At 41.1% G+C, this 54,798-nt stretch carries 60 protein-coding genes, 1 other RNA gene and 1 riboswitch; of the genes, 14 read left to right on the top strand and 47 right to left on the bottom strand.

Features of this window, described 5'->3' with window-relative positions; all coding sequences use genetic code 11:
* From sapS to NE257_RS08515, 8 genes are all read right to left on the bottom strand, one after another.
* Positions 1 to 1,024 (bottom strand): two-component system sensor histidine kinase SapS (sapS, locus tag NE257_RS08550; protein WP_251886206.1); only part of this gene is annotated, 1,024 nt, incomplete at its 3' end.
* Between the two features lie 8 nt (positions 1,025 to 1,032).
* The gene (sapR, locus tag NE257_RS08545; RefSeq protein WP_007207516.1) at positions 1,033 to 1,707 is read right to left on the bottom strand and encodes a two-component system response regulator SapR; all 675 of its coding nucleotides are present in this window, start codon (positions 1,705 to 1,707) and stop codon (positions 1,033 to 1,035) included.
* A gap of 125 nt (positions 1,708 to 1,832) precedes the next feature.
* Positions 1,833 to 2,540 (bottom strand): glucosamine-6-phosphate deaminase, encoded by a 708-nt coding sequence (gene nagB, locus NE257_RS08540; RefSeq protein WP_251869988.1) that lies wholly within the window; start codon positions 2,538 to 2,540, stop codon positions 1,833 to 1,835.
* A gap of 77 nt (positions 2,541 to 2,617) precedes the next feature.
* A complete protein-coding gene (locus NE257_RS08535; protein WP_251852071.1) occupies positions 2,618 to 4,120 on the bottom strand; it encodes a phosphohexomutase domain-containing protein in 1,503 nt (500 codons plus the stop codon).
* 137 nt (positions 4,121 to 4,257) lie between these two features.
* Positions 4,258 to 4,458 (bottom strand): VOC family protein, encoded by a 201-nt coding sequence (locus tag NE257_RS08530; RefSeq protein WP_251886205.1) that lies wholly within the window; start codon positions 4,456 to 4,458, stop codon positions 4,258 to 4,260.
* A gap of 8 nt (positions 4,459 to 4,466) precedes the next feature.
* The gene (locus NE257_RS08525; RefSeq protein WP_251854812.1) at positions 4,467 to 4,646 is read right to left on the bottom strand and encodes a VOC family protein; all 180 of its coding nucleotides are present in this window, start codon (positions 4,644 to 4,646) and stop codon (positions 4,467 to 4,469) included.
* Between the two features lie 88 nt (positions 4,647 to 4,734).
* Positions 4,735 to 6,516: an ABC transporter ATP-binding protein gene (locus NE257_RS08520; protein WP_251886204.1), complete on the bottom strand. Its 1,782-nt coding sequence runs from the start codon at positions 6,514 to 6,516 to the stop codon at positions 4,735 to 4,737.
* Complete coding sequence (locus tag NE257_RS08515) at positions 6,516 to 8,267, bottom strand: ABC transporter ATP-binding protein (RefSeq protein WP_251854811.1); 1,752 nt, start codon at positions 8,265 to 8,267, stop codon at positions 6,516 to 6,518. Before NE257_RS08515 ends, NE257_RS08520 begins: the two co-directional genes overlap by 1 nt.
* A 176-nt stretch (positions 8,268 to 8,443) precedes the next feature.
* On the opposite strand from NE257_RS08515, the gene NE257_RS08510 reads away from it, so the two are divergent.
* Complete coding sequence (locus NE257_RS08510) at positions 8,444 to 9,292, top strand: AraC family transcriptional regulator (RefSeq protein WP_251854810.1); 849 nt, start codon at positions 8,444 to 8,446, stop codon at positions 9,290 to 9,292.
* A 255-nt stretch (positions 9,293 to 9,547) separates the two neighbouring features.
* On the opposite strand, the gene dtd is transcribed toward NE257_RS08510, so the two are convergent.
* From dtd to NE257_RS08485, 5 genes are all read right to left on the bottom strand, one after another.
* Positions 9,548 to 10,003 (bottom strand): D-aminoacyl-tRNA deacylase, encoded by a 456-nt coding sequence (gene dtd, locus NE257_RS08505; RefSeq protein WP_007207523.1) that lies wholly within the window; start codon positions 10,001 to 10,003, stop codon positions 9,548 to 9,550.
* Positions 10,004 to 10,006: 3 nt separating this feature from the next.
* Positions 10,007 to 12,220 carry a RelA/SpoT family protein gene (locus NE257_RS08500; protein ID WP_040366135.1) on the bottom strand — a complete coding sequence of 738 codons (2,214 nt, stop codon included), beginning with the start codon at positions 12,218 to 12,220 and terminating at the stop codon, positions 10,007 to 10,009.
* 196 nt (positions 12,221 to 12,416) lie between these two features.
* Positions 12,417 to 13,190 carry a 16S rRNA (uracil(1498)-N(3))-methyltransferase gene (locus NE257_RS08495; protein WP_007207525.1) on the bottom strand — a complete coding sequence of 258 codons (774 nt, stop codon included), beginning with the start codon at positions 13,188 to 13,190 and terminating at the stop codon, positions 12,417 to 12,419.
* Positions 13,171 to 14,136 (bottom strand): 50S ribosomal protein L11 methyltransferase, encoded by a 966-nt coding sequence (gene prmA, locus NE257_RS08490; protein ID WP_007207526.1) that lies wholly within the window; start codon positions 14,134 to 14,136, stop codon positions 13,171 to 13,173. Before prmA ends, NE257_RS08495 begins: the two co-directional genes overlap by 20 nt.
* 13 nt (positions 14,137 to 14,149) lie before the next feature.
* A complete protein-coding gene (locus tag NE257_RS08485) occupies positions 14,150 to 14,635 on the bottom strand; it encodes a DUF3013 family protein (RefSeq protein ID WP_007207527.1) in 486 nt (161 codons plus the stop codon).
* A gap of 119 nt (positions 14,636 to 14,754) precedes the next feature.
* Here NE257_RS08485 and NE257_RS08480 point away from each other — a divergent pair, with 119 nt between their 5' ends.
* Positions 14,755 to 16,026 carry a replication-associated recombination protein A gene (locus NE257_RS08480; RefSeq protein WP_251886203.1) on the top strand — a complete coding sequence of 424 codons (1,272 nt, stop codon included), beginning with the start codon at positions 14,755 to 14,757 and terminating at the stop codon, positions 16,024 to 16,026.
* A gap of 64 nt (positions 16,027 to 16,090) precedes the next feature.
* A non-coding RNA gene (ssrS, locus tag NE257_RS08475) (6S RNA) lies at positions 16,091 to 16,284 on the top strand.
* A gap of 185 nt (positions 16,285 to 16,469) precedes the next feature.
* Here the strand turns inward: ssrS and NE257_RS08470 are convergent.
* Positions 16,470 to 16,910 carry a phosphate-starvation-inducible PsiE family protein gene (locus NE257_RS08470; protein ID WP_007207529.1) on the bottom strand — a complete coding sequence of 147 codons (441 nt, stop codon included), beginning with the start codon at positions 16,908 to 16,910 and terminating at the stop codon, positions 16,470 to 16,472.
* Between the two features lie 149 nt (positions 16,911 to 17,059).
* Here NE257_RS08470 and NE257_RS08465 point away from each other — a divergent pair, with 149 nt between their 5' ends.
* Entirely contained in the window at positions 17,060 to 17,323 is a 264-nt protein-coding gene (locus NE257_RS08465; RefSeq protein WP_251852063.1) for a hypothetical protein, read from the top strand.
* Between the two features lie 88 nt (positions 17,324 to 17,411).
* Positions 17,412 to 17,882 (top strand): universal stress protein, encoded by a 471-nt coding sequence (locus NE257_RS08460; RefSeq protein WP_251852062.1) that lies wholly within the window; start codon positions 17,412 to 17,414, stop codon positions 17,880 to 17,882.
* Between the two features lie 148 nt (positions 17,883 to 18,030).
* On the opposite strand, the gene NE257_RS08455 is transcribed toward NE257_RS08460, so the two are convergent.
* The 15 genes from NE257_RS08455 to NE257_RS08385 form a co-directional block, all read right to left on the bottom strand.
* Positions 18,031 to 19,617 (bottom strand): ABC transporter, encoded by a 1,587-nt coding sequence (locus NE257_RS08455; protein ID WP_251886202.1) that lies wholly within the window; start codon positions 19,615 to 19,617, stop codon positions 18,031 to 18,033.
* Positions 19,610 to 20,380: an ABC transporter ATP-binding protein gene (locus NE257_RS08450; protein WP_007207533.1), complete on the bottom strand. Its 771-nt coding sequence runs from the start codon at positions 20,378 to 20,380 to the stop codon at positions 19,610 to 19,612. The genes NE257_RS08455 and NE257_RS08450 overlap by 8 nt, the downstream gene beginning before the upstream one ends.
* Positions 20,381 to 20,560: 180 nt before the next feature.
* On the bottom strand, positions 20,561 to 21,754 hold the full coding sequence (locus tag NE257_RS08445; protein WP_251886201.1) for an acetate/propionate family kinase: 1,194 nt from the start codon (positions 21,752 to 21,754) through the stop codon (positions 20,561 to 20,563).
* Positions 21,755 to 21,792: 38 nt separating this feature from the next.
* Positions 21,793 to 22,803 (bottom strand): class I SAM-dependent methyltransferase, encoded by a 1,011-nt coding sequence (locus NE257_RS08440; RefSeq protein ID WP_251886200.1) that lies wholly within the window; start codon positions 22,801 to 22,803, stop codon positions 21,793 to 21,795.
* Positions 22,804 to 23,028: 225 nt separating this feature from the next.
* A complete protein-coding gene (locus NE257_RS08435; RefSeq protein ID WP_007207537.1) occupies positions 23,029 to 23,391 on the bottom strand; it encodes a hypothetical protein in 363 nt (120 codons plus the stop codon).
* Between the two features lie 31 nt (positions 23,392 to 23,422).
* Positions 23,423 to 23,914 (bottom strand): competence type IV pilus minor pilin ComGF, encoded by a 492-nt coding sequence (locus NE257_RS08430; protein ID WP_143139673.1) that lies wholly within the window; start codon positions 23,912 to 23,914, stop codon positions 23,423 to 23,425.
* Entirely contained in the window at positions 23,874 to 24,161 is a 288-nt protein-coding gene (locus NE257_RS08425) for a hypothetical protein (protein WP_007207539.1), read from the bottom strand. Before NE257_RS08425 ends, NE257_RS08430 begins: the two co-directional genes overlap by 41 nt.
* Entirely contained in the window at positions 24,142 to 24,582 is a 441-nt protein-coding gene (locus NE257_RS08420; RefSeq protein WP_007207540.1) for a type II secretion system protein, read from the bottom strand. Before NE257_RS08420 ends, NE257_RS08425 begins: the two co-directional genes overlap by 20 nt.
* Positions 24,572 to 24,793 carry a prepilin-type N-terminal cleavage/methylation domain-containing protein gene (locus NE257_RS08415; RefSeq protein WP_007207541.1) on the bottom strand — a complete coding sequence of 74 codons (222 nt, stop codon included), beginning with the start codon at positions 24,791 to 24,793 and terminating at the stop codon, positions 24,572 to 24,574. The genes NE257_RS08420 and NE257_RS08415 overlap by 11 nt, the downstream gene beginning before the upstream one ends.
* A complete protein-coding gene (comGB, locus tag NE257_RS08410; protein WP_007207542.1) occupies positions 24,790 to 25,815 on the bottom strand; it encodes a competence type IV pilus assembly protein ComGB in 1,026 nt (341 codons plus the stop codon). Before comGB ends, NE257_RS08415 begins: the two co-directional genes overlap by 4 nt.
* A complete protein-coding gene (comGA, locus tag NE257_RS08405) occupies positions 25,812 to 26,678 on the bottom strand; it encodes a competence type IV pilus ATPase ComGA (RefSeq protein ID WP_052607501.1) in 867 nt (288 codons plus the stop codon). Before comGA ends, comGB begins: the two co-directional genes overlap by 4 nt.
* Positions 26,679 to 26,746: 68 nt before the next feature.
* Positions 26,747 to 27,394: a tRNA (guanosine(46)-N7)-methyltransferase TrmB gene (gene trmB / locus NE257_RS08400; protein ID WP_007207544.1), complete on the bottom strand. Its 648-nt coding sequence runs from the start codon at positions 27,392 to 27,394 to the stop codon at positions 26,747 to 26,749.
* 58 nt (positions 27,395 to 27,452) lie between these two features.
* The gene (locus tag NE257_RS08395) at positions 27,453 to 28,232 is read right to left on the bottom strand and encodes a phosphotransferase family protein (protein WP_007207545.1); all 780 of its coding nucleotides are present in this window, start codon (positions 28,230 to 28,232) and stop codon (positions 27,453 to 27,455) included.
* A gap of 76 nt (positions 28,233 to 28,308) precedes the next feature.
* Positions 28,309 to 29,517: an ABC transporter permease gene (locus NE257_RS08390; protein WP_251886199.1), complete on the bottom strand. Its 1,209-nt coding sequence runs from the start codon at positions 29,515 to 29,517 to the stop codon at positions 28,309 to 28,311.
* A complete protein-coding gene (locus NE257_RS08385) occupies positions 29,517 to 30,248 on the bottom strand; it encodes an ABC transporter ATP-binding protein (protein ID WP_276532315.1) in 732 nt (243 codons plus the stop codon). Before NE257_RS08385 ends, NE257_RS08390 begins: the two co-directional genes overlap by 1 nt.
* Positions 30,249 to 30,378: 130 nt before the next feature.
* Here NE257_RS08385 and def point away from each other — a divergent pair, with 130 nt between their 5' ends.
* Both def and NE257_RS08375 read left to right on the top strand, forming a co-directional pair.
* Complete coding sequence (gene def / locus NE257_RS08380; RefSeq protein WP_040366149.1) at positions 30,379 to 30,939, top strand: peptide deformylase; 561 nt, start codon at positions 30,379 to 30,381, stop codon at positions 30,937 to 30,939.
* A gap of 80 nt (positions 30,940 to 31,019) precedes the next feature.
* The gene (locus NE257_RS08375) at positions 31,020 to 31,982 is read left to right on the top strand and encodes a dipeptidase (RefSeq protein WP_251886198.1); all 963 of its coding nucleotides are present in this window, start codon (positions 31,020 to 31,022) and stop codon (positions 31,980 to 31,982) included.
* Positions 31,983 to 32,070: 88 nt separating this feature from the next.
* Here NE257_RS08375 and NE257_RS08370 read toward each other — a convergent pair whose 3' ends face one another.
* The 3 genes from NE257_RS08370 to NE257_RS08360 are packed head-to-tail and all read right to left on the bottom strand — an operon-like array spanning position 32,071 to position 34,132.
* A complete protein-coding gene (locus NE257_RS08370) occupies positions 32,071 to 32,583 on the bottom strand; it encodes a transcription repressor NadR (RefSeq protein WP_007207550.1) in 513 nt (170 codons plus the stop codon).
* Positions 32,583 to 33,416, bottom strand: a complete 834-nt coding sequence (locus NE257_RS08365) for a chorismate mutase (protein ID WP_007207551.1) — start codon at positions 33,414 to 33,416, stop codon at positions 32,583 to 32,585. The genes NE257_RS08370 and NE257_RS08365 overlap by 1 nt, the downstream gene beginning before the upstream one ends.
* Positions 33,413 to 34,132, bottom strand: a complete 720-nt coding sequence (locus NE257_RS08360) for an NAD-dependent protein deacylase (protein WP_251852045.1) — start codon at positions 34,130 to 34,132, stop codon at positions 33,413 to 33,415. The genes NE257_RS08365 and NE257_RS08360 overlap by 4 nt, the downstream gene beginning before the upstream one ends.
* 139 nt (positions 34,133 to 34,271) lie before the next feature.
* Between NE257_RS08360 and NE257_RS08355 the strand changes: the two genes are divergently transcribed.
* From NE257_RS08355 to brnQ, 4 genes are all read left to right on the top strand, one after another.
* Positions 34,272 to 34,571, top strand: coding sequence for a hypothetical protein (locus NE257_RS08355; protein WP_007207553.1), 300 nt, complete (start codon positions 34,272 to 34,274; stop codon positions 34,569 to 34,571).
* A 111-nt stretch (positions 34,572 to 34,682) separates the two neighbouring features.
* Positions 34,683 to 34,855: riboswitch (Lysine riboswitch) on the top strand.
* Positions 34,856 to 34,956: 101 nt separating this feature from the next.
* Positions 34,957 to 36,537, top strand: a complete 1,581-nt coding sequence (locus tag NE257_RS08350; protein WP_040366151.1) for an ABC transporter permease subunit — start codon at positions 34,957 to 34,959, stop codon at positions 36,535 to 36,537.
* Between the two features lie 12 nt (positions 36,538 to 36,549).
* On the top strand, positions 36,550 to 37,290 hold the full coding sequence (locus NE257_RS08345) for an amino acid ABC transporter ATP-binding protein (protein WP_007207555.1): 741 nt from the start codon (positions 36,550 to 36,552) through the stop codon (positions 37,288 to 37,290).
* Between the two features lie 243 nt (positions 37,291 to 37,533).
* Positions 37,534 to 38,883, top strand: coding sequence for a branched-chain amino acid transport system II carrier protein (gene brnQ / locus NE257_RS08340; RefSeq protein ID WP_040366153.1), 1,350 nt, complete (start codon positions 37,534 to 37,536; stop codon positions 38,881 to 38,883).
* Between the two features lie 133 nt (positions 38,884 to 39,016).
* Here the strand turns inward: brnQ and NE257_RS08335 are convergent, their stop codons facing one another.
* The 12 genes from NE257_RS08335 to NE257_RS08280 form a co-directional block, all read right to left on the bottom strand.
* On the bottom strand, positions 39,017 to 39,391 hold the full coding sequence (locus tag NE257_RS08335) for a hypothetical protein (RefSeq protein ID WP_040366155.1): 375 nt from the start codon (positions 39,389 to 39,391) through the stop codon (positions 39,017 to 39,019).
* 15 nt (positions 39,392 to 39,406) lie between these two features.
* On the bottom strand, positions 39,407 to 39,865 hold the full coding sequence (locus tag NE257_RS08330) for a low molecular weight protein-tyrosine-phosphatase (protein ID WP_007207558.1): 459 nt from the start codon (positions 39,863 to 39,865) through the stop codon (positions 39,407 to 39,409).
* 1 nt (position 39,866) lies between these two features.
* Positions 39,867 to 40,433 carry a TetR/AcrR family transcriptional regulator gene (locus tag NE257_RS08325; RefSeq protein WP_007207559.1) on the bottom strand — a complete coding sequence of 189 codons (567 nt, stop codon included), beginning with the start codon at positions 40,431 to 40,433 and terminating at the stop codon, positions 39,867 to 39,869.
* Positions 40,434 to 40,451: 18 nt separating this feature from the next.
* A complete protein-coding gene (gene ruvB / locus NE257_RS08320) occupies positions 40,452 to 41,450 on the bottom strand; it encodes a Holliday junction branch migration DNA helicase RuvB (RefSeq protein ID WP_007207560.1) in 999 nt (332 codons plus the stop codon).
* 11 nt (positions 41,451 to 41,461) lie between these two features.
* Entirely contained in the window at positions 41,462 to 42,064 is a 603-nt protein-coding gene (gene ruvA, locus NE257_RS08315; RefSeq protein ID WP_251870316.1) for a Holliday junction branch migration protein RuvA, read from the bottom strand.
* Positions 42,065 to 42,139: 75 nt separating this feature from the next.
* A complete protein-coding gene (gene msrB, locus NE257_RS08310; RefSeq protein ID WP_007207562.1) occupies positions 42,140 to 42,568 on the bottom strand; it encodes a peptide-methionine (R)-S-oxide reductase MsrB in 429 nt (142 codons plus the stop codon).
* Positions 42,569 to 42,954: 386 nt separating this feature from the next.
* Positions 42,955 to 44,925: a DNA mismatch repair endonuclease MutL gene (gene mutL / locus NE257_RS08305; protein ID WP_251886197.1), complete on the bottom strand. Its 1,971-nt coding sequence runs from the start codon at positions 44,923 to 44,925 to the stop codon at positions 42,955 to 42,957.
* An 18-nt stretch (positions 44,926 to 44,943) separates the two neighbouring features.
* Complete coding sequence (gene mutS / locus NE257_RS08300) at positions 44,944 to 47,484, bottom strand: DNA mismatch repair protein MutS (RefSeq protein WP_251886196.1); 2,541 nt, start codon at positions 47,482 to 47,484, stop codon at positions 44,944 to 44,946.
* A complete protein-coding gene (locus NE257_RS08295) occupies positions 47,468 to 47,845 on the bottom strand; it encodes a YlbF family regulator (RefSeq protein ID WP_251886195.1) in 378 nt (125 codons plus the stop codon). The genes mutS and NE257_RS08295 overlap by 17 nt, the downstream gene beginning before the upstream one ends.
* An 18-nt stretch (positions 47,846 to 47,863) precedes the next feature.
* Entirely contained in the window at positions 47,864 to 48,661 is a 798-nt protein-coding gene (locus NE257_RS08290) for a TIGR00282 family metallophosphoesterase (RefSeq protein ID WP_007207566.1), read from the bottom strand.
* 140 nt (positions 48,662 to 48,801) lie between these two features.
* The gene (locus NE257_RS08285; RefSeq protein ID WP_251886194.1) at positions 48,802 to 49,581 is read right to left on the bottom strand and encodes an HAD family hydrolase; all 780 of its coding nucleotides are present in this window, start codon (positions 49,579 to 49,581) and stop codon (positions 48,802 to 48,804) included.
* A 101-nt stretch (positions 49,582 to 49,682) separates the two neighbouring features.
* Positions 49,683 to 50,480, bottom strand: a complete 798-nt coding sequence (locus tag NE257_RS08280; RefSeq protein WP_251886193.1) for a formate/nitrite transporter family protein — start codon at positions 50,478 to 50,480, stop codon at positions 49,683 to 49,685.
* 349 nt (positions 50,481 to 50,829) lie between these two features.
* Here NE257_RS08280 and rpsD point away from each other — a divergent pair, with 349 nt between their 5' ends.
* Complete coding sequence (gene rpsD, locus NE257_RS08275; protein ID WP_007207570.1) at positions 50,830 to 51,441, top strand: 30S ribosomal protein S4; 612 nt, start codon at positions 50,830 to 50,832, stop codon at positions 51,439 to 51,441.
* 143 nt (positions 51,442 to 51,584) lie between these two features.
* Positions 51,585 to 52,136 (top strand): biotin transporter BioY, encoded by a 552-nt coding sequence (locus NE257_RS08270; RefSeq protein WP_251852033.1) that lies wholly within the window; start codon positions 51,585 to 51,587, stop codon positions 52,134 to 52,136.
* 144 nt (positions 52,137 to 52,280) lie between these two features.
* Here the strand turns inward: NE257_RS08270 and NE257_RS08265 are convergent, their stop codons facing one another.
* The 3 genes from NE257_RS08265 to NE257_RS08255 are packed head-to-tail and all read right to left on the bottom strand — an operon-like array spanning position 52,281 to position 54,161.
* Complete coding sequence (locus NE257_RS08265; RefSeq protein WP_251852032.1) at positions 52,281 to 52,877, bottom strand: DUF1054 domain-containing protein; 597 nt, start codon at positions 52,875 to 52,877, stop codon at positions 52,281 to 52,283.
* Positions 52,878 to 52,893: 16 nt separating this feature from the next.
* Positions 52,894 to 53,790, bottom strand: coding sequence for a metallophosphoesterase (locus NE257_RS08260; RefSeq protein ID WP_251886192.1), 897 nt, complete (start codon positions 53,788 to 53,790; stop codon positions 52,894 to 52,896).
* Positions 53,787 to 54,161 carry an iron-sulfur cluster biosynthesis family protein gene (locus NE257_RS08255; RefSeq protein ID WP_251886191.1) on the bottom strand — a complete coding sequence of 125 codons (375 nt, stop codon included), beginning with the start codon at positions 54,159 to 54,161 and terminating at the stop codon, positions 53,787 to 53,789. Before NE257_RS08255 ends, NE257_RS08260 begins: the two co-directional genes overlap by 4 nt.
* Positions 54,162 to 54,292: 131 nt before the next feature.
* Here NE257_RS08255 and NE257_RS08250 point away from each other — a divergent pair, with 131 nt between their 5' ends.
* The gene (locus NE257_RS08250) at positions 54,293 to 54,730 is read left to right on the top strand and encodes a YueI family protein (RefSeq protein WP_251886190.1); all 438 of its coding nucleotides are present in this window, start codon (positions 54,293 to 54,295) and stop codon (positions 54,728 to 54,730) included.
* The last annotated feature ends 68 nt before the right edge of the window (positions 54,731 to 54,798 follow it).

The following is a 54,798-nucleotide window of genomic DNA, read 5'->3' as shown; positions in this document are numbered from 1 at the left end:
ACTTTTTCTCTTCGTAGTACGATAGTTGTGGAAAGTAAAGAGTAAATGTAGAACCCTGCCCGACTTGTGAAGCGACAGTTACTTCAATTCCCAATTTCTCTGATAGATTCTTTACTAAATACAAGCCTAATCCTGTCGAATGGACTTGAGCATTTCGTCCATTGGAACCAGTAAAGCCTTTGTCAAAAATACGTCGGCTATCTTCTGTAGGGATGCCTATGCCTGTATCCGTCAGGCTTAAGGACACGCCTTGTATGTTTCTGGCAAGCTTGATCGTGATTTTCCCATGATTGGGGGTGTATTTGATGGCATTGGATAGTAATTGTCGAAAAATAAACGCCAACCATTTGCCATCAGTCAGGACCAACTGATCATCACCTTGTAATTCAAAGTGAATAGCTTTTTGAATAAAAAAGTTTGCTTGACTACGAATGACCGGCTGAATGGCTTCTTTCAGTGAAGTCTCTTGAATAAGGTAATCTTTGGAAAAACTATCCAACCGTGCGACATATAAGACTTGTTCCACATAGTCATTCATTCGACCAAGCTCATTTTCGATCGCCAAAAATTTCGCATCTGGCAAATCAAATTCCACTGATTGGAGAAGCAATTTTGTCGCTGCAAGTGGTACTTTGATTTCATGGACCCAAGAATCAATGTAATCTTTTTGTTCTTCCTGGCTGCGGATGACTTGTTGCATGGTCTCTTGGTGCTCGCGCAATAGCTGATTCATATACGCTTGTTGCACTCGCTCTTCTTCCGTTTTCGCACCCGTGACATAATCTTGAAGCAAGCTGTCATTTGATGTACACGTAATCTTAGCCCACCACTTGCGCTTCAATGAGTAATAAATAGCTTGAAATCCTACCAGCAATACTCCTTCTAGAAAGAACAAATACCCCACAACACTCCAACGAAATGGATAATTAGGTGTCAGCCATAAGACAAAGACCGTCAATGCCATAAACACAATCCAAGCCAAATACAACAGCCACTGGTCCTTTAAAAATTTTCTAATTGTCATATCGCACCTCACGGAATGATATATCCTTGTCCGACCTTCGTTTCAATATAATTTTGGACACCAGCTTGTTCAATCTTGCGCCGCAGCCGATTGATATTGACAGTCAATGTATTGTCATCGACAAAGCGTTCATCGTCCCATAGTGCTCGTAATAATTTTTCCCGACTCAAAATTTTGCCGTGGTTTTTCATCAAAATAAATAATAATCGGTACTCATTTTTACTTAGATCAACTAATGTGCCATTAATTTCTACACTACTATTTTCCACATTTAAAACAAGTCCATTGTGAGTAAAAGTTTCTTGTGTGCCTTTGACGTAATTATACGAGCGTCGTAACAAAGCATTTATTTTGGCAACGAGCACATCCAATTCAAATGGCTTTGTGACAAAATCATCGCCACCCATATTCATCGCCATAATCATATCCATGTTGGTATTGCGACTGGAGATAAAAATAATCGGTACGTTTGATACTTCGCGAATTTTTTGACACCAATAAAACCCATCAAACACAGGTAAATTAATATCTAATAAAACGAGCTGCGGCGCTTGTGATTGAAAATCTTCGAAGACTTCTTGAAAATCTGTTGACCCAAATGTCTCAAATTGCCACTTTTGAAGTTCTTCGCTGATGAGTTGCCTAATGACCGCTTCATCCTCAACAATCATTATCTTAGCCATAAGTACGCCTCCTTCTTCTTTCTTTCACTTTACCAAATATTGCACCAATTCACCATGATAATTATCGAAAAAAAATTGCCATCTACTACAACCGAATGATGGCTGTCATGTAGATAGCAATTCTTTTATTTGGTTAGTTCACTGGCAGCTTGTTCATCAACAATAACAATCACATTAGGATGCGTCTGTAAGACACTGGCGGGTAACTGCTCAGTCACTGGTCCTTCAATCATTTTCGCTACTGCTGCTGCTTTTTCCTTACCAAAGGCCATTAAGATGATTTGTTTACTTTTCAAAATAGACGCAATCCCCATGGACAATGCATGTGTCGGTACTTCTTCGATGGAATCAAAGTAGCGTTTATTGGCCTCAATCGTTGAATCCGTCAGTGCAACAACATGCGTCTGTACATCGAAAGAGGTCCCTGGTTCATTGAAGCCGATGTGACCATTGCGTCCAATCCCAAGTACTTGTAGATCAATAGGGTGTTGGGCAATGATGTCATTATAGCGAGCACATTCTTCATCCAAATCTTTGGCTTGTCCATTTGGTACGAACGTTTCCTTAAATGGCTTTTTATTAAATAAGTGCTCATTCATGAAGTAGCGATAGCTTTGCGGATTTTCACCACTCAATCCGACATATTCATCTAAATTAACCGAAGTCAGATGAGAGAAATCGAGTGCACTTGTAACCATTTCTTGGTAGAGGGTGACGGGTGTACTCCCTGTCGCTAACCCTAGCGTCGTAATTCCTTTGTCCATCGCTTCTTTTAATTGTGCGAAAGCTTGTTTGCCGCCTTCTTGTGCATGTTTCACTTGAATGACTTTCATTTATAACGCCCCCTATTTGGTATATACCAAATATACCACGAAAAAGAGTGCTGCGCAAGAAATGTCTATACCAATTTTTAATTACCTAAATACGCCGTTAATTTGGCTTGATTCACTTGTGGAAATGGTTGTAGTTTCGCTGGAAATTCCGCCAAGACTTGACGCACCATGTTTGGTTGGTCATTTTCAACCTGTAGTACTAGCAGTGGCTCGTGCAAGCTCATACGCAACAAGAACCAACCGGATCCGTATGGGTCTGATACGGTAAAGCGGACACCCTCTTCATTTTCCGAATCTAATGTCCAGCCTTCATGATTGCATTTTCGGAAGGCTTCAATCACTGATTCACCTAAGCCGCGGTATTCATCAGCCATTAATTCAAAGCGAATTTCTTGTGTTTCTGCGGGCTGCTTCAAATCGGCAATCAGTTCATCTAATGAGCGGTGTTGGGCTTGCAATTTAGGTAGCAACATCAAAATTTTGGCAATCACATATGCTCCATCATCAAGGAAATAATTCTCTTTAAATGCCGCATGCCCACTTGTTTCAATCGCCAATTGGCAATCAACGCCTGCCGCATTAAGGGCAATCGCCTTATTAATCACATTACGATACCCTGAAATATAGCGGACTTGCTTCCCACCTAGTTGTTCAATAAATTGTTTCAAGTGATTCGATGTCGGAGAGTTCGTGACAATACTTGTATTTGGGTGTTCAGCTAAGACGATACGACTCAAGACAGCAATCAAATTATTGCGGTTTAAGACATCACCACTTTTAGTGACGACAGCTGAACGGTCGACATCGGTATCAAAAATTACACCTAAATCAGCTTGATTGTCTAAGACTGCTGCTTTGATACTGGCCATTGCTTCTTTATTATCAGGGTTCGGGATATGATTTGGGAAATGGCCATCTGGTTCTAGAAATTGTGAGCCAGTGGTATCGGCACCGAGTGGTTGAAGTACTTTCTCGGCAAAGTACCCACCTGCACCATTGCCGGCATCGACAATAATTTTCAGACCTTTTAGTGGCTGTGCTTCTTTTGTCTGCATACCTAGACGAATTTTGGCTACTAAATCGTCTGCATATGGTGTCAATAGATCCGCTTTTTCAATCGTTCCTTGACTAGCCTGAACAGCCTCAGTATGTTGCAAGATATAGGCAATATCGCTCTTCTCTGCACCGCCTGTTTTACTAAACACTTTGATTCCATTAAAATAAAATGGCAAATGACTTGCGGTAAACATAATGCCCGCATCGCAAGCGAATTGTTCAAACTGCGTGCTCATAAACATAGCCGGCGTCGTTGCGAGCTGAAAATCTATGACATGTACTCCGAGATTCGTTAGCTCGTCCATAAAGGTTGCTGCAAGCTCTGGTCCACTCAAACGACTATCTCTACCCACACCGATTGTAAGTGGATTGGTTTGAATTGCTTTTTCATTTCTTAACCAATTCACCAACCCTTTGGCTACTTCTTTTACGACTGCTGGTGTCAAGTTGGCCTGGTGCTGCTCGGTCGTAATGGCAATACCGCGAATATCCGATCCATTCTGTAATTCCGTTAACTGACTCATCTTCCTTCCTCCTATCCTATGATTCACTACCATTATACCAAACTTCTCTAACCGGTAGACTTGAACTTTTTGTGAGTATTGTTTTATTCAAAAAAACTTCAAACGCGCAGGATGCGAACGTTTGAAGTTTGATAAGGCTAGTTCTTTTCAATGATTAGCATATTTTGTTCATCAAAGGCCCAACTATCTGCATAAGCCACCTCCCAATAATACCCATCTAAATCTTGAAAGTACCCACTATACCCTCCCCAAAAGACCCTCTCTGCTGGTTTGATGATATTACCATTGTTTTGAGCAACCAATGATAAAAACGAGTCGACTTCTTCTTTTGATTTCATATTGATAGCTAAAGTAAATCTTTAAAGCTAGTCGAATCTATCTCTGGCGGATTGGCAGCATGAATATCTTTGGCTAACGCCTCACGTTGAAATAGTTCTAATTTGGTTCCTTGATTATCAAAAAAGACAATAAGTGGATTCATTTCTTTTTCATAAAACTGGAAACCCAGTGCCTTATAAAATGCCATTGACCGGGCCACACTTTGCACACCTAATCAAATCAAATTAATGCGGTTCAACTTCATCACTCCTTTGTATCAATAGTCCGTTGTTTTATTAATTGGTGCGAATTAAATCGTATTGCGATTGATACAAATGATGGTATTTGCCATTTAATGCCATTAATTCATCATGCGTGCCTGCTTCAGCAATCGTGCCTCCATCAACGTAGAAGATTTGATCACTATTTTTTATTGTAGACAGGCGATGAGCGATAATAAACGACGTGCGCCCCTTTAATAGCTCCTGCAGCCCAACTTGTAACTGCTCTTCAGTTTTGGTATCAATACTGGACGTCGCTTCATCTAAGATCAGTAACTTAGGATCTGCTAATAACGCACGCGCAAATGATAACAATTGCCGCTGACCAGCAGATAATGTACTTCCGCGCTCCTCGACGACAGTCTGATAGCCATCCTTTAAATCTTGAATAAATTCGTGGGCACGTACAATTTTAGCAGCTGCTATTATTTCTTCTTCGGTCGCATCCAGCTTGCCGTAACGAATGTTTTCTAAAATCGTCCCCGAAAAGATAAAGGTATCTTGTAGCATCACGCCCATCTGTGAGCGTAAGGAATGAAGTGTCACCTCGCGAACATCGACACCGTCAATTAAGACTTGGCCGGCTTGCACATCGTAAAACCGACTCAGCAAATTAATCACCGTCGTCTTGCCAGCACCGGTCGGACCAACTAAGGCAATGCTTTGGCCTGGTGTAATATGGAAAGACACCTTGCTTAAAATAGGCTTTGCTGGCTCGTAGCCAAATGTCACTTCAGAGAAACGCACCTCTCCTTTCATTGGTGGCAACGGCTTAGCATTAGGAGCATCTTGAATTTCAGGAATTTCATCCATCGTTTCAAAGATCCGTTCCAAATAGGCGGTCGCTGTAATCAAAGAGTTGTAGAAATTTCCAATGTTGATGACCGGATTCCAAAAATTGTTGATATAACCAATAAAGGCAATCAGTGTCCCCGTCGAGACCGAGACTCCAAGTTGCTTAATTCCCACAAAATAAATCAAGCAAGTCGTTAACACAGAAATATTTTGCACGACTGGCCAAAGCAAAAACTGAATCTTCACGGCTCTCATCCATGAACTACGATAGTCTTCGTTCACTTCGTTAAATACGTGATAATTTTCTCGTTCTCTTGCAAATGATTGGGTAATCTTGATGCCCGCAATGCTCTCGTGGATATAAGCATTTAAATTGGATTGCTTGTTACTTAATACTTGATAGGCTTTTCGTTGCTTTTGTTTAATGATCATGACTAAGCCAAATAATACCGGCAACAAAGCAAGACTATAGAGCGTCAATACTGGATCAATCCATGCCATAAAGAGCAAGGTCACCACGACACTCATCATGTCTGAGATCAAATTGATTAATCCATTACTCAATAAGTCACTTAAAGTATTGATATAATTGACCACGCGAATCAAGATTTTTCCATGTGGTCGATTGTCAAAATAGGAGAACGGCAAGGTCTGTAAATGGTGAAAAATATCAAACCGCATATCCTTTAACATATCTTGTCCAATCTCAGTGATTTTTAAAATCCGATACTTCATACACCAAGCGATGACAAATAGTGAAACAAAGAAGATGCCACTAATCCATAAAAGTAAGGAAATATTTTTCTTGGGAATGACTTGATCGATAGCAATTTTGGTAAAGTAAGGTCCTAACATACTCGCGATGTTCGCTACAAAGATAACCAATAAAACTTTATAGATTGCGTCTTTATATGGCTTGACGTATTGACCTAGCCGTCGATAATGTTGCCAATTAAATTCTTGTTCTAATTCTTCATCTTCTGCAAATGTATTGCGTGCCATTAGCCAGTCACCTCATCTCTAGATATTGCCAAGCCTAATTGTTTTTGATAGACCTCGTAATAGGCCCCTTTTTTTGCGACTAATTCTTCGTGCGTCCCTTTTTCAACGATGCGTCCTTTTTCCATCATCAAAATGACATCGGCTTCTCGGACGGAAGAAATTCGGTGAGCAATAATAAAGGTCGTCTTTTCAGTCGTTAAGCGCGTTAATTCTTGCTGGATTTTGGATTCTGTCTCCATATCCACGGCTGAAGTAGTGTCATCCAAAATTAAAATAGCTGGATTTTTCGCCAATGCTCGAGCCAAAGAAATTCGTTGCTTTTGGCCTCCTGACAATCCCACGCCCCGTTCACCGATAATCGTGCTATAACCATCTGGCATTTTACTAATGAACAGATCTGCATCTGCAATGCGAGCCATCTCGCGAATGTATGGTGCATCAGCTGTCGGATTTCCAAAGGCAATATTTTCTTCGATAGTATTAGAAAATAAAAAGATGTCTTGCATCACCATCGCAATATTTTCTCTCAACTGCCTTACTGGATAGCTCTTAGCATCTTTGCCATCAATTTTCACCGTCCCACTAGTTGGATCATAAAAGCGAGCGACCAAGTTCACTAAGGTCGTTTTACCCGAGCCTGTTTCACCTAAGATACCGATTGTTTGACCTGGATGAATAGAAAAGGATATATCTGACAGCACGTTAGTCTTTGGATCGTCAGAAAAATGAAACGACACATGATCGAATTCGACATCGCCATGAATCAGTACTTCTTCTGGATGTGTGGTAATTGGGATTTGTGGCTTTGTATTGAGCATTTGTCTAATTTTGATGCAGGCCGCTGAGAAGCGTTGCACGTCGTTGATTAGCCAGCCACTCATCCGCATCGGCATATTTAGCATCCACAAAAAGCCATTAAACGCAATTAAATCACCCAAAGTCATCTGCTGATGAATCACTAGTAACCCACCTAATGCCAGCGAAATCAACGTCAGACTACCGGCAAATAAATCTAGCCACGGCAAATACGTCGCTGATACGTTGGCTGATGCCATATTCTTTGCCTTGTAATCTTCATTATGATGAGAAAATTTATCAAGCTCGTATTGCTCTCTAGTGAATGCCTTGACGACACGATTGCCACCGATATTTTCTTCGACCATCGAGTTCAGCCGTGCAAAGCTTTCACGAATCTCAAAGAAGACAGGATGTGCTTCTTTCGACATTTTGACAGTAAAAAAGTAAATCAACGGTGTAATCACTAGCATAGCGAGTGTTAGTGGCACGCTAAGTGTAAACATGACCCCCATCGCTAGGACAAACCAAATGATACATTCTAAAATATTGTAGATTACCCATGAAACAAAGTGCCGAATCGCATCCGTATCTCCAGTCATCCGCGCCATAATATCCCCCACACGCGTATGATTAAAAAAATCAAAATCCAATTCTTGTAGCTTCTTATACATATCTTGCCGTAAGACAAATAAAGTATTTTGACCAACTCGTTCAAATAAAATTTGATACGAATAGCGAATGACGGTACGAATTAATGTGACTGCAATCATCACTGCTAAAAAAGGAAGCAGCCATTCAGTTTTTTGTTGATCAATCACGACATCGACTAATTTACCTGACAATAGTGGGTTGACCACGATCAAGGCCGCATTGAGTAGCAAAAAGATCAATGCTAGCCATAAGTGCTTGCGATAGGCTTTTGCATAGTGCCATATCCATTGAAAATTATTCATTTCTTTTTCCTCCAACTTTTTTTGCTAGTCCTATCTTATCCTTACTGTGAAAAATAAGAATGGATTTATTTAGTCAGAAAGATGGATAATTTTACTCTAATTCGTAAATCACATATGCGTGTTTCTTTTTTTTGCGCTATACTAAAGAAAGCGATTAGCATTACTGGAGGAATGAAATGATGTTTTCTCAACCGGAAATTCTTTATGTCTTTGATGTTTGGAATCAGTCAGGAAATCATTCCGAGCGACATACACATGATTTTTTTGAAATCAGCTTTTTATTAGAAGGTGAAGCCCAGTATTGGTTTCAAGACAAGTGGCAGACGATTCGAGGTGGCGACGTCTTATTATTTAATCCCAAAATAGTACACGCCGAGCAACAGCAAGCAACTACTTACTCACACCAGCTGCATATTGGCATCCAGCAATTTCAGCTGCCAGATTTGCCTCCAAATGTCTTTCCAACAGACACACCGCATGTCTTATTGCGAGAAAACCAATTACAAATTTTTAACAAGGCGTGGCTACTGATGAAAGAATTTAATGATCAACCTGCTGGCTTTAAATCTATGGGGCAAGCGTTGGTGACTGAGCTATTGATTTTTTTACTACGCAGCATCCAGTCAAATCAACAGCTTGAAGAAGCGCAACAACCACTATTAAAAAACGAACGCTTGGCGCGTGTCGTTACCTCAGTTCAAAGCTACATCGAGCACAACTTTGAAAAAGATATCTCTTTGGAATCGTTGGCAAACGCTCATTTCGTGAGCCCTACCTATCTCTCTAAAAGCTTCAAAGAGCAATTGGGTATTTCACCGATTACATACTTGATTCAAGTCCGTTTGACACACGCGTTTCACTTACTAAAAGAACAAAACGGATCGGTCAAAGATATCGCCCAAGCAGTCGGCTACGACGATGCCTACCACTTTAGCAAATCATTCAAAAAAACTTACGGCATTGCCCCATCCAAAGTAAAAAAAGACGCCAGAGAAAGAACAAGAGGTCGTGACAAAAGCGTTTAGCTCTTAGCAATAAGCTCAGAAATTCCGAAAATTGTTCCTTAAATTTTTGAGAATTTTTGACTTATTGTCAAGAGAGCTGCTTTTGATACACCGTTTATTGAGGTCGTGACAAAAGCGTTTAGCTCTTAGCAATAAGCTCAAAAATTCCGAATAGAAACGTACGAGTACGTACGACAAAAAACCAGAAGTTTGAGAAATAACTTCTGGTTTTTCAGGTCTATTTGCTTGTAGCTGAACAATTTGGTCTCAGCTTTTTTATTTGGTTTCATTTTCGCGTGTATCATAAATGATTGTTACGGGGCCATCATTGACTAATGATACCTGCATATGTGCCCCAAACATTCCAGTCGCAACAGGGATGTTTTGCTCACGCAATGCTTGATTAAATGCTTCATACAATGGCTCAGCCACTTCTGGTCGAGCTGCCGCAACAAAACTAGGCCGATTGCCTTTTTTCGTCTGCGCATATAAGGTAAATTGTGAAATACTTAAAATTCCCCCATGGATTGCAGCTAAGGAGTCGTTCATCTTGCCGTCCGCATCTTCAAAGACACGTAATTGTGTAATTTTTTTTACTAAGTACTGGACATCAGCTATGGTATCTTCTTGATGAATACCAAGTAAGACCACAAAGCCTTGATTAATCTGACCAATTATTGAGTTATCAACTGTTACTTGGGCACTTGAAACTCGTTGAACTACTGCTCGCATCGCTTATCCTTTCATTCGTCGTACACTGTAAACATCTGGTACTTGTTTGATTTTTTCAACAATAGAATGCAAATGAGCTAAGTTTTGAATACCGACTGTCAGACGAATAGTAGCTGTTTTTTCTTTGTTACTGCGGGCTTCTACGCCGACCAATCGTTTGGACATGGAGCTGACCGTTTGCAAAATGTCATTTAACAAGCCCGAGCGATCATAGCCGTAAATTTCAATATCGGCATCGTATTCTTTTTCTTTGCTCGCTGTATCTTCCCATTCTACCTCGATCAAGCGCTCTTCGACGTCCTCAGAGCTATGGACATTTGGACAGTCCGCACGGTGAATAGAAATACCTCGTCCTTTGGTAATATAGCCGACGATTGGGTCACCTGGTACCGGATTACAACAGCGACTAATTCGAACCAATAAGTTATCCACACCTTGGATGACAATGCCACCTTCATGCCGAACTTTCATTTTTTCTGGCTCTTTTTTGACTGGTTGATTCAGTAAGTCTTGCACTTGTTGTTTTTGTTTTTCGATATCGCGTTCTTTACGCTCTTCTTCTGTTAAGCGATTGGCTAAAGTTGTCGGACTGACTTCACCAAAGCCGACTGCGGCAAACAAATCTTCATCCGTCTGATAATTAAAACGACCGAGTGCTTCTTGTAATTTGGTTTTGGTCAGAATTTCTTTTGGAACAAAGCCCATTTCTGTCAACGTACGGACAACGGCATCATGTCCTTTCACCACATTGGCATCACGATCTTGGGTTTTAAAGAAGCGTTTGATTTTATTTTTGGCTTTGCTTGTAGCAACTAATTTTAGCCAATCACGGCTCGGGCCAAATGAATTGGGTGACGTCATAATTTCAACAATATCCCCATTTTTCAACTTGTAATCCAACTGCACCATTTTGCCGTTGATTTTAGCACCGACTGTTTTATTCCCAATATCAGTATGAATATTGTACGCAAAATCGAGTGGGCTTGAGCCTTGTGGTAGCTCTGATACATCGCCATTTGGGGTAAATACATAGACTTTGTCGCTAAAGATATCCCCTTTGACCCCTTCCATAAAGTCAGAAGCATCGTAGCTTTCATCTTTTAGCTCCAAAATTTCTTTAAACCAACCGACTTGCTCTGTCATTTGATCGGGATTGACCTTGTCTGTCTTGCCTTCTTTATAGGCCCAGTGCGCAGCGACCCCAAATTCCGCAATTTCATGCATTTCATGTGTGCGAATTTGAATTTCGACTGGATTGCCATTAGGACCGATGACTGTCGTATGCAATGACTGGTACATATTGGCTTTTGGCATCGCAATATAGTCTTTGAAACGACCAGGCATCGGCTTCCACTTAGTATGAATGGTCCCTAACACTGCATAACAATCTTTAATTGAATCCACAATTACACGAATCGCTAACAAGTCATAAATTTCATCAAATTGCTTTTTCTTATCCACCATTTTGCGATAGATTGAATAAATGTGCTTTGGCCGTCCATAAATTTCCGCGTAAATGTCCAGCTCTTCGGTTGCAATCCGCAATTCTTCAACCGTCTTATCGACATATGCTTCTCGTTCATCGCGCTTTGTCTTCATTAGGTGGACAATGCGGTAATATTGTTGCGGATTAATGTATCGTAATGAACGGTCTTCTAGTTCCCACTTAATGCGGCTAATCCCTAACCGATGAGCCAATGGGGCATAAATATCTAACGTTTCCCGTGCAATGCGGCGTTGCTTGTCTTCACGCAAATGCTTTAAAGTCCGCATATTATGCAAGCGGTCCGCTAGTTTCACCATGATGACGCGCAAATCCTGTGCCATCGCAATCAACATTTTCCGATGATTTTCTGCGAGTTGTTCTTCATGTGATTTGTATTTGATTTTTCCTAATTTCGTCACACCATCGACTAACATCGCCACATCTGGTCCGAACTCTTCTGTCAAATCTTGGAGCGTCACATCAGTATCTTCGACAACATCATGTAAAAAGCCTGTTGCCACGGTATGCGGATCCATTTGTAATTCAGCTAGTATCCCAGCTACTTGAATCGGATGAATAATATATGGTTCTCCCGATTTTCGAAATTGCCCTTCATGCGCGCTCGTCGCATAATCCAGTGCCTTTTGTACAAAGGCGACGTGTTCTGCGCTCATATAGCGTGCAACCATATTTATGACCCCTGGGCCTGTCAAGATGATATCTTTTGCCATACTCCCTACCCCTTCTTTAAACAAATCGACGGATGTGAAAAAAGTCTGTACTTACTCATCGGAAGCTCTGCCAATGGCCACTTCTGTGATTGCTCGTTTCGTTCATTTTATCTTCAATAAAGAGAAAAGAAAGCACCACCTGTTAGCAGTACTTTCCAAATGATTGGTCTTATTATACAAATAATCACCGGTTTTTTCAATCAGTGTCATTTGTGTCATGTAAGAGTTCATAGTGATAGCTTGCTGCCCCTAACACATAAAGCGGCGCCGTCTCCGTCCGTAAGATACGTGGCCCTAAGCCACAACAGATTGCTCCAGCTGCCACAAAACGTTCAATCTCTTCTGGTAAAAAGCCACCTTCAGGACCAAAGAGGACCATCAAATGCTGTCCCGGTGCTACCTTGCGAAAAGTCTGCACTAATTGGGCATGTTCTCCCTTTTTGGCTGACTCTTCATAGGCTACTAAGACACAGTCTGCCGTTTCCATCGCCGCTAGTAGGTCTGATTGCGTTGCGAACAGCTCGACAGTTGGACACACTTGGCGATGGGATTGCTCAGCTGCTTCTTGTGCAATTTTTTGCAGACGTTCTTGCTTTTTCTGGCGTTTTTTTGGATCCCATTTGACGATGGATGTCTTTGCTGGATAAGCCAAAAATTGCGCAGCACCAAGTTCCGTTCCTTTTTGAACAATCCACTCCAGCTTATCCCCTTTTGGAAAGCCACTGGCAATCGTGACCTTAATCGGCAGTTCACGTTGCAATTGCTCAATAGCTACAGGCTTAAGCATTACTGCATCAGCTTTCACCTCACGAATTTCCGCCTCTAAGCTCATGTCGTTAGCAAATACCAAATACACATGATTGCCTGCTTCCATCCGCATCACACGAATCATATGATGGAAGGGTTCCCCCGTTACTTCATACTCGTGGACAGATTCATTGTACGATTCATTAAGAAAGTAACGTTGCATCCTCTTCCTCCACCTTTTTGAAAATCAACGCATGCCAATCTTTTTGCGTGAACAGTTGTGTCAGCTCAAATCCATGTGCTTGCATTTCAGCTAAAATCATCGGCTGCTTTTCTGAAATAATGCCCGACACGATGAAGCGTCCCTCTGGTTTTAATAGTCGCGCGGCATCAGGAATCATACGCACAATAATATCGGCTAAAATATTTGCGACAATCACGTCAGCTTCGATGGAAATACCCGCTAATAGATCATTTACGGAAACTTTGACATCTTTTGCGACTGGATTTAAGTCCATATTTTCTTGAGCTGCAGCAACTGCCACACTATCCAAATCAAAGGCATGGACTTCTTTGGCACCATAGTACTTACTTGCAATACTCAATACACCAGAGCCTGTCCCGACATCTAAGACCGTCTCACCACCGCGTAAGATCACCTCTAATGCTTGGAGGGTCAGATTGGTCGTTGGGTGCGTACCTGTCCCAAAAGCCATCCCTGGATCTAATAAAATCACTTTCTCGTCGTCAGTCACTGGCTGATAACTTTCCCAGCTAGGAACAATCGTCAAGTAACGGGTCACGCGGACGGGATGATAGTACTTCTTCCAAGCCGTCGCCCAATCCTCTTCTGCCACTTCACTAACCGTCAGCGTATTTTTGCCAATTGCTAGCCCAAAATCAGATAATTTCGTGATTTGTGCTTGTATAAAGGGTAACTGCTCTGGTAAAAAGACTGTCTCAGGAAAATACGCCATCACCAACGCTCCTTCTTTAATATGAGCGAAATCATCTTTGGTTAGCAACTCACCGTATGCATCTGAGTGAAAATTTTCTACATCCAATGCGTCTTCGATCGCGACACCACTTGCTCCAGCCTCCATCAAAATATTGGCTACAGCTTCTACCGCTTCGCTTGCTGTTTCTACTTTTACTTCATTCCATTTCATCTATTAACTCTCCTTAATAACTTGGGTACGGTAAAAAACGTTCTTGTTTTGCTGTCGTCATATCCGCTTGCAACGCTTGGAAATAATCAGGTGAAAAGTGCAATTCAAAAATACTTTCTTCATCAGAAACTAAAAAATCAAGCAAATCATCTTGCCCTTTCACCAAAATCTCTGGTAAATACATAATCAGCGCATCAATTACTTTTTGTTGCATGCCTTTTTTTCCTGCAAAAGGAATCACTGCCAAGTAGTCATCTTCATCAAAAACTGCCTTTTGGTCATCGTATAATAAAATTGCATCTTCAAACTCAATAATCTCTTCTTCCGAGCGTACGCCTTCTCGATCATCAATTGCCATGTGATTGGTATTTTCCGCATACAAACGGACAATCACTTCGATCGTATGATTGCGTGTATCCCAATCAATTGCCACATCAAAATCGGCTAATTTTTTTTCGATTTGTTCATCTAAATACGTCAATAGTGTTTCTTTCGCCATTACGATCTCCTTTAAATATGTGATAGACCAAGTTTACCATTTCTACTCCATTAGAACCACACGGGAACACTGGAAATTATGCTATACTGGATAAAGAAACTCGTGAAAGGAGTCCACCTATGTATCGTCCATTAGCCTATCGTATGCGTCCACGTACATTGGATGAAGTTGTTGGCCAACAACACTTGGTTGGTCCAGGAAAAATTATTCGTCGCATGGTCGATGCCAAATTACTCTCTTCAATGATTCTTTACGGCCCACCTGGAACAGGCAAGACGAGTATCGCCAGTGCGATTGCCGGGTCAACTCAGTTTGCATTTCGTACCTTGAATGCGGCGACTGATACGAAAAAAGATTTGCAAATTGTTGTGGAAGAAGCTAAGATGAGTGGCACAGTCATTTTACTTTTAGATGAAGTCCATCGCTTAGACAAAACCAAACAAGATTTTCTATTGCCTCATTTGGAAAATGGGCGCATTATTTTAATCGGTGCAACGACAGAAAATCCTTATATTACCATCAATCCAGCGATTCGCAGCCGAACCCAAATATTTGAAGTCTATCCCTTAAGTGAATCAGATATCTATCATGCGCTAGAGCAAGCTTTGCAAGACAGTGAGCGCGGCTTAGGCAAGGATGCTATCACGATTGATGAAGTGGCACTGACACACTTAGCTCGTGTCACGAACGGTGATCTACGTAGTGCATTGAATGCCCTAGAGCTCGCTGCAAAATCAACAGCAGAAATCGCGGGAACCATTCATTTGACGCTTGCCATCATTTCCGAGTGCGTGCAAAGAAAAGCTTTTTCACATGATAAAGATGGCGATGCTCATTATGACGTCATCTCTGCCTTCCAAAAATCCATCCGTGGTAGCGATCCAGATGCCGCCTTGCACTATTTGGCACGCATGGTTGAAGCCGGCGATTTAGCCAGTATTTGCCGCCGCTTGCTTGTGATTGGCTATGAAGATATCGGACTGGCCAATCCAGCCGCTGCTGCTCGTACAGTCAACGCAGTCTTAGCCGCAGAACGACTAGGGTTCCCTGAGGCTCGCATTCCCTTAGCAACAGCAGTCGTCGATCTATGCCTCTCACCAAAATCCAACTCAGCTTACACTGCTTTGGACGCGGCACTTGCAGATATTAAAGACGGCAAAGCCGGACAAATCCCTGATCATTTACGAGATAGTCATTATCAAGGAGCTGAAAAGTTGCAGCGAGGGGTCGGTTATCAATACCCTCATAATTATCCCGATGGTTGGGTGAACCAAACTTATCTCCCAGACACGTTAATCAATACGCACTACTATCAGCCAAAAGATACTGGACGCTACGAACAAGCCTTGCATCAGCGATTAAACGAATTACAAAAACGAAAACAAGAATGAACTCACTCGTTACACCCAACCTGTTACATTGTATGAAAGAGGGAAATATGGTATGATTTAAGTGGGTAATCTGTGATGTACGAATTTTCCCTTTTTGTGTTGACCGAACATTTTATTGATATCTTGGGATCCGTCCGGTGTTAAATATGGTAACAAGCCTTTTCATTTGGTAGTTCGACTATTTGACCGTGGAGCCCACCTGCTAACATTTGCGGGATCAATACACCGGGACAAGAAAACGGCATCTACAGATTTTACCCATTTTTTATGCTTAAAAGTAAAAGAGTTTGCAACAAAAGCAGAATCTTTGGAGTAACAGTGACTCCTATTTAAAGAATTTGAGCCAGAATGAATGTAAAAGAGCAGAAAATCCAAAAGTGTGCGAAACAATTTCTGGATTTTCTGCTCTTTTCTTGTAGCTGAACAACTCTGTCTCAGCTTTTTTACAGTTCTTCTTGTTTAATTTGTTCCAAAGGTTCAGATGATGCAGTATGGAACGCTTTAATTTTTTCTAATATCAACAACACGACGACTAAAATTAAAATCGCGATTGAGAAAAACAATGTTTGGAGACCTCCATCATGTGACAACAATAGTTGACGCAAGATAGCAGTCATACTAATTAAGATCAAATAGCGGACAGGGATATGATGCCCTTCTTTCACATAACGCAATAACATCAAAATAATTTCCAATAAAATAAATAGCGTCGCCACTTCTTCAATTAATGAAGACAGGCTATCCATTGATGATAACGGGATAACTTGCAACACAAGACTATAAATTGCTTCTCCCATCACAATGAGAATCAGGATAATTAAAATTGCCAACATTAAATCGACAAAGCTGCTCACCCATTTTTCAAACTTTTGATAAAAATCCATTTTTCTCCTCCTCAGTCTTTCTCTATCTATTATAACTGATAGCCAACCATTGACAAAGTGAAAAATCTAAGACAGCCACCCCTCTACTTGATTCTGCAATACGTTTCTTCTATACTAAAATTAAGTTTATTAGACTGGAGATAAGTTATATGATTTTATTATTTGGTTCTCTATTGTTGCTTCTAGGTGGATTGATACTTTGGAAGAAAAACGTCTTCTTTCAATTGATTCAACACACTGAAAAAAATGAACGATTTATTAAGAGCTATGCCTATCAGTTGCTCGCTCTTGGCATACTTGGTGTGATTTTGCATTTTCTTCCCTCGCGGATACTGGATTTGTTTTATGTTGCGCTTGTTTTGCTTGCATCTGCTTTTTTCAGTATTGCTTTTGCAAAAAAAATGCAGTCGTAATCGTTGGTTATGGTTTTCTTTTTTTCATAAAAAGAATACAATATTAGTAGAACTAGTACGTTGAATTTAAGGAAATGGGGTGTTGTCAATGTTACAACAATACGAACGAATTATGGTTGCTGTCGATGGTTCAAAGGAAGCTGAATTGGCATTTAAAAAAGCGGTCAATGTCGCAAAAAGAAACGATGCTGAATTACTTTTGGTACATATCATCGATACGCGCGCATTTCAAACAGTCGCAGCTTTTGATTCTGTCTTGGCTGAGCAAGCGACTGAATTGGCGAATAAGTCATTAAAAGAGTATACCGATACTGCTACAAAAGAAGGACTTACGAAAGTAACTTCTGTCGTTGACTATGGTTCACCAAAAGCAATCATCGCGAAACAATTACCAAAAGAAAAAAACGTCGATTTAATTATGCTAGGTGCAACGGGGTTAAATGCCGTCGAACGCTTATTTATCGGATCTGTATCTGAATACGTCATTCGTAATGCACCATGTGATGTGCTGATTGTTCGTACTGACTTAGACAATCACCTTCCAAAAGAAAAAAGCTAGTTGACTGAGTCAACTAGCTTTTTTTAAGGGAGTTTCTAGCCAGGGGATCGTTGATTGGCACCAACAAAAGCATCAACTCTTGCATCTATTTAATCATGAAACGTATCAAATGTATAGTGATTTATCTGAATTTTCTCACAATAATTACTTACTCGACAATTTCCCAGTAGCGTTGGCGGTAAAATACATAAGTCGCAATCACTAGGCCAATGATTACGATGCCCATTCCGATAGAAGTCCATAAAGCTGAGACTACTAAGACGCCAAAGATGGTCACACCAATCAAGAGGCCTCCCACGATTAGCCCACCAAACATTTTTAAAATAATTCCTGTATTTCCTAGCCCACGTGTTACTAATTGGTTTACATTTGTCCACGATAGGTCCATCAATCGAAAATCACGCCAAAAATAATATTCACTAAAAATATAACTAGCTACTACACCCCCGACAAGCATACTCATAATTAATAACATTGGTATATGAAATAAAAACGTCGCAACCAAAGAGGCAATGAGAAACATCAAAAGCTGGATACTAAATCCGAGCCAGAACTTTACTTTTAGATAGCTTTTTTGATTGATAGGCAACGCACGAATATACTGAAAGTTAGCTTTATCTAACGAAATAATCATCGCAATAAATGATGCTGGTGTTGTGATGAGATAAGCCAAAAACATACCAATAATCAAAAAGACAATCGCGAAGGTATTATCCAAGCTAGCCGCACTCACTCCACCAGATATGCCAAAACTAATGATAAAAATTAATGGCATTAATAATGAATTGGTCACCACTTGCATCAAAAGATTAGGATCTTTAATCAGTTGAAAATTATAATTAATCAGCATTTGATTGTATGATTGGTTCACTTTACGCTTGCGTTTTTCATGCGAAATATTTGGTGAAGCATCCAATAATTGCTCATACAACTTGGGTAAAATTGTTCGTTTGATTAACCATAGACCTAGCAGATTAAGCGTAATGAAACCTGCCCATGAGAGCAATCCGTTTAGCTGAAATGGCGCGTGCATCATCCAGTAAAATGGCATGAACAAAGCAATCGCCGGACGATCGGCTTGCGCTTCAAATGATGTAGATGACGACTGATAGCTCATGAAAAAAATTCCTGCCACGGCAATAACTGTCGACAAAATCAATAGTAAACTCGTCATAACTTTTTTATGCTTCTTAAACAAAGCCGTCTTAGTCAGACCAAAAACAATAAAGCTACACAATTCAAATGAAAAAATTAAAAATAAAACGAACAAAACAAGACTAAACACTAAAACGACGACACTATTTACCCCAGAGCGCCAGCCGGTTAAACAATACATTAAAAACAATGGCAAAACAAACGGAATAATCGAGAGTGCCACGACAAACATCTTCGCCATAAAAATTTCTCGCTGACGAAAAGGCAATGGTAAATAACCCGCTAAATCTTGGCTTTCAAAAAAGACATTGTATACCGTCGAGATACCTTGAGAAAGAGCTAGGACACTAAATAACCCCATATAAAAAGTGAAGTAACCTGTATTTTTTGAAAAATCAATAGTTACCATCGAAAAGCCATAGATAGCAAGGAAAATAATCATAGACATCAAGTATTGAAACAAAATATACTTTGTTAACTTCTTTCCTTGCTTGCCTTTTTTCCGCGCGCGATCAGTCACTTGTGGGTTAATAAACAAAAGATTGATGTTTATTAACGCTTTTAACTGCGAACTAATCATGCGCATTCCCTCCATCCTCCAACGCATCCATCATTGGTTCACTTTCCTTCTTACCAGTCATTGCTAAATAGATTGACTCTAGTGATTGGCTTGGTGCTGTCAGCAATAAGTCTGACACCGTTCCATTATAAAGTAGTTCACCATTCTTTAGGATGGCCAATTCATCGCAAAGCTGTTGGGCACTGTCTAAGACGTGTGTCGAAAAGATGACTGTTTTCCCTTTTTCCGCATGTTTTTTCATCATTTCTTTTAGATCAAATGCCGCCTGCGGATCTAATCCTTGCAACGGTTCATCTAAAATCCAAATATCTGGATCCGAATAGAGCGCACCGATAATCATTGTTTTTTGACGCATTCCATGCGAAAAGCTGGCGATGGTTTCTTCTTGATGAGAAGTCATATCAAATATGGTCATCAACTCATTTAAGCGCACACTGCGCTCATTCTTATCAATTTCGTAAGCCTCAGCGATTAAATCCCAATACTCACCCGCTGTTAACTGCAAAAATAAATCTGGCGAATCTGCTACGTAGCCAATCCGTTTTTTGATTGCTTCACGATTACTAGTCAAAACTTGTCCGTCAACGACAATATTGCCTGAAGTTGGTTCGATGATACTCACCATACTCTTGATTGTTGTCGATTTTCCCGCCCCATTGTGACCTAAGAATCCAAAAATTTTCCCCTCTGGTATCACTAAATTCAACTCTTTTAATGCCATCTTTGAGCCATATTGCTTGCTTAGCTGCTGAATCTCAATCATTGTCTTCCTCCCTTTTCTTCTTCTAAATTAAGTCTATCGTACTTTCTTGAAAAAAACAGCCTTCATCAAGCATGTGACGATACTGTAAGGTAAGAAAAAACAGAACATCCAAAAGCTTATGAAACAACTTCTAGATATTCTGGTCTTTTTGCTTAGAGCTGATTCTGCCCTAGCTTATGTTTATTTGAATGATGGACGTAACGCTTCGACGTCTCTTGCAATCATTAATTCTTCGTCTGTCGGAATCAACAAGACTTTAATTTTTGAGTCTTTCGTAGAAATGATGTGTTCACCAAATTTTGCATTTTCAGTTTCATCAAGCTCAACGCCAAACCATGAAAGACCTTTAACGATTTCAGAGCGGACAACTGCTGAATTTTCACCGATACCGGCTGTAAAGACGATTGCATCTGCCCCATCCATAGCTGCAACGTAGCTTCCGATATATTTACGGATACGATCGTAGAAAATATCTAGCGCAACTTTTACATCTTCTTTGTCTTTGTTATCTTGTAAATCACGCATATCACTTGATAGCCCATTTGTTAAACCAAGTAGGCCTGATTTTTTATTTAAAATATTTAACATTTCATCAATATCGATGTCTAATTTTTTCATCAAGTAAGGTAAGACAGCCGCATCGATATCACCTGAACGCGTCCCCATTGTAATGCCAGCTAATGGTGTGAATCCCATTGAAGTATCCACAGATTTTCCTTCTTTAACAGCTGTGATTGATCCACCATTACCTAAATGACAAGTAATAATTTTCAAGTCTTCGATTGGTTGTTCTAACATATCGGCAGCACGTTGTGAAACATAGCGATGACTTGTTCCGTGTGCGCCATATTTACGAACTTTGTAGTCGTTATAGTAGGCTAAAGGCAGGCTGTAAAGGTACGCTTCACGCGGCATGCTTGCATGGAACGCTGTATCAAAGACCGCAACGCTAATAATATTTGGTAATAAGTGTTTGAATGCACGAATGCCCATTAAATGTGCTGGATTGTGTAGTGGTGCAAAGACTGCTACTTCTTCAATTTTAGCAATGACATCATCATCAATAATAACTGATTTATCAAAGTATTCTCCACCATGCACGACACGGTGACCAACACCAGTAATTTCATCATATGAAGCCAAAATATTTAACTCGATTAATTGATCAAGTAACATTTTTACTGCGATTTCGTGGTCTGGGATATCTGTAACCACTTCATATTTTTGTCCTTCGCCATATTTAACAGTAAAGATTGAGTCGTTCAAGCCGATTCTTTCTACCAATCCTTTAGCGATGACTGTTTCTGCTGGCATTTCATATAATTGCCATTTTAAACTTGAACTTCCGGCATTAATTGCAATTGTTTTTGACATGTAATTTCCTCATTTCTGTTTAGTAAGTTCGTAACGGTTTATTTTTTATTTTCCTTTATCCATTTTTCAAACTGTTTAAAGAAAGATTGGATACTTTGGGGTTTGGTGAGACTAGTTAATTTTGCTAATAGCACTTCTTTGGCTTGGGTCGTTTGTTCACTGCGATTTTGAACAATCACAATACTTTTACGTGATGCCTCAGTTTTAAATAATTCATCCGGTAATGCGATAATGCCCTGCAAAAAAACGCATTCTTGGAACCATTTTTTTAGTTCTGCGCTTTGCTCTGTTTCTAAAAAATTGCTTGGCAATAAAAACAAACCATAACCAGACTCTTTGACGTAGCGCATACTTTGCTCCATCAATAAATGATGAGCATAACTGTGACCTTGTTCGACGTGCATCAAAAATTCAGTTGCCCGTTCATCGTCTGGGTAATAGCCAATCGGTAAGTCCGCTACCGCCACATCCACCGGCTCAAGCAACATTGGCTGCAAGCCATCCTGATGAAACAGCGCTACATTTTCACCAATCCATGAACTCGTAGCTGAGGCGACTTCTAGCAGTGTTTCGTCATTATCAACTCCGACCCCTTTGACAGATTGGTAACCAGCTAACTTTAAGTTGGTCATAATGGTCAACAAGAGATTCCCCATACCCACGGACACATCAAGCATGGCTAGTGATTCAGCTTTTTTGGGATAGAGCTGCTCCATCAAATAAATAAACAAAAAGCCGATGCCATCAGGTGTTAGCTGATGATTTGGTTGCAACGGTTCCGTTTGCGTTCCTTTTAGTAACACAAGCTGTGACACTTTTCGTTTTTCTTCTGGCGTCAACGGTGTTGCCAACTGCTTGTACACCTCTTGTAATCGCTTAACAGACGCTTCATCCGGTACGCCATCAACCACGCGCACTTGGTAATTATCTACAACATTCTCCATGTGCTCAACATAGGCATCAATAAATGATGACGATAATGCGTTTTGCAACAATTGAATCGCGGTTAAATGTAAAGAGAACATCTCTTCAATTTTGTTTCCTGTCATTTGACCCCTCATTTCAAATACTATAACACTACATTTACCTGTATAATTCTAAATGATTTATTCTAAATAATCAACTGCCTTCCTGTAAAGCTTTTCATTGAATGCAGATACTTCGTTAAAGGAACCAAAAAAAATAGCATTCACCGCAAGATACTGTGAAGAAGTATACAAAAAAGCAAAAAAAGAACATCCTTTCAGCAAAAGACGTTCTTTTCGTTATCTGTATTATTCTTCCTTGCTAACTGTTGTGTCCGAGGTCATTTGCTCCATTGTTTCTTGGACTGTCGATTCTGAGCTTTGCGTGGTCGACTCTGAAGTTTCTGTGGTCAGATTGACTTCTTCGGCTCGAGCGATCGTTCTTTCTCTAGTAGACCCCTCGGCACTAATTGTATACGTTAGATCCAGCGTCGTAGTCTGAAAGTTGATTTGGCCAATATTGTAAGTAATCGTGCCACTCGTCCCTGGCGGTGCTTCTAATAATCGTGCTTCATATTTTTGTAAAAATAATTCTTCCATGATTCTTAGTCTGTAGTTGTAGGTAATTAATTCACCAGATTTTTGGGCATAACTCGCACTAGCTTGGGCCATATAGACAACCGTCAAAAAGAAAAACAATAAACTAATTGCTACTACTAATAGACTTCCCCGCTTTGATTTGCGATAATTTAATGCGACTGGTCTTCACCTCTCCATCTAAAAACACTGCGTTCACCGTTAACACTTCCTGATCGATTGAGTAGTTGACGCGCTTCACCCTAGTTAACTGGATAAGTGTGCCCTTATCCTTAGAAAAAATAATACGATCATTTTTCCCTTTCTTGACTTCTAAGGGTACCCAGCTTCGCTTCTTACTATCTACTGCATCAATCTCTAGTAACTCCATGGCTATTCCTTGTGGCGTGACCGTGACGTTGCGACAATTGCGTAGCTTTTCCTCTAGATAAATCGTAAAAAAGGACCACTCTTGTTCCTGGCTCTGATAGAGATGAGGTTGGACGGCTTGCATGTAGCCAAAGACCTGATTGCCAATAGCCAAGATGATTAGCATTAAAAATAAGCTGACGATTGCTTCAATCAATGTGAATCCGCTCATCTGTCTGATAAATTTCAATTTGCTCACTTCCTACGTGTATGCTGGCTTGTTCCTTTGATAAATTGATTGTATATCTCGATGGCTTGCTTTGTGTCAAGACGGATTCATACAATACTTTGTGCAGCTCAATTTTCGCTTGTTCAGATCTACTTAATTCTAACCACTTCGTACAAATCGCTAACAAGGGCACCAAGCATACGAATAATAAAAACAAGCTAAGGAATCCTTCAAAGGCCATCATCCCTTTAGGAAAATTCTTTTTCAAAATTGCCACTCCCAAATTTAAATTTGTACGTTACCTTTTTAGTCAGGTCACCGACAGTTATTTGAAAAGGAAGATTGAATGTTTCTTTGCTATGCCCATTTTGATTAAACGTAAATTCGACATAGTTCCCACCTTTCACTGAAATATTTGCCGGTAAAAAAAGCCTGTGCTGTGCGTTTCCTTCTCTGAATAAAATAAAACCATTGATGTATCTAAACCCAAGTTTTTTATTTTTGATCAATGACTCTTGCTGTTGTAACTTGACTTCCCGTTCAAAATTTTGAAAAAACTGATTGGCTATTAGCGATTCTCTAGTCGTATTAAGCTCAATCAGACTGATATACGACATACTTAAAAATAGCCCCAGCACTATACATGTTTCGATTAACGTGAATCCTTTTCGTTGGCGGCTAATTTCCATTATTGTTTTTCTTCATTTCTGATTCAAGAGTGTTTAGTTCATTGTTTGCGCTAGTAATGGTTGTTTTGATTATATCTTTCGTATCTTGTGCTTTTTCAGCTTGTTTCATCATATTAGGTATCAAAATGATAGCCATCGCCCCAATAATAAACAGGACCACTAGTACTTCGATTAAGGTAAATCCTTTATATTTCTTTCTTAGTTTTTTCAAAATAAATCGCCTCCTATATTTTGATACATCGGTAACAACATCGCTGCATACATGCTAATCACTAAGAGCGCAATAAAACAAAATAACACCGGCTGCACCCACTTTAGCAAGCGTTCACTCCGCTCACTAAACTGAGTCAAAACAATCTGACTATACACCAACAACTCCTCTCCTAATCTACCCGTCTTCTCCCCTTGGTAAATAATGACCGCTACTTCTGGCATCAAAAAATCATACGCTCGAATCATCTCAGAAAAAGACTGACCAGATAAAAATTGTGTCTGCATGGATTGCGCCATTTCATACATGATTGTATGGGTCGGCAGTGCTTGCATGCAGCTAAGCAATTGTTTACTTTCTAGTCCTTGCGTATACAGTTGCCCCCACTCCAGTGCAAAATAGCTTGTCTGATACATAGAATACAACGGACCAATAAAGGGGATTTTGCGATAAATGGCTGCCGTTTTTAAAGCTGAAACTTTTGTCAGATGTTGCTTTACAATGACGTACATTCCAAGAACGATACAAGCGAGCACGAAAAAGCCAAGCGGGGCATAGCGAATAAACCTCACGCCCCAATGATCAGCGGAAATCATATCCGTCATAAGTAATTGCGGTAGAAAGAAGACATTCATCCCCACGAGCAAGAAAATAACCATACCTATCAATGCGAGTGGATAGGCGCTAGCTTTTAGCAGCTCTTGCTTTTGCTTGGCTAGCCGCTTGCGCTGATCGACAATCGTCGTCAAGGTGAGCGTGAGATTGCCATGGACTGTTGCAAAATACAGCTGACTCACCTCCTTATTGGTACAGCCAATCGCTTGAAAGCACTGCGACAATCCTTCTCCTTGTGTCAAAACAGCTTGAAATTTCTCCAACATCGCAGTCGACAGCTGCTTGCTTCGCTGCATAATTTCGATGCTCTCTTGAAGTCGAAACCCATTTTTTAAAAGCAACAGTAACATCGTTAAAAAACGCGTGACCTCTTTTTGCTGCTTTCGTTTTGATGGCCGCTTTTTCATCTGTTACGCTCACTTTCATATGGTTTATAAGAAATGATGGGTGTCGTTTTGTCATCGACTGACTGCAAGCGCTGATAGATGATGCCCTTCAGACAATTGTCAATCTCCCATTGGCTACACCCTAATTCGAGCAAGCGAGCGACTGTTTCTTCTTGACCTTTCGCATGAACGGTCGCAAACACTTGGTGACCGGTCAAGGCCGCACGAGTTGCCGCATGCGCCGTCAAGGAGTCCCTAATTTCTCCAATCAATAGTAAATCCGGCCGATGACGCAATGAAAGCTTAATCAGTTGATCGTATGTTTGGCCTATCGTGTCATTGGTTTGTAGCTGTAAAAATGTTGGTTCTTCAATTTCTACTGGGTCTTCGATGGTAATCACTTGTCCGCCCAACTTTTTGGCTAAATGGTACATCAACGTCGTTTTGCCCGAACCAGTAGCTCCACTAAAAAGAAAGAGGCCGTTTTGATTGGCTACATCATAGACCAGTTCATCATAGGTGGCGACTTGTTCATAAGTAAATTCATGGTCAGTATTCACTAAAAAGCGGATAACTAAAGACTCAAAGCCGCGATAATCGCCAACGGTTGATAATCGCAAGCGAACTGACCGCTCATTCAATTGGTACGTAATTGCACCAAGTTGTGCTTTACGGGTCTCACCGATATCCATCTCACCCAAAAATTTAAAGCGCGATATCAGTTGCCGCGCTTCTTGACTCGCGTACGATTGATAGACGAAGGTTTGCTCATTTTTGCGAAATTTGGCCACTCCTTTTTGCGCATCTACATAGAGATATAAGTCTTGCAGCTGATGATCGACACCATACTGAATCAATTCGTTTGACTGTTCTAGAATATCCATCATTTTCTCCCTCCACTAATACATACGCAAAAAAAAACAGCCCTCAACGGACTGTTTTCATTTCATCTTTATTTTTTAGGGAAGACTGCTTCTACACGATAGATGGGCTGTCCTTTGGCGGAAAATTTTTCTTCGTATTCCGTCATCACATTATTCGTAGCTTCTGCTGAGGCGTGTAAATCTAACCACACTTGCTTTATAATCATCCCATATTGCGAAAAGCTTGCTAAAGAGTATTCAAACAAGCCTCGGTTATCGGTTTTAAAATGAATTTCCCCTTCATTACATAGGATTTGTTCATCGACAGCTAAGAAATCTTTTGACGTTAAGCGACGTTTTTCGTGACGGGTCTTTGGCCATGGATCAGAAAAGTTCAAATAAATCTGATCGACTTCCCCATCAGCAAAATAGTTCGTTAAGGCTGAGCCGTCCACGTGCAGTAGTTGCACATTTGGTAGAGTATCCGCAAGTACTTTATCAAGTGCAAAAGATACGACACTGACTTGCATATCAATTCCAATATAATTGATATCTGGATGAGCTTTAGCCATACCAGTAATAAATTGTCCTTTGCCCATTCCGATTTCGATGTGAATGGGTTGCTTTTTTGCAAAGCGTTGCTGCCACTTTCCTTTTAATTCCTCGGGGTTTGCTACTACGATTTGCGGGTTTTCCGCGAGTAGCTCTTCTGCTCCTTTGCGTTTACGAACGCGCATGTTTTTCGCTCCTTTTCAACAAATGAGGTGGTCTCCTGCAATGAGGACGCCACCTGATTTAGCCACTATATATTCTTTTTAATTGAAGTATTTCTTCATTTGCTTCTTTGATTGCTCCACGACGGTATTGCTTTTTCGCTTCCTGTAATACACTCAGTAACGCATACCAATACGTCTTCTCTAACATGCCCACATCCGGCTGCACACCATAGCTCATCAGCCACTGACTCCAACTTGAGACAGGTAAATAATGACCCAAGACCGTGCCAATATCATAGGCCGCATCGGCAAACATAATCGAATCCCAATCCACCAAATACAAATAATTCTGGCAGACCAACCAATTGCGATAATTCACATCGCCATGCACGACTGTCTTTTCATTTGCTTTAAAGGTGGGAAGATTTTTTTCCATATATTGATGAACCAACATCAAAAACTCATTGTTGCCAAGTTCTGTTGGTAAATCTGTAAAATAACCGGTCAATAGTTTTTGCGGTGTCACCGTTTTACCGCCTACTTTTGCGAGTATTTCTTGCAAAGACTTCGAATGATGCAAATGGTACAACACATCAATCACATCATTGCGCTTGCCTATTTCTTCAGAGGTCAAGATTCTTCCCTCTAGCCATTCTTGCGCAGATAATGTGTCACCATTGCCTGTCCGCTTGGTCCAGATCAGCTTGGGAGTGATGCCCTCTTTAGCCAAGGCTGCCAACATCGGTGTTGTATTCCGTTTGATAAACACTTTATCATCCGCTTTTTTCCCAATATATGCTTTGCCAGTATCTCCTTTGATTGGTTGCAGATACCAGTCGCTATCAAAACGCATATCCATCGAGTTTCTCCCCTTAATTCACAGTACTTATTATTCTAGTCGCCTATGATAGTATCGTCAAGCACATTATGCGATTCTACAGTCCCTTTAGACGCATCGGCAAATAAGCATAACAAAAAAGGCCGTCAAATGAAAGTAGTCCGATCCAAAAAAAGAATGTATGCAGCATTGACACTTGCTTCATGCTCCCCACGACGGCAAATACAAGCGTCACAAATAATAAAACTAAGCCGACAACTTTTTGAAAAGACTTCAGCTGAACGTCACGCTTGATTGGATAAAGCTGCGTCAATGGTTGATACTGATATTGTTGCGCCAAAGGTAATAATTGAAAGCCAATTAAATATAACCCAACCACTCCGACGACCAGTGCCCCCCACCAAACTTGAACAAACCATAAGGCGATTACACCTAAAAGCAAAAGACGCACGACTAACCCACTATACTCAGAGCCTCTCAGTAAGCGACGCATATATAAGTATGTGTAGGTCTCTTGTTGTTGCGCTGGAATCCAGCGCAACAACAAGTCGGCATACTTTCGTCTTTTCACTGTTGCTGTAATCTGCGGAACATCCGTGAATAGATTAATGAAGCGATACATTCGGTACAAACGCTTTTGCTCCATCGCAATCAGCATCTCCCAGTCCAGCGGCGTATGCAGCTTTCGCCACGTCAGCTGGACCATCACCAACCAGCCCACACCAGCCACTGCCAAGCCCACAAAAGGTGTCCAAAATAGCGCCAAAAGCCACGATATACCATTAATCAGCCAAAAGAAAGCGGTCATCCCTTGTTGCAGTTGCTTCGTCTCTTGAAAAAATTTCAGCTGTTGCAAGTACAAATGACTGCTTTTTAAAAAGAGAAATTGCAGAAAAAAGATAAAGAACATGGTGAACGGCTGCTTCGTAAGGACGACATACAAGGGCATCCCTGCCCCGATAATCAAAATTCCTATACCAAGTGGCAGCACAGACGAATAGCGTCTCGCGCTAGTCAAATACGGACGCATTTGTGTTTCTTTTGGCAATAAGAATACTTGGTCGGCCAGTTGCGTCAAGGAAGCAAAGCGACCCACTGTCACAGCAAAAGCCCATAGCACGATGAGCAGCCATTTCCCATATACAAATGAGCTATCCAATGATTTAAGCCAATTTGAATACGATAGGCCCGCAGCACCTAGTAAAAACGTCATTAATAACGCAAAATGATCGTTAAAAATGTATTTTAAATAGCGCTGTATGTTTTTTTGATGGGCGTGCATTCTTTGCTGAAAAAAAACGCGCATTACGCTTCCTCCTTTGTCAGAGTCAGATATAGGTCATCCAAAGAAGCATGGGGCATGTCAAAAGCTTGCTGCAACTGGACTAACGAGCCTTGTGCGCGAATTTGGCCATTGTGTAACAAAATAAAACGATCACAGTAGCGTTCAGCTGTGGCTAAGACGTGCGTCGACATCAAAATACCAGCGCCAGTCTGCTTCATTTCATTCATCAATTCTAATAGCGCATGAATCGCTAATGGATCCAATCCCAAAAACGGCTCATCAATAATATACAAACTCGGCTCTACTAAAAAGGCACACAAAATCATAACCTTTTGCTTCATCCCTTTGGAAAAATTAGCCGGAAACCATTCCAAACGCTTCTCCAAACGAAAGGTCGTCAATAATTTTTCTGCGCGCTGAAAGGCCACTTCTTTCGGAATATCGTAGGCCATCGCTGTGACTTCGATGTGCTCACGTAACGTCAATTCTTCATACAAGACCGGTGTTTCTGGAATGAAGCCGATTTTTTTGCGGTACGCTTGGGCATCTTCACTCAATCGTAAGCCATCGACGGAAATAGTGCCTTTAATGGGCTGTAACAGACCAATAATTTCTTTGATCGTCGTACTCTTGCCCGCTCCATTTAGCCCGATGAGGCCGACTAGTTCCCCATTGTTCACGTCAAAGGAGATATCTTTTAAGACAGGCACTTGGCCGTAGCCACCTGTTACTTGCTTTACTGTTAATGTCATGTATCCATCCTCCACTTTGCTCATTATTATACCATGGACCAGCTATCGAACCAATAATTCTACGTGCGGCAAATTCCTGTCATTTGTGGTAAACTATAAAATGGAAATTCAAGAAAGGAGCGGATTTTTTATGATAACAATGGATACAATTATTCGTGAAGGACATCCTACTCTCCGAGAAATAGCAAAAGAAGTAACCTTCCCACTGACAGAGCAAGAACAACAATTAGGAAAGGACATGTTCGAATTTTTGGTAAATAGTCAAGATCCAATCAAAGCAGAAGAGTTGCATTTACGCGGTGGTGTCGGCTTAGCTGCCCCACAAGTCAACGTCTCAAAACGCATGATTGCCGTACTTGTACCAAGTGAACAAGAGGATGGCGAACCAGAATTTGCTGGTGTCTTATACAATCCAAAAATTGTGAGTCATTCTGTACAGGATGCATGTCTGGGTGATGGCGAAGGCTGTCTGTCAGTCGATCGTGATGTACCAGGATACGTCGTGCGCCATGCACGTGTGACGATTGCTTATCAGGATGAGACGGGTGCGGCTCACAAGATTCGGCTAAAAAACTACCCTTCGATCGTGGTGCAACATGAAATCGATCATTTGAATGGTGTCTTATTTTATGATCGCATTAACGCAGACAATCCTTTTGCAATCAAAGAAGGCGTGTTAGTACTCGAATAAAAAAATGAGGCGCTCATTTTCCTTGCAAAAAGCATGTAGATGCCTTTTGCAAGGTTTTTTCTTATGAAGGGGATGAGTTGATGTTTATTGATATGCATTGTGATACCTTACTAAAGCTTTATGAGCACCCAGGTGCAAAGTTAAACGAAAATACGTTCCAGATTGATTTACAGCGCATGAAAAAAAGCCTGATTGACCTACAAAACTTTGCAATTTTTATTGAGCTTGGGACGGTTGCTGATCCGTATGTTCGTTACCAAGAAATGCTTGCCATTTATCAAGCTGAACTAGCTGCCAATCAAGACTTGATTCGGCCAGTACTGACTTACGACGACTATATTAGCAATCAAAACGAGCACTTGTTGAGCGCGATGCTCACGATGGAAGAAGGTGCACCGCTTGCCGGTCGCATCGATCGTCTGGAGCAATGTTACCAAGATGGTGTCCGCATGCTGACATTGACTTGGAATATGGAAAATGAACTTGGCTTTCCCAATGCCAACTATGTCGATCCGGCTACACAAATATTGACCAATCTTGCGCAAAAAGGCTTAAAGGCTGCTGGTAGAGACATCGTGACACGCATGGCTGAATTAGGCATGATCATTGATGTCTCGCACGGCTCTGATCAGCTTGTCTGGGATGTCTTGGCGACGACACCTGTGCCTTTTGTCGCCAGCCACTCGAACTGCCGATCCCTATGCCCGCACAGTCGCAACTTATCCGATGAACTTATCCGAGCGATTGCCGAGCGTGGTGGCGTTATCGGTCTGAATTACTTTGCCGATTTCATTACCTTTGACTCCTCGCTTTCGCTACCAGTCCAATTAGCCAAACATGCGGATCACTTAAAAAATATCGGTGGCTTGGGCTGCATTGGTCTTGGGTCTGACTTTGACGGTATTCGTCCGAGTGAGGACTTACCAGATATTTTAGCCCTCGAACTACTGGTAGATGCCCTGCAAAAAAATGGCTTTACCGCTCGCGAAATCGATGCAATAGGCTATCAAAATGTCGCCCGATTGTATAAAGACCTACTATAAGAAACGCCTTTCACTACAAGCCAAAAGACCAGAACACCCAACCGGATGTTCTGGTCTTTTCATGTGATTCATGGAGCAACAAAATGTTTCATTCTTCAAATAATAGGTTTTTCTTACGTAAAGCTTGCTTAATTTTGCCGACTTGCTCCATCGATTCACAGCGCACCGTATGGAGGTGAACGCCATTGGTAAGATTGGAGAGCAGCTTTTCTTCACTAGCCGCGTAGGCTTTTAAAAATGTCGCAATATCTTCTTGCGTGCGAATACCTAAGCTACCTCGTAATTCGCCATAAAGCAGATGATCGACAATCACATCGACTACTTCACCATCAAGAGAAACAATCGTCGTTAACTCTTCTTCGACTTGTTCTGGACGGTGACAGACAGCGATTTTTGCGACCACACCTTGCTCCTCTTTTTCAAGTAGATACCCACGCGCAGTTGCCAATATCGCTTCCCCACTCGCTCGTAATAACGCAATATCCCCGACAATAATTTGCCGACTTACCGCATAGTTTTGAGCCAAGCGACTCGCACTAAGCGGCTGGTCAGACATACGTAATTGCTCCATGATGTCTTGACGTCGCGTTTCTCCATCCATCACTTGTCCTCCATTTGCTGTGACTGGAACGTCCGTGAATGCTTCATGACATCACGGAAGGTATCGACAATGGCTTCTTCAAAGTCCGACTGTTTCACTTCACGGCGAACAGCCTGTAACACCTCATTTTCTCGATTGCTGTCTAAGACGGCAATTTTTTGCTGACGTTTTTCCTCTGAGATAGCCGTCACCACCATCATGCGTTCTTCCAATAAATGGACCAATTTTTGATCAATAGCATCGATTTGTTTTCTTTTTGCGCTCAAGGGTTGTGCGTCATCACTTGCCAACTCTTGGATGATTGTAGCAGGATTGCCTGCTATAACGACATTGGCAGGAAACGACTTCGTCACGACGCTCCCGGCACCGACCACGACATTATCACCTAATGTCACACCAGGCAAAATAATAGCACCGCCACCTAGCCAAACATTGTCCCCGATGGTAATCGGTTGTCCATTCTCTAACCCACTATTGCGTTTAGCCGGCTGAAGTGGATGGCTAGCAGTATAGAGCTGAACATTAGGTGCGACCATGCAATTGTCCCCAAACGTAATCGGGCAAACATCCAATAACGTCACATCAAAGTTCGCATAAAAATTTTTCCCGACTGAAATATTGTAGCCATAGTCAAACCGAACATTTGGTTCCATGTAAATATGATTTTCGACATGGCCAAATGTTTCCTTTAATAATTGCTCTCGTATATCATTGTTGGTTTCTTGATTAATTACCGCCATTTGTTCTCTAGCAAATGCTCGATCAGCTTCTAATTCTGGATCGGCTGAAAAATACAATTCGCCAGCAATCATCTTTTCTTTTTCACTTTTCACGGTTGGGCCTCCTTTAATTTCTGATATAATGCTTGAAAAAAATCAACCGCATTGCCAATCAGCTGTTCCTTTTGTCCTCTTAAATGAATTGGTGTTTGATTGACAACAAACACTTGGGCATTTTTTTGTTTATATTCTATTAAATCACAAAATGGATGCACTTGAAAAGTTGTTCCGACAATCACCACAATATCGGCTGCTTCTACCGCACGGACAGCTTCCTTGATGGTTTGCGGTGTGAAGCCTTCTTCATACAAAACAATTGCTGGTCTTAGTCTACCACCACACAGATGATGATCAGATGCAAGATAGTCCGCATAAGGTACTTCTTTACCACACGATTGACAATACACATGATACAATGAACCATGAAAATTCACGACTTGGGTCGAACCTGCTCGATCATGAAGCCCATCAATATTTTGTGAAACGACCCACACATTGTGCGTTTTTTCCAATTCATGGATGGTTTGATGAATGACATTTGGCAGTGCATCCGGATGGTACAGTTGCTTGATAAAAGAATAAAACTTCTCCGGCTCTCGCTTTAAACAGGTCGCACTTAGCAAATACTCTGGTTGATCAAGTCCTTGGTAGATACCATGCAACGAGCGGTAATCAGGGATTCCTGAAGGTGTCGACACACCTGCACCTGTCAAAAACGTAATCGACTTAGCTTGTAAAAGTTGTTCAATCATTGCTGTTTCTTTTGTCATTTTACTCACCTCATGGCTATTATACGTGCTGATCGTCGATTTGTTAACTCTGGCCAACAAAGGAAGAAAACAAGATACACTCATGACATTCTTCACAAAAAGTGATACAATAACGATGATATAAGCGAGGTGAAAATAGATGTTAGCTGAAATTTTTTATTGGGGTTTGATTTTTATTAACATTGCTTGGATTGCGATTAGCCTTTATTTTTCTATCTTTTATTTTGCTCGGAAAGAAAATGGTAATTTATGGGCATTTGGTTTTTTTAATGTTCTTTCATTCATTGTGTTAGCACTTTTAATTGTTGTCTATCACACTTGGGGCTGGGGAATTACTCAGTATTCAAACTTTGTTTACCTATTGATGGCGATCTTAGCTGTCATGACTGTCCTACAAGCATTTCTTGGCAAAGAACCTAAGCCACAAACTGCAAATTAAGTAGACTAAATAGGGCTTTCCTTCAATGGAAATCCCTATTTTTTATTGACAAAGTGCGTCTTTTCTACTATCCTAGCTTAGAACATTAATTTCATACGAGATTACCTTCAACATCGAGGTAGAGGTCGCGAGGTTCATTAATCCTGTGGAGTGGAGCAACACGTAGAAACAGGCCTAGGGAACATCGCCGAAATGACACTTTTTTGCTTAAAAAGTGTGGTTGGGTCGTAAGTAAATAACTTACGAACTGTCTTAGCAATTCGCTAAGGTGCGCTATGTTTTGTGATAGGTTTGTAAACTATTTTACAGGCGTTTTCCAATCATGGAGTACGGCTGTTTTTTGTTGTCGTCATGAATGTCTCGTCAAAAAGAAAGGAAGAAAAAAATGAAAAAGTTTGGTTTATGCTCGTCACTTTTTGTGGGCCTTTTGTTCTTGTTGGCTTTGATAGTCCCTTCTACGTATGCAGATGAACAAACCCCAGCAGACGAATTTCGAGTAGGGATGGAGGCTGCTTATGCGCCGTTTAACTGGACTCAGACAAGTCCTGGAGCACATACAGTAGAACTTTCTAGTCAAAAATACGTTGGAGGCTACGATGTCCAAATCGCACAAAAAATTGCCGATAAACTAGGAAAAAAATTAGTGATTGTGCCCACACAATGGGATGGCCTCGTGCCAGCGTTGCAATCAGGAAAAATTGATGCCATTATTGCTGGGATGTCTCCCACTGAGGAACGCAAAAAAGAAATTGATTTCACTGACGCGTACTACGAGTCACAATTAGTCGTCGTTGTAAATAAAGATGGCAAATATGCCAATGCAAAAAGTATTGATGATTTAGCTGGCGCAAAAATTACCGCACAGTTAAATACCTTCCACTACTCTGTCATTGACCAAATTCCAAATGTAGACAAACAACAAGCACAAAAAGACTTCTCTTCCATGCGAGTTGCCTTAGCTTCAGGGGTAATTGATGGTTATGTTAGTGAACGACCAGAAGGCGTCACTGCAACCAATGTGAATAAAGACTTTAAAATGCTTGAATTTTCAAAAGAAAATGGCTTCCAAACTAATGCAGAAGACGTGCAAGTAGCAGTCGGTATGCGCAAAGGCGATTCAGATGTTGAAAAAGTAAATGAAATCCTTGCTACGATCTCTTCAAGTGAGCGTACCAAACTAATGGACCAAGCGATTGAGGAACAACCGACAGCTTCTGACGAACAAGACAGCGGCTTACTCACGACCTTTAAACAAATCATTCAACAATACTGGAAACTTTTCTTGAGTGGTGCTGCCTTAACTTTATTCGTAGCCGTTGTTTCCACTTTTGCAGGTACGATTATCGGCCTATTAGTCGGCGTCTTTCGCACGTTGCCAGTTTCTGAGAATCCAGTCTCACGCTTTTTCCAAAAAGTGTTTAACGGCTTTTTGACTATCTACATTGAAGTATTCCGCGGAACCCCGATGATGGTTCAAGCAATGGTTATTTTCTATGGATTAGCGCTCGCTTTCCATATTGATTTGAATCGGACTGTCGCAGCATTACTGATTGTCTCAATCAATACAGGGGCATATATGTCTGAAATCGTTCGTGGAGGAATTTTCGCCGTCGATAAAGGGCAATTTGAAGCCGCTCAAGCGATCGGCATGAACCACCGTCAAACCATGACAAAAGTTGTCTTGCCACAAGTCTTGCGTAATATTTTGCCAGCAATCGGAAATGAAACAGTCATCAACATTAAAGACACAGCTGTTTTGAGTGTTATCAGCGTAACAGACTTATTCTTTGCCGGTTCGGTCGCATCGGGTACCAATCTACAATTCTTCCCTACATTCACCATCATTGGTATCATCTACTTAGTAATGACACTTAGCGCGACGAAACTCCTGCGCTTGATGGAAAAGAAAATGGATGGCCCTTCATCTTACGTAAAAATAGATGACTTGGATTCTCAACAAAATTAAGGAGAGAAACTTATGACAGCGATGATCGAAATTAATCATTTGAAAAAAAGCTTCGGTGAAAATGAAGTATTAAAAGATATCAATGTAACAGTAAACAAAGGTGAAGTACTCACTATCATTGGTTCATCTGGTTCAGGTAAATCGACCTTACTCCGTTGCATTAACTTACTAGAAAAACCAACCAGTGGTGCAATCCTTTACAAAGGTGAAAATGTCTTAACAAAAAACTATGACTTACCAAAATATCGTACCCATCTTGGCATGGTGTTCCAATCATTTAACTTATTCAATAATATGAATGTCTTAGAAAACTGCGTGAGCGGCCAAGTGACCGTCTTAAAACGTAGCAAAGAAGAAGCCAAAAAAATTGCAATTGAAAATCTTGAAAAAGTAGGAATGGGCCGCTACGTCTCTGCCAAGCCTGCGCAATTATCCGGTGGTCAAAAACAACGTGTTGCCATTGCTCGTTCACTTTCTATGAACCCTGATGTCATGTTGTTCGATGAACCCACCTCCGCTCTGGATCCAGAAATGGTTGGTGAAGTCTTATTGACGATGAAAGCTTTAGCTGAAACAGGCTTAACGATGGTCATCGTGACACATGAGATGGGCTTTGCCCGTGACGTCTCTGATCGTGTAATCTTTATGGACAAAGGGGTGATTGCCGAAGAAGGCACGCCAGAAGATATTTTTGTCCATCCGAAAGAAGAACGCACCAAAGCCTTTCTCGCTCGGGTGCTTGAAACAAACTAAAGATTAAAACAAGCCCCAGACAAAACTAGTTAGAAAAAAGAAAATCCAGAAGTTGTTACTCAAACTTTTGGGTTTTCTTTTTTGTAGTTAGGCGATAAGTCAAACTGGTTTGACCTTCTCGCTCGGAGCGAACAGTCTTTTGACCTAGCTTTTTTTCATTAGCTTCATCTTTTCATTTTCTTTTGTTGCACAACTACGTACTTTCTGATACGTTTACAGTAATGGAAAGAAAGGAACGAAATGATGGAAACAAAATTAACAAAAAAAGATTATTTATTTATTAGTTCGATGTTATTTGGAATGTTCTTCGGAGCAGGAAATCTGATTTTCCCTGTACACATGGGACAAGAAGCTGGTGCAGCTGTTTTTCAGGCAAATTTAGGATTTTTGATTACAGGTATCGGCTTACCATTTTTAGGTATTATTGCGATAGGACTCTCGAAAAGTACTGGTCTATTTGATTTGGCGCAACGTGTCGGAAGACGCTATGCCTACCTCTTCACCATTTTGCTTTATCTCGTAATTGGACCATTTTTTGCCTTACCACGCTTAGCAACGACTTCTTTTGAGATTGGACTCGCACCGTTTTTAAGTACTAATCAACAACCAGTTGCTTTGGCTCTTTTTAGTATTCTCTTTTTCTCCGCTGCTTGGTGGTTTGCCCGTAAACCGTCCAAATTGATGGCTTATATCGGCAAATTTTTAAATCCAATCTTTTTAGTCCTACTAGGTATTTTGCTGCTTGTAGCTTTCTTACACCCAATCGGTTCCGTGGCAGTCATGCCAGTAAGTGCTACTTACCAACAAAATGCATTTATGACCGGATTTACTCAAGGTTACAATACTTTAGATGCCCTTGCAGCCCTTGCCTTTGGAATTATTGTTGTGACTACCATTCGTCAGCGGGGCGTCACTCAGCCAAAAGTGATTGCATTAGATACCGTCCGTGCTGGTAGTATCAGCGTACTCCTAATGGGTATCATCTATACTTTTTTAGCGTATCTTGGAGCGATGAGCGTAGGTAAGTTTGCCGTGAGTGCCAATGGTGGTATCGCACTCGCCCAAGTCTCAACGTATTATCTGGGAATCTACGGAGCAATTATCTTGGCATTGATTGTCATTGTCGCATGTTTAAAAACAACTGTCGGACTCATCTCTGCTTTTTCAGAGACTTTTGTCGAGCTGTTCCCCAAACGTAGCTATGCGTTTTTTGCCATCAGTGTAAGTGTGCTCCCATGTATTTTTGCCAATGTTGGTTTAACCAAAATTATTGAGCTTTCCCTACCAGTGCTGATGTTTCTCTATCCACTGGCTATTACTTTAATTTTATTGGCACTTTTAAGTCCGCTTTTTCAACACGCGCCACGTGTGTATCAACTGACAACTTATTTTACTTTGCTTGCTGCTATCTTTGATGGATTGAATGTTGCTCCTAGTCAATGGCAGCAGACGGCTCTTGTCACTCACTTACTCTCTTTTGCAAAAGGCTACCTACCATTGTTTTCTATTGGCTTAGGTTGGGTGATTCCAGCTATCATAGGATTTGTACTTGGGTTAATTTGGACAGCAATCGAACGAAACAAACAACAGTAATAAAAAGTCTAAGACGGAATCGTTATCTACAAGCTAAAAGACCAGAAAATCCGGAAGTTATTTTTCAAACTTTTGGATTCTATGGTCTTTTTGAATTAACTATTTTCACAACCTCTTTTAATAATAAACGATCTTAAGACAGCTTTTCATCGCGCCGATTTTCTTTCATTAAAGGAGATTGGCTCATTTTTTTGATTGATGTAATGTCGACTATCCGCCATTGCATTGGGTCATCTAAAAGCTTTAAAATAATTTGGCAGCCATTGATTCGTTTCTTAAGTACCCATCCTGAAATGGTCTCCGGAGACTTCATTTGTTTGGTCTGAATTTGCAATACCACCAATAATTTGTATTCGGATGCTAGTTGTAAGCGTTGAGAAAAGTCTTCCGCTTGAGCAAAAGCATCCGCTTTGTCTGCCTCATCTGTTAAAAAGCGGTCGAGAAAATTCTTTGACGAATCTGTCCATAGTTGCCCCATCTTTACTTGAAGCGATCGTCGTTTTTCCACTTTTCTCCCTCCTAACTACTGGTTTTCTTTAAACGTTTGTAACCAATAAGGTAGTGCTTCATCAATCAATCGTTCAGTTTCCTTAAAGTCCCCAGTGTACCAAGGATCTGGTACACCTGTTGTTTCTTGACCGGGGACAACACTCATAAAGAGATGAATCTTTTTTTGAACATAAGCTGGTGCTAGTTTCTTTAAATCATGTACGTTTTGCTGATCCATTCCAATAATCCAATCATACATTAGAAAATCATTCGGTGCAATCTGGCTTGAAACTAGCTGATCTGTCTCGCATCCTCGCGCCTGTAATACATTTTTGGTGCCTTGATGTGCGGGATTTCCATGTTCCCAACGACTTGTCGCAGCAGAAGCTACTTCAATAGACAATCCTTCTTTTGCTATCGCCTGCACAAAAATTGCCTCTGCCATTGGTGAACGACAAATATTGCCTAGACAAACAAATAGCACTCGTTGCATGTTATTCCTCCTCTTGTTGAAACAGTCGATACGAAAACAACTCCACATCTTTTGCTAATTGAAAAAGCTGGCTCGCAATCTCCATCGGTGACTCTCGATAATCCTTTACAATCCAATTTTCTAAAATACCGCAGCAACCATAAGAAAAAAAGCAGCTATAAAATTGCAAGTCTTTTGTTGATAGTACTTGTTCTTGATCGACTTGCTTGAATAACTGCGCGAAATGCTCCTTCACTAAGCGGAAAAACTCAGTAATAAACACATCGCGTGCATCATCCATCATATTGCGATAAAAATAGCGTTTGGCTTTCATCGCCTGTAGCATTTTTAATGTTTGCTCTTCCCAATTTTCAAGATGGACAACCTCAAGGCTCAAATATTTTAAAGCGTCTTGATAATACACCCATCGAAGAAGTTCTTTTTTATCTGTAAAGTGGTAATAAAAGGTCTGACGATTAATAGCCGCTAATTTTGATACTTCTTGCACACTGACTTTTGAAAAGCCTCGTGCCTCGCATAAATCGACAAATACCCCACCAATTCGTTCCTTAGTTCGTCTACTCTCCATAACCTACCTCACATCTCTCTACTCGTTTTCTTGTTGGTATCCAAAATGTCGATAGGCCAATTCAGTTGCCACTCTACCACGAGCTGTCCGTTGAATGAAGCCTTTTTGTATTAAAAATGGCTCATACATGTCTTCAACGGTCTCCGTTTCTTCACCGATATTGACAGCAATCGTCGTTAATCCTACAGGGCCGCCATGATACAGCTCAATCATCGTTCTCAATAACTTTTGATCAATGTAATCCAATCCTTCATGATCCACCTGTAAGACGTCCAATGCCTGATCAGCTACACTCTTGGTAATCGAGCCATCGTGTTGCACTTGTGCAAAGTCTCTTACACGCTTTAACAAACGATTGGCAATACGAGGCGTCCCTCTTGAACGACGAGCAATCTCTATAGCCCCTTGCTCTTGAATCACGGTCGAGAACACCTCGGCTGACCGTTGCACAATTTCAGTTAATTCTGAGTCAAGGTAATACTCCATGTGACTGACAATGCCGAAGCGGTCTCGTAGTGGTGCCGACAACATCCCCGCTCTCGTAGTAGCTCCGATTAGTGTAAAAGGTGGCAACGGAAAATGAACGGGATGGGCAGTTGGGCCTTGGCCAACCATAATATCCACAAAAAAATCTTCCATCGCAGAATATAACATTTCTTCTGCCACGCGCGGTAAGCGGTGAATTTCATCTATGAACAACACATCACCTGGTTCAAGCTCATTTAAAAGCGCCACTAAATCGCCAGGTTTCTCGATGGCTGGTCCACTCGTTGTGCGAATATTGACTGCCATTTCATTAGCAATCACCATTGCCATTGTTGTCTTTCCTAAACCAGGAGGGCCGTACAAAAGAACATGATCGAGCGATTCTTCACGCTTTTTCGCAGCCTCAATATAAATGGCTAATTCGTGTTTTACTTTTTCTTGGCCAATATATTGTGACAAATACTGCGGTCGTAATGATTTTTCAAAACTCAAATCTTCATTTGACGGCTCTGGTGAAATCATTCGGTCCATTCAACTTTCCTCTATTTCTTCATTAATAATTTTAATGCTTTACGCAAGTATTCATCCGTAGAGTGAGCACCCTCTTTTTTCAGAGTAGTCTCTACACGCTTAATTTCTCTTTCTGAATACCCCAAAGCAGACAACGCTGATATCGCTTCGGTCAGCGCGCTTGTATCTGTATCAAAAAGTGGCATAGCTAAGTTGCCAGTCAATTCTCCAGCTAATTCTCCTAGTTTTCCCTTTAAGTCCAAAATCATTTGCTGTGCCGTCTTTTTCCCGACTCCAGGGAATTTCGTCAAATAGGTGACATCATCTGATTCAATAGCGGCAATTAACCCTTCATGGTCATCATTAGCCATAATAGCAATCGCGCTTTTAGGCCCAATACCTGAGACACTAATTAACCGAAGAAACAATAATTTTTCCTGTAATTTTTCAAATCCATATAGTGTATGCGCATCTTCTCGTACAATCAAGTGTACATAGACTTTTACTTCCTGTGTTTTCTTACCTGAGTAGCGATAAGGATTACCCATTACAAGCTGATAGCCGATACCATTTGCTTCAAGTACTATATAGCTAGGCTGAATATCTGCAACTACACCTTTAATAAATTCGTACATTCTTTCTCCTCACCTGTACATATGTTCCCTTTATTGTATCATACAAAAAATAAGAAAGGAACTGAGGAATTTCGATTACTGAACGTACTTCTTATATTCTCCATACCCTTTTTTATCCATCTCAGTTAATGGGATAAAGGATAGTGCTGCTGAATTAATACAATACCTAAGTCCACCTAATTCTTTTGGACCATCTGTAAATACGTGTCCTAAATGCGAGTCTGCATCCTGACTTCTTACCTCAGTCCGACTCATTCCATGCGATTCATCTTTCTTTTCAAGAATCTCTTCTTCTAAAATAGGGCGTGAAAAAGCAGGCCAGCCACAACCAGCGTCAAATTTATCACTAGAAGCAAATAAAGGCTTACCACTAACAATATCTACGTAAATTCCTTGTTCATAAAAGTCATCATATTCCCCAGTAAAAGGTCTTTCCGTCGCATTTTCTTGCGTTACCGCATATTGAATTGGTGTTAATTTCTTTTTTAAGTCTTCTTTGCTCATGTTTTTCTACTCCTTTAAGTATAGTAATATTAGTTTGACCTGTTTTTAAGGAAAAGTCCATTGCTATGCTTCATTAATTAAAACAAAAAAAGTGAGAATGATTGTGTTGTGCTGTGACAACTTTTATATCATAACATCGTTCCAACGTGATGTCAACAACTAATTTTTATTTTTTAAATCTCAGTTGTTATCCTTTGTTAGCGACTTGATCATCTTATCAAATGCAATGTTATTTGTCAATATGTTTTTTAGATTTAAAAACTGTTTTATCAGTATTTAACTATCTTGTAACAAGTCAACTTCGTTATATTACCATCGATATCGGCAGTCGTCAACACTTTTTTTAAAAAATACACTCCTGGTTAATATCCCAGGAGTGCTTGTCGTTATTCTGTTGCTCTTGTTTGATGTGGATCTTGGATTCGTTTAAACATTCGCTCCATATCACTTAATGTAAAGTGAACCAAAACCGGCCGACCATGTGGACAATTAAAGGGATTTTCACACGTGGTTAATTCTTTTAATAAAGCTCGTGCTTGCTTATCATCTAGATAATGATTGGCTTTGATGGATCGTTTACAGCTCATCATAATGGCAGTCGCTTCAAGGAAACTTTTGACACTTACTTTTCCCGTCGCCAAATACATATCAATCAAATCTTTGGCTACTTGTTCTTCTTGGCCTGCTGGAAACCATGTCGGATGCGCACGAATAATCAGTGTATATTGACCAAAGTCTTCTAAAAATAGACCAACTTGTTCTAATGTATCTTTTCCTTCGATGATTCGCAAGTAATCATCTGCTGGGTATTCTAGCACAATTGGAATCATTAACGCTTGTAAATCTCGGCTGACTTCTCCTATTTGTTCACGGTAATACTCATATTTAATTCGTTCCTGTGCGGCATGCTGGTCAATAATATAGAGTCCGTCTTCTCCCTGCGCAAAAAGAAACGTGCCATGCATCTGGCCAAAATATTCTAATTCTGGAAAGCGCTGTGTACTTGGCTTTTCATGAAGCATCTTTTCAACCATTTGCACAGAAATTGCCGTTTTATCATGAACCGTTTCGTCAAAACGAGCCAATTCCTCTGCAATTTTGGGAATGGTTGGGCTATTTTCCGTGCTCGTTTGTTGCGCAGCTGTATCAAGGGGCTGCTGTGTAGCTTCATAGGTGGGCTCCACAGAATCGGTGGGTGGCACTTTCTCTAGTTTTTGGGTATCCCCCGGGACAAAAAAATCTCCTGATGCCGCATCATAGACTAGCGGCTTGTCGTTTGCTTGCGTGAGCGGCAAAGAGGTCTGCTCCATTGTCTGTTTTTCTTGGAAACGTTGCTTGAATTCCTTTTGTTGACCGACGTTTGGAATAAGCGATGGTTCTTTTAACGCTTCTACAATAGCCGACTTCAATAACTGCGTCAATTCAGTTTCTTTTGAGAGCCGCACTTCTTGTTTGGTCGGATGGACATTAACATCAACTAAAAGTGGATCCATCGTTATCTCGATAATCGCGATTGGAAACCGTCCGACCATTAACTTCGAGCCGTAACCTTGAATAATCGCTTTATTCAAGGCGTAATTTTTTATATATCGGCCATTGATAATAAGGGATAAGTAGTTGCGATTGGCTCTTGTCACTTCTGGCAGTGAGATATAGCCTTTTATCTGAAAATCTAAATCGTCAGCGGCAATTACCAACATCTTTTTAGCTGTTTGCAGACCATAGATACCCGCAATGGTTTGCTTTAGATCACCATTGCCGGCTGTCTGTGTCATTTTGTTACCATCATGAACCAAGCGGAAGGCAACGGATGGGTGACTAAGTGCCAAACGATTAACGATGTCGCCGATATTTGCCAACTCCGTCTGAAATGTTTTGACGTATTTCAAACGAGCAGGCGTATTAAAAAATAAATTCTCGACAACGATTTTGGTTCCTTTTCTTAAAGGTCCCATTTTATGTGAAAGAATGGTACCACCTTGAAGATGAACAATTGAGCCATTTGTCGCACCTTGGCTTGCTGTTTCAATAGTCATTTCAGATACCGAGGCAATACTAGGTAACGCTTCACCACGAAAGCCCAAGGTCCGAATCCGAAACAAATCAGCTTGATGATGAATTTTACTCGTCGCATGACGCTTAAATGCATTCTCGACATCCTCGTCGGCAATCCCTTCTCCATTGTCTACGACTTGTATTTTTTTTAATCCTGCGTCCTCTAATAGGATATCAATTTGAGTACTGCCAGCATCCAGTGCGTTTTCTACTAGCTCTTTCACTACCGAGGCAGGACGTTCGACAACTTCCCCTGCCGCGATTTGGTTCGCTAATTGTTCAGATAACTCTTTGATTTTCACTGGCTTGCTCCTCCTTTATTAGTCGACTAATTTTTTTTGCCATTCTGCTACTTTCAGCATCACTTCTATCGGTGTCATTTGCGAGAGATTCAACTGCGTGACTTCTTCACAGACAACTTGCTGCTGTGATTGAAAGAGGCTGAGTTGCTCGACAGGCTCGTCTATATGAGCCATCGGTGATTGGGCTTGCGATTCAAGTGAATGAAGAATCACTGATGCCCGTGTTAAGAGCTCTTTTGGCAAGCCGGCAAGCTTAGCCACATGGATACCATAGCTTTTGTCGGCGGGTCCAGTCATCATCTTGTGTAAAAAGACGACCTCTCCTTCTTTTTCAACAGCTCCTACGTGTTGGTTACGCAAATGCGCTAGCTCTTGATCTAGGACCGTTAACTCGTGGTAATGCGTAGAAAACAACGTCTTAGCCCGGATATCTCGATGAATGTATTCAATAATCGCTTGAGCTAAGGCCATCCCATCATAAGTCGCGGTACCTCGCCCTAACTCATCAAATAAAATCAAGCTATTGACCGTCGCATGTTGCAACGCCTGATTGGCTTCCATCATCTCTACCATAAACGTACTTTGACCAGCAATCAAATCATCGCTTGCCCCAATTCGGGTAAAAATCTGATCAAAAATCGGTAATTCTGCCGATTCTGCTGGCACGAAGCACCCGATTTGAGCCAAGATAACTGTCAGCGCTAATTGCCGCATATAGGTGCTTTTCCCTGACATATTCGGTCCGGTAATTAATAATATGAACGTCTCTTGATCCATTAAAATGTCGTTGGCAATGTATTCTTGTTGCCCGAGTACTTTCTCAACAACTGGATGACGCCCTTGGACAATAGCCAATTTCTGCTGCTGATTCATGTTTGGTTTGACGTACTGATAGCGTTCGCTGATTGTCGCAAAGCTTTGCAAGACATCGACCGTACTGATTGCTTTGGCTAGTGCTTGCAAACGTGTGATGGCTTGTTTGACTTGTTCGCGGACTTCAATAAACAATCGATACTCTAATTCAGTCGACCTCTCCTCAGCTTCTAGAATCAGTGCTTCTAATTTTTTTAATTCAGGAGTAATAAAGCGCTCGGCGTTCGCCAATGTCTGCTTGCGATCGTAGCGCTCTGGCTGGGTAAGATTTACGATATTGGCCTTACTAATTTCAATATAGTAGCCAAAGACTCGATTGTAGCCAACCTTTAGATTTTTAATTCCTGTCTCTTGTCGCTCTTTTGCTTCTAATTCCGCCAACCATTGCTTTCCATTTCTCATCGCTTCTCGGTATTGATCTAATTGCGAGTCGTAGCCTAATTTTATGACATTGCCTTCCGTGATTTGTAACGGCGCATCCTCTGCGATGGCTTCATCAATTAGCGCTACGACATCTTCTAGTGGCGTCAACTCCGTCAGCAAAGCAGTCCATTCCTCGTGATTGATACCGGCAATAATCGCCTGAATTTGCGGCACTTGTTGCAAGGAGTGCTTTAATTGCAACAAATCGCGTCCGTTCACATTGCCAAATGCGATTCTTCCTGCAAGCCGCTCCAAATCATAGACGCCTTTTAGACTTTCTTGTAAGTCAACCCGCTCAAAAAAAGCATGCAATAGAGAAGCTACTTGCAGCTGTCTTCGCTCAATAGCAGCTTGTTGAATCAGCGGATGATCAATCCATTGTTTTAACAAACGTGCACCCATCGCTGTTTTTGTTTCATCTAATAACCACAATAATGTCCCTTGTTTTTCCCCCGTGCGGATTGCTTGTGTCAATTCGAGGTTATATTTTGAATAGTAGTCCATTTTTAAGTAGTGGTCTGTTTGGTAAAATTGGGCTGGCTGCAAATGACCCAGTTGCCGCATTTGCGTTCGTTGCAAATATGCGTGCAACAATTCTACTGCTTGCTTAGCAAGTGGCTCTGTGATTGCATCCGCTAAGCCACCTACTTGTTGTTCGGTCGCTTGCACCGACATGACTGCACCTAATCGCTGCTCGATCCGCTTGGTCAGATTATCTGGTAAGGGCTGGGCAACGATCAGTTCCTTGGTCTCCAATGTCGCCAACTCATTAAAGACAATGTCTTCATCACTGACGACTGTCGCCTTCATTTCACCAGTGCTCAGATCTGCATAGGCAATGCCATAGTCGTCGCCATCTTTGATAACTGCGGTCAAATAATTGTTTTCTTTTGAGTGCAGTCCTTTGCCATCCATGACAGTCCCTGGTGTGATCAACTGAATGACTTCTCGCTTGACCATCCCTTTTGTTATCTTCGGATCTTCGACTTGTTCACAAATAGCGACCTTGTAGCCTTTTTCAATCAATGTATCAATGTAACCAGCGGCCGCATGGTAAGGCACGCCACACATTGGGATAGGGTCATCCGCATTTTTATTGCGACTGGTCAAGGTCAGCTCTAAGATTTGCGCTGCCTTTTCCGCATCGTCATAAAACAATTCATAAAAGTCCCCTAGTCGATAAAATAAAAACGCATCTTGGTAGTCTTTTTTTATTGAAAAATATTGCTCCATCATCGGTGTTTGCTTAGTCTTCTGAGGCATGCTTTGTCCCCTCCTCAATCGCTTGATTCACTTTTTTTTGGATGGTTTGCGTCACATATTGGAGCAATTCATTGGCTTGAGCTAGTGATTCTCGGTATAGCTGCACCACCGGATGTTGGTTGTACTCTTTTGTTAGTGCATCAATTTTGCGGATTGCTTCTTTTTCTGCCTCAGGTTTGCCATAGTGTGCAAATTGCACCGCCTCTTTTTGCGCTTGCTTGATTTCTTCTTCTAACGCTAGTAATCGTGGGTTTTGCTTGGCTTGCTTTTGAATTTCTTGAAATTCTTTAATGGCTGGATAATCCGCAAGCAGCTGATTTAATTGTTCTAGCGAGAGTTGAATCTTTTGGTCCTCTATCATATTGGTTCGTTCCTTCTCTTATTCTAAAAACGGGCGATCTTCACTGATCTGAATGAGTTCAATGTGACGTGCTTTTCCTGTTAAATCATCAATATCAATGACACAGCCACTCAAAATGCTGCGTCCAGTTTCGATTACTTCAAATCTTCGTGGCAATGCGGTAATGAATTTTTCAATCACTGCTTCCTTCTTCATCCCTAATACGCCATCATAAGGACCGGTCATGCCAACATCACTTAAATAGGCAGTGCCTTTTGGTAAAATACGCGCATCATTAGTTTGGACATGGGTATGCGTGCCAATCACTGCGGATACACGCCCATCTAGATACCAGCCCATCGCTTGCTTTTCACTCGTCGTTTCCCCATGGAAATCAACAAAGACATTGGTCGTCTTCTTGTGGACTTGTTCTAATAGCTGATCGATGGCAGTAAAAGGATCATCAATCGCCGTCATAAACGTCCGGGCTTGCAAATTAATCACAGCTAGCTCGCTTGCATTTACTTTGACATATACACAGCCTACACCCGGTGTTTCTTTAGGAAAATTGACCGGGCGAATCATTTTTTTTGCATCGGCAATAAAGTTAAAAATATCGCGATTGTCCCACGTATGATTGCCAAGCGTGACGACATCGACACCATCTTGTAAAAATTTTTTATATATTTTCTCCGTAATTCCGCGACCACCGGCAGCATTCTCGCCATTCACGATGGTCACTTGCGGATGATATTTTTTCTTTAGTTTTGGCAAGTAGGTGGTGATGGTCTCTCTTCCTAGTGAACCTACCACATCACCAATAAACATAATTCGCATCTATTTCCCTCTTCTCTCTTCGTTACACTTCTTTATTTTATCATATTACACACCCTCAGCGAAAAAAAGAAAACAATCAAATCTTTGCGCCGTCATTCAACGTCTGATAGATTGATTGTTTTCTCCTGTAGTCCATACTATTATTTAGATATTAGCTTTAACTTGACCAATGCTTGCCAAATGCCATCTTGCTCATTACTAGCCGTCACCATATCGGCTTGACGCTTCACTTCATCCGAAGAATTGCCCATCGCGATTCCCAAGCCGACTTCTTTTAGCATCTCGCGATCATTCATGCCATCACCAAATGCAATCACATTTTCCTGTTTTATCCCTAGCTGCTCGGCCAGTTTCAACAGCGTGACAGCCTTTGAGCCATTCTTAGGTATCATATCCACACATTCCGGGTGCCAACGAACAAAATCAAACGTATCATACACCGACGTATCGAACTCCTGTGTCTCATTATAAAAAGCTAGCCCTTGATAAATCGCATGCTTCTGATAAAAATCTGCTTCAAGCTCCGGCACGACCGATCCAAATGAGGACATTGCCTCATCCATTTGCCCTTCATTAAATGTCGTCAGTCGCTTAGTCGTATCTAAGCCAATCACAGCGACATCTATTGCTCGTTCAGATAAATCACGGTAGCACTGCTCAAATGCATCCGGCGCTAAGGTGTGCTCATAGACCAACTGATGGTCAGCAAATGCCACCGATCCATTGCACAGTACCGCATGCTCAAAGTCTAATTGTTCGATGACCGGCTGTGCTAGTCGAAGATTACGCCCTGTGGCAATCGTCACGGCATGTCCTTGACGCTTTAATTGATTGATTGCAGCCACTGTGCTTGCCAGCGGTTGTTTTTGATTGTTTAGTAAAGTACCGTCTAAATCAAAGGCGATTAATTTTCGTTCCATTCTCTCGTTCACTCCTTTTTTTCTATCATAACGAATACGCTTCCTATTTTCTATAAAAAAAGACTGTCTCTGTCATCAAACAAAAGAACAGTCTTACCTTATTAATCAACATAGCGTGAGTTGGAATTATTTAGCCATGCGTAAACCAAACCAATCACTACGCCGCCGCCAATGTAATTACCGATAAACGCAAAAAACAAATTATGTGCCACAGCACCCATGGTCATACCTGGTAAATTGCCACCAGTCACAAAAAAGCCCAATGCAAAGGCTGGGAAATTAGCAATAACGTGCTCAAAACCTAAAAAGGCAAAGATAAAAATGATAAAAATAATCGCCCAGACTTTTCCGCCGTCGTCTTTCATGCGCATACTAGTTAGAACAGCCGTATTTACCACAATATTAGCAAACATTCCTTCTATTAAAATCTGAATCGTTGACTTAGCCAGCTTAACGGATAAAGCATGGACCAAAAAGCCATCACTCGCCACATGTTGAAATGGTCCCGTCAACGAAAGAAGGTAAGCAAACAACACGCCACCAATTAAGTTAAACAAAATACACGTAAACAAAATTTTCGCAGCCTTGCCGACACCGAGACGTTTCCGATAGACACCAGCTGTCATATATAGCATATTAGACGTCCCTAACTCCGCATTCATATACAAAATCATCACAAGTGACCAACTGAACATAAATGCATACAACAATTTACCACTGCCCGGTAGCAATTCTTCTGCTTTGATACCGACCGCAAATGCAATGCCCGTTCCTAACGTCAAAAATAAACAAGCCAACATCGCACGCACCGCATACCTTATGTAACTTGTATCGATCAAATCCACTTTCTTTGAAATGGAAGAATCAATTTTCTCAAACAAGGGTGATACTGGGTTCATCATACTCCACCTTTATACATTAGTCTTAGCATCATTTTAATCAGCAATGCGTCATTTGTAAAGTACTTTTGTGAAAAGAAAAACAAATTATCTGAAAAATAAAGCTTGCTTTCTTGCTTCCTTTTCTGACTTGGAAGTTGACAAATAATATACAGGTAAAGTAATATGGAAGATGTGTAAAATAATGCAGCAGAAAGATAGTCAGACATCCCTAGTTTGTTGCCTATTAGGGTTCAATTGTGTAACCGCGGCTGCAAAGGTGAAGATTGAAGAACAAACTACATGTGTGATGATTGTTTCATCGGATTATTTTACTCCAACAAACTATATTTTATTGGAGGAATTTTAAATGTCTCGTTATACAGGACCTTCTTGGAAAGTCTCTCGTCGTCTAGGAATTTCATTATCTGGAACTGGGAAAGAATTAGCTCGTCGCCCATATGCACCAGGACAACACGGACCAAACAGCCGTGGCTCTCGTTCTGAATATGGTCAACAATTAACTGAAAAACAAAAACTACGTCATATGTACGGTATGAATGAACGTCAATTCCGTACGTTATTCGTAAAAGCAAGCAAGATTAAAGAAGGAAAACACGGTGTTAACTTCATGATCTTACTTGAACAACGTTTAGACAATGTTGTTTACCGTCTTGGTCTTGCAACGACTCGTCGTCAAGCTCGCCAATTAGTAAACCATGGTCACATCACAGTTGATGGCAAACGCGTTGATATCCCTTCTTACCATGTAGATCTTGGTCAAGTAATCGGCGTCCGTGAAAAATCTCAAAACTTAACAATCGTGAAAGAAGCAGTTGAATCAACTGTTGGTCGTCCAGCATTTGTAAGCTTTGATGATGAAAAATTAGAAGGTTCATTATCTCGTTTACCAGAACGTGACGAACTTTATCCAGATATCGATGAAGCTCTTATCGTCGAATTCTACAACCAAAAACTGTAAGACAAACAAAAAGAATATCTCACAAAGAGATGTTCTTTTTTTGCACATTTCGTAAACTTTATATTTACTTTTGGTTAACCACTTGCTACACTACACTCATGGTTAACCCTAGAAATAAAAAAAGTTTACGAGGTGAATGAAAAATGAAACACTCTATTCATGAACAAGTCTTAGCAGCCTGTTTTGCTGCAGTAATTGCCATTTTTGCTCAAGTAACAATCCCCCTTGGCTTTGTCCCTTTGACATTACAGACCTTTATTGTCGGCGTGGTCGCCAGCTTGCTTGGCAGCAAAGTTGGTACTTGGTCTGTAGGTATCTATCTCCTATTAGGTGCCATTGGCCTACCAGTATTTGCTGGAGGAGCCAGTGGCATTGGCGTACTTTTTGGACCGACTGGTGGCTATTTATTGTCTTTCCTACTGGCAGCTTTTGTCATTGGCAAAATAATCGAACTAACCAATGAATCTTTTTGGGCGGTCTTGCTTGCGAATAGTGTAGGCACCTTGCTTTCATTGCTTATCGGAACGATTTGGCTTCAGTTTGCGGTACACATCACGTTCGGACAAGCATTCACTCAAGGCTTCTTGCCATTTATTCTCGCCGGCGTCATCAAAACGATTGCTTCTACACTTGTTGCTCGCTTATTATATGGCCGCTTGCCGAAGAAACTCGTTCCCATCCTTTCACAAAATTAAAAAAAATGGGTCATACTCGTGCTACTAAAAAACAGTGATTCACCCTTAGCTACTACGAAAAAGACCAAACCATCCAAACGGTTGAAAAAAACTGCTGGATAGTTTGGTCTTTTAGTTATAGCAAAGAAGTTAAATGAACGCAGCTTACTCGTGAAGCAATTGAAAGAGTGGTAGCAAGGTTTGGTATGTCGCAAGCATTGTCTCTTGGGCTTGGGCTGGCGTTTGCCAGATGGGGTCATTTCTTTTTATAATGCGGCCGATTTGCAGTTCACTTTTTTTCACAGTAGCAAAACGTTCCAACAATGAGTCCATTTCTTTTAATCCATATACTGTTGGTTGCGTATGATCTGGTGATAGCACAAAATCTTTGGGTAAATTTTGCACTAGGTCTTTGTGGTCGGTTAGTCGCTGGGCTAGCTGATCTTTTACTTTCGGCTGATCAATGATTGACAGCCACAAGCCGACATACTCATCCCAAATTGCCAATTGAAAATGGGCTTCCATTTTGTAGCCACGTTTTTGTGTGCCTATTGCTAGCCAAGTACTCTCTGGTGGATAGACTGTCCGTCTGCGATGCTGCGCAATATGTAAATAAAGTGGCTGCCCAACTTTTTCTTCAAGCTGCGCGCGTATCTCTTCTCCCACCGCTTGAAAAACTGGCTGAACGCTTGCACGAATAGCGGCCATCCTTTCATCTAATCCTGCAATCTCAAATACTTCAAAGCTTTGTTCAGTAAACATCCGTTGCATTCCTTTCTTACTTTTCTTCTTCATAAGGAAGAATGGTTAGCGCTGCTTTTAATTCTTGTTCCACTATTTCTGGATACAAACGATACATTTCTTTCGCTGATTGTTGCCATTCACGCTTGAGTGCTGCCATAGTCAGCTGCTTTTGTTGCTTTTGCTTTAAAGCCTCACGCATACTCCGCCACTCATATGCATAGCCCAATGGCCGACACTCATAATGTATGCCTCCAACTTGGACCGAGCCAAATCGGTGATGCGTATGACCAAAGACCAATGCTTTGATTTGAAGAAATTCTGTTGCCATCTGGCCAATCTTTGGCGAACCTAAGAAGGCATTGATTTGATTCCATTTGGCATATTTTCCGGTAAAGGTTTGAACAAATGCCTGATTCGGTACAAAATGCGTACTGACAATCACTCGCTTGTCTTTGGGTACTGTGCGCATGATTGCTACAAAGTTTTCCGCAATCTGTTGCATCACCACAGGATCCCTTGCCTCTCGCTGGATGAAACGATCATACCACGCTAATTTTTTCAGTCGTTCAAAATCACGGGGCGCCCCTTCAACAAAGGAATAATCATACCACCCATTTATACCTAGTAGCCATGTTGTGTCGGACAAGGCAAAAAAGCGAAAATTTAAAAATCTTGGATCCAAATAGTGCTCAATCTCACCCTCGGTCAGGTCCGCCATTTCATGATTTCCCCAATGAAATGTCGTCGGAAAATAATTACTAAGGTAATCCACAAAAGCTAACGCTTGTTGCTTAGTATTCGCGATATCCCCTGCTAAATGAACATGATCGATATGTTCATCTAGCAATAGCTTAACCAGCATGGCCCACTCCGTTTCAGCAAGTTGATTGATATCGATATGCACATCCGATAACACGGCTAATCGCTTCAACCGATGTCCTCCCTTTCTTTTCGTATGATGGGGATATTGGGTGATAGAATTCCTCCATCTGATTTAAGCTGTAGTCGCTTGTAGCTAGGCTCAATCATCAAGTAATTGACTGCATCAAGCAAGAATGTGCCTGACGGTTTGACAAAGACTGGACCAATTTCTGTCGGTAACTGAATTGAATAATCTGCTAGTAATTCTGCATCGATTGCCTCTGAGACAAGCAATAACCGAAAGCCACTGTTCAACTGGCAAGAGACCGCATGATCGACAAAAGGGCCATGACCATCTTCATTGTCTAATAAGAGACGATCACCCGTTTTGAGCTTGGCTTGAATCACTGCTTGTGCTTCACTTGAAATGCTTAGTTCCATCGTTATCCCTCTTTTCTATCTTTTCTCTAGTCTATCAAACTTTTGGGCATTCGGATAAAAGAAAGGCTTCTCCATTTCGCTTTTTCTTTCAATTCTTGCTATAATTTTTAATAAGAAAGAGAGGGATTCTTATGGCCGATGACTTGCAACAACATCTAGACAACAGTCTTTACGGAACGCCTCAGCTCAAACCGGATGAACAACGCAAATACTTAGGTACATTTCGTGAACGCTGTTATTTGCAAATGACGCTAGCGCAAATGCGCAATCAAGACTTACAAGACTGCTTGAAAACGCACGTCACAGATTTTGAGGATGCACATTGTCTGATGAACAATCAAGTATCCGACACTCTTCAAGCTGATTATATCCAGATACTAGCGGCTGCAGCGATTCCTTTTACCATCGTGTCGAGTAGTCAAAAAAGCGATGATGCGATTGGCTTGCTGCTTGTCGCAAGTGAAGCCGTCGATGAATCAATCATCGATATAGCTGAAAAGTATCCGACTAACGAGTCAAAGCCCACTTCTAAAAAGAAACCATCTTTTTGGGGGAAACTTTTTGACTAATACAGCTATGCGGGTGAGACAGAATCATTCAGTTCCAAGCAAAAGACCAGGAAATCCAGAAGTTGTTT

It is taken from the genome of Enterococcus italicus (assembly GCF_023743875.1).
GTDB classification, from domain to species: domain Bacteria; phylum Bacillota; class Bacilli; order Lactobacillales; family Enterococcaceae; genus Enterococcus_G; species Enterococcus_G italicus.
The sequence above is the reverse complement of the archived record's forward strand: the minus strand, read 5'-3'. Positions and strand labels throughout refer to the sequence as shown.

Bases quoted from the DNA above. Each gene is read 5' to 3' on its own strand.
- mutS (WP_251886196.1), bottom strand. From the start codon at position 47,484: ATGCCTCAGAAGACTAAGCAAACACCGATGATGGAGCAATATTTTTCA.
- comGB (WP_007207542.1), bottom strand. From the start codon at position 25,815: ATGAAAAAGCGGCCATCAAAACGAAAGCAGCAAAAAGAGGTCACGCGT.
- NE257_RS08525 (WP_251854812.1), bottom strand. From the start codon at position 4,646: ATGGCATTTTATAAGGCACTGGGTTTCCAGTTTTATGAAAAAGAAATG.
- NE257_RS08485 (WP_007207527.1), bottom strand. From the start codon at position 14,635: ATGGCGAAAGAAACACTATTGACGTATTTAGATGAACAAATCGAAAAA.
- def (WP_040366149.1), top strand. From the start codon at position 30,379: ATGATAACAATGGATACAATTATTCGTGAAGGACATCCTACTCTCCGA.
- NE257_RS08285 (WP_251886194.1), bottom strand. From the start codon at position 49,581: ATGGAACGAAAATTAATCGCCTTTGATTTAGACGGTACTTTACTAAAC.
- NE257_RS08385 (WP_276532315.1), bottom strand. From the start codon at position 30,248: ATGACATTAACAGTAAAGCAAGTAACAGGTGGCTACGGCCAAGTGCCT.
- NE257_RS08360 (WP_251852045.1), bottom strand. From the start codon at position 34,132: ATGACAAAAGAAACAGCAATGATTGAACAACTTTTACAAGCTAAGTCG.
- NE257_RS08375 (WP_251886198.1), top strand. From the start codon at position 31,020: ATGTTTATTGATATGCATTGTGATACCTTACTAAAGCTTTATGAGCAC.
- NE257_RS08290 (WP_007207566.1), bottom strand. From the start codon at position 48,661: ATGCGAATTATGTTTATTGGTGATGTGGTAGGTTCACTAGGAAGAGAG.
- NE257_RS08535 (WP_251852071.1), bottom strand. From the start codon at position 4,120: ATGAGTCAGTTAACGGAATTACAGAATGGATCGGATATTCGCGGTATT.
- NE257_RS08515 (WP_251854811.1), bottom strand. From the start codon at position 8,267: ATGAATAATTTTCAATGGATATGGCACTATGCAAAAGCCTATCGCAAG.
- ruvB (WP_007207560.1), bottom strand. From the start codon at position 41,450: ATGGACCGAATGATTTCACCAGAGCCGTCAAATGAAGATTTGAGTTTT.
- sapR (WP_007207516.1), bottom strand. From the start codon at position 1,707: ATGGCTAAGATAATGATTGTTGAGGATGAAGCGGTCATTAGGCAACTC.
- brnQ (WP_040366153.1), top strand. From the start codon at position 37,534: ATGGAAACAAAATTAACAAAAAAAGATTATTTATTTATTAGTTCGATG.
- NE257_RS08280 (WP_251886193.1), bottom strand. From the start codon at position 50,480: ATGAACCCAGTATCACCCTTGTTTGAGAAAATTGATTCTTCCATTTCA.
- NE257_RS08390 (WP_251886199.1), bottom strand. From the start codon at position 29,517: ATGCGCGTTTTTTTTCAGCAAAGAATGCACGCCCATCAAAAAAACATA.
- NE257_RS08350 (WP_040366151.1), top strand. From the start codon at position 34,957: ATGAAAAAGTTTGGTTTATGCTCGTCACTTTTTGTGGGCCTTTTGTTC.
- ruvA (WP_251870316.1), bottom strand. From the start codon at position 42,064: ATGTACGAATTTATTAAAGGTGTAGTTGCAGATATTCAGCCTAGCTAT.
- NE257_RS08295 (WP_251886195.1), bottom strand. From the start codon at position 47,845: ATGATAGAGGACCAAAAGATTCAACTCTCGCTAGAACAATTAAATCAG.
- NE257_RS08530 (WP_251886205.1), bottom strand. From the start codon at position 4,458: ATGAAATCAAAAGAAGAAGTCGACTCGTTTTTATCATTGGTTGCTCAA.
- NE257_RS08435 (WP_007207537.1), bottom strand. From the start codon at position 23,391: ATGGCCCAAGCTAGTGCGAGTTATGCCCAAAAATCTGGTGAATTAATT.
- NE257_RS08330 (WP_007207558.1), bottom strand. From the start codon at position 39,865: ATGCAACGAGTGCTATTTGTTTGTCTAGGCAATATTTGTCGTTCACCA.
- NE257_RS08445 (WP_251886201.1), bottom strand. From the start codon at position 21,754: ATGTCAAAAACAATTGCAATTAATGCCGGAAGTTCAAGTTTAAAATGG.
- NE257_RS08440 (WP_251886200.1), bottom strand. From the start codon at position 22,803: ATGACAGGAAACAAAATTGAAGAGATGTTCTCTTTACATTTAACCGCG.
- msrB (WP_007207562.1), bottom strand. From the start codon at position 42,568: ATGAGCAAAGAAGACTTAAAAAAGAAATTAACACCAATTCAATATGCG.
- dtd (WP_007207523.1), bottom strand. From the start codon at position 10,003: ATGCGAGCAGTAGTTCAACGAGTTTCAAGTGCCCAAGTAACAGTTGAT.
- NE257_RS08500 (WP_040366135.1), bottom strand. From the start codon at position 12,220: ATGGCAAAAGATATCATCTTGACAGGCCCAGGGGTCATAAATATGGTT.
- NE257_RS08450 (WP_007207533.1), bottom strand. From the start codon at position 20,380: ATGATTGAGATTCAGCAGCTAAGCAAGCAATATGGCTCAAAGATGGCA.
- nagB (WP_251869988.1), bottom strand. From the start codon at position 2,540: ATGAAAGTCATTCAAGTGAAACATGCACAAGAAGGCGGCAAACAAGCT.
- NE257_RS08265 (WP_251852032.1), bottom strand. From the start codon at position 52,877: ATGTTTACTGAACAAAGCTTTGAAGTATTTGAGATTGCAGGATTAGAT.
- NE257_RS08355 (WP_007207553.1), top strand. From the start codon at position 34,272: ATGTTAGCTGAAATTTTTTATTGGGGTTTGATTTTTATTAACATTGCT.
- NE257_RS08510 (WP_251854810.1), top strand. From the start codon at position 8,444: ATGATGTTTTCTCAACCGGAAATTCTTTATGTCTTTGATGTTTGGAAT.
- NE257_RS08345 (WP_007207555.1), top strand. From the start codon at position 36,550: ATGACAGCGATGATCGAAATTAATCATTTGAAAAAAAGCTTCGGTGAA.
- NE257_RS08470 (WP_007207529.1), bottom strand. From the start codon at position 16,910: ATGGATTTTTATCAAAAGTTTGAAAAATGGGTGAGCAGCTTTGTCGAT.
- NE257_RS08255 (WP_251886191.1), bottom strand. From the start codon at position 54,161: ATGGAACTAAGCATTTCAAGTGAAGCACAAGCAGTGATTCAAGCCAAG.
- NE257_RS08325 (WP_007207559.1), bottom strand. From the start codon at position 40,433: ATGGAGAGTAGACGAACTAAGGAACGAATTGGTGGGGTATTTGTCGAT.
- comGA (WP_052607501.1), bottom strand. From the start codon at position 26,678: ATGGATATTCTAGAACAGTCAAACGAATTGATTCAGTATGGTGTCGAT.
- NE257_RS08250 (WP_251886190.1), top strand. From the start codon at position 54,293: ATGGCCGATGACTTGCAACAACATCTAGACAACAGTCTTTACGGAACG.
- NE257_RS08480 (WP_251886203.1), top strand. From the start codon at position 14,755: ATGTATCGTCCATTAGCCTATCGTATGCGTCCACGTACATTGGATGAA.
- prmA (WP_007207526.1), bottom strand. From the start codon at position 14,136: ATGAAATGGAATGAAGTAAAAGTAGAAACAGCAAGCGAAGCGGTAGAA.
- trmB (WP_007207544.1), bottom strand. From the start codon at position 27,394: ATGCGCGTTCGTAAACGCAAAGGAGCAGAAGAGCTACTCGCGGAAAAC.
- NE257_RS08460 (WP_251852062.1), top strand. From the start codon at position 17,412: ATGTTACAACAATACGAACGAATTATGGTTGCTGTCGATGGTTCAAAG.
- NE257_RS08420 (WP_007207540.1), bottom strand. From the start codon at position 24,582: ATGGAAATTAGCCGCCAACGAAAAGGATTCACGTTAATCGAAACATGT.
- NE257_RS08370 (WP_007207550.1), bottom strand. From the start codon at position 32,583: ATGGATGGAGAAACGCGACGTCAAGACATCATGGAGCAATTACGTATG.
- NE257_RS08395 (WP_007207545.1), bottom strand. From the start codon at position 28,232: ATGGATATGCGTTTTGATAGCGACTGGTATCTGCAACCAATCAAAGGA.
- rpsD (WP_007207570.1), top strand. From the start codon at position 50,830: ATGTCTCGTTATACAGGACCTTCTTGGAAAGTCTCTCGTCGTCTAGGA.
- NE257_RS08455 (WP_251886202.1), bottom strand. From the start codon at position 19,617: ATGATTAGTTCGCAGTTAAAAGCGTTAATAAACATCAATCTTTTGTTT.
- NE257_RS08465 (WP_251852063.1), top strand. From the start codon at position 17,060: ATGATTTTATTATTTGGTTCTCTATTGTTGCTTCTAGGTGGATTGATA.
- NE257_RS08270 (WP_251852033.1), top strand. From the start codon at position 51,585: ATGAAACACTCTATTCATGAACAAGTCTTAGCAGCCTGTTTTGCTGCA.
- NE257_RS08495 (WP_007207525.1), bottom strand. From the start codon at position 13,190: ATGCAACGTTACTTTCTTAATGAATCGTACAATGAATCTGTCCACGAG.
- NE257_RS08520 (WP_251886204.1), bottom strand. From the start codon at position 6,516: ATGGCACGCAATACATTTGCAGAAGATGAAGAATTAGAACAAGAATTT.